This window comes from Streptomyces sp. NPDC104814 (assembly GCF_055583185.1).
The window spans coordinates 57,075-113,353 of record NZ_JBVJOL010000016.1; the positions used below are offsets into that span (position 1 = coordinate 57,075).

Annotated in this window: 50 protein-coding genes, 2 pseudogenes and 1 riboswitch (1 of these 53 only partly in view); of the genes and pseudogenes, 11 read left to right on the forward strand and 41 right to left on the reverse strand. The window is 70.9% G+C overall.

Going from position 1 to position 56,279, the window contains the following annotated elements; all coding sequences use genetic code 11:
- Positions 1–320 precede the first annotated feature (320 nt).
- The 4 genes from ACZ64A_RS34970 to ACZ64A_RS34985 all read right to left on the reverse strand — a co-directional run bounded on the left by ACZ64A_RS34970 (position 321) and on the right by ACZ64A_RS34985 (position 4,207).
- Entirely contained in the window at positions 321–1,493 is a 1,173-nt protein-coding gene (locus ACZ64A_RS34970; RefSeq protein ID WP_469815968.1) for an acyl-CoA dehydrogenase family protein, read from the reverse strand.
- Positions 1,494–1,785: 292 nt separating this feature from the next.
- Positions 1,786–2,448: a TetR/AcrR family transcriptional regulator gene (locus tag ACZ64A_RS34975; protein WP_469815969.1), complete on the reverse strand. Its 663-nt coding sequence runs from the start codon at positions 2,446–2,448 to the stop codon at positions 1,786–1,788.
- A gap of 109 nt (positions 2,449–2,557) precedes the next feature.
- On the reverse strand, positions 2,558–2,698 hold the full coding sequence (locus tag ACZ64A_RS34980) for an SCO1431 family membrane protein (RefSeq protein WP_469815970.1): 141 nt from the start codon (positions 2,696–2,698) through the stop codon (positions 2,558–2,560).
- A 150-nt stretch (positions 2,699–2,848) separates the two neighbouring features.
- The gene (locus ACZ64A_RS34985; protein WP_469815971.1) at positions 2,849–4,207 is read right to left on the reverse strand and encodes a peptidase C39 family protein; all 1,359 of its coding nucleotides are present in this window, start codon (positions 4,205–4,207) and stop codon (positions 2,849–2,851) included.
- Between the two features lie 205 nt (positions 4,208–4,412).
- Here ACZ64A_RS34985 and ACZ64A_RS34990 point away from each other — a divergent pair, with 205 nt between their 5' ends.
- Positions 4,413–5,045, forward strand: coding sequence for a uridine kinase family protein (locus ACZ64A_RS34990; protein WP_469815972.1), 633 nt, complete (start codon positions 4,413–4,415; stop codon positions 5,043–5,045).
- 403 nt (positions 5,046–5,448) lie between these two features.
- Entirely contained in the window at positions 5,449–7,311 is a 1,863-nt protein-coding gene (locus ACZ64A_RS34995) for an AAA family ATPase (RefSeq protein ID WP_469815973.1), read from the forward strand.
- A 428-nt stretch (positions 7,312–7,739) separates the two neighbouring features.
- On the opposite strand, the gene ACZ64A_RS35000 is transcribed toward ACZ64A_RS34995, so the two are convergent.
- The 9 genes from ACZ64A_RS35000 to ACZ64A_RS35040 form a co-directional block, all read right to left on the reverse strand.
- Complete coding sequence (locus ACZ64A_RS35000) at positions 7,740–8,792, reverse strand: hemolysin family protein (RefSeq protein ID WP_469815974.1); 1,053 nt, start codon at positions 8,790–8,792, stop codon at positions 7,740–7,742.
- Entirely contained in the window at positions 8,789–10,123 is a 1,335-nt protein-coding gene (locus ACZ64A_RS35005; RefSeq protein ID WP_469815975.1) for a hemolysin family protein, read from the reverse strand. The genes ACZ64A_RS35000 and ACZ64A_RS35005 overlap by 4 nt, the downstream gene beginning before the upstream one ends.
- 263 nt (positions 10,124–10,386) lie before the next feature.
- The gene (locus tag ACZ64A_RS35010; protein ID WP_469815976.1) at positions 10,387–10,857 is read right to left on the reverse strand and encodes a PH domain-containing protein; all 471 of its coding nucleotides are present in this window, start codon (positions 10,855–10,857) and stop codon (positions 10,387–10,389) included.
- Positions 10,858–10,895: 38 nt separating this feature from the next.
- Positions 10,896–11,744 carry an ATP phosphoribosyltransferase gene (gene hisG / locus ACZ64A_RS35015; protein WP_469815977.1) on the reverse strand — a complete coding sequence of 283 codons (849 nt, stop codon included), beginning with the start codon at positions 11,742–11,744 and terminating at the stop codon, positions 10,896–10,898.
- Between the two features lie 55 nt (positions 11,745–11,799).
- Positions 11,800–12,072: a phosphoribosyl-ATP diphosphatase gene (locus ACZ64A_RS35020; protein WP_361634963.1), complete on the reverse strand. Its 273-nt coding sequence runs from the start codon at positions 12,070–12,072 to the stop codon at positions 11,800–11,802.
- A gap of 34 nt (positions 12,073–12,106) precedes the next feature.
- Positions 12,107–12,592, reverse strand: a complete 486-nt coding sequence (ribH, locus tag ACZ64A_RS35025; RefSeq protein ID WP_469815978.1) for a 6,7-dimethyl-8-ribityllumazine synthase — start codon at positions 12,590–12,592, stop codon at positions 12,107–12,109.
- A gap of 85 nt (positions 12,593–12,677) precedes the next feature.
- Positions 12,678–13,967 (reverse strand): bifunctional 3,4-dihydroxy-2-butanone-4-phosphate synthase/GTP cyclohydrolase II, encoded by a 1,290-nt coding sequence (locus ACZ64A_RS35030; RefSeq protein ID WP_469815979.1) that lies wholly within the window; start codon positions 13,965–13,967, stop codon positions 12,678–12,680.
- Positions 13,964–14,605 carry a nicotinamide mononucleotide transporter family protein gene (locus ACZ64A_RS35035; RefSeq protein ID WP_469815980.1) on the reverse strand — a complete coding sequence of 214 codons (642 nt, stop codon included), beginning with the start codon at positions 14,603–14,605 and terminating at the stop codon, positions 13,964–13,966. The genes ACZ64A_RS35030 and ACZ64A_RS35035 overlap by 4 nt, the downstream gene beginning before the upstream one ends.
- Complete coding sequence (locus ACZ64A_RS35040; RefSeq protein WP_469815981.1) at positions 14,602–15,210, reverse strand: riboflavin synthase; 609 nt, start codon at positions 15,208–15,210, stop codon at positions 14,602–14,604. Before ACZ64A_RS35040 ends, ACZ64A_RS35035 begins: the two co-directional genes overlap by 4 nt.
- A gap of 145 nt (positions 15,211–15,355) precedes the next feature.
- Positions 15,356–15,486, reverse strand: a riboswitch (FMN riboswitch).
- A 308-nt stretch (positions 15,487–15,794) separates the two neighbouring features.
- On the opposite strand from ACZ64A_RS35040, the gene sigJ reads away from it, so the two are divergent.
- On the forward strand, positions 15,795–16,646 hold the full coding sequence (gene sigJ / locus ACZ64A_RS35045; RefSeq protein ID WP_469815982.1) for an RNA polymerase sigma factor SigJ: 852 nt from the start codon (positions 15,795–15,797) through the stop codon (positions 16,644–16,646).
- Positions 16,647–16,737: 91 nt separating this feature from the next.
- Positions 16,738–17,490, forward strand: a complete 753-nt coding sequence (locus tag ACZ64A_RS35050; protein WP_469815983.1) for an SDR family oxidoreductase — start codon at positions 16,738–16,740, stop codon at positions 17,488–17,490.
- 178 nt (positions 17,491–17,668) lie between these two features.
- Here the strand turns inward: ACZ64A_RS35050 and ACZ64A_RS35055 are convergent, their stop codons facing one another.
- Positions 17,669–18,871 (reverse strand): ROK family transcriptional regulator, encoded by a 1,203-nt coding sequence (locus tag ACZ64A_RS35055; protein ID WP_469815984.1) that lies wholly within the window; start codon positions 18,869–18,871, stop codon positions 17,669–17,671.
- A 112-nt stretch (positions 18,872–18,983) separates the two neighbouring features.
- On the opposite strand from ACZ64A_RS35055, the gene ACZ64A_RS35060 reads away from it, so the two are divergent.
- Positions 18,984–20,198: an MFS transporter gene (locus ACZ64A_RS35060; protein WP_469815985.1), complete on the forward strand. Its 1,215-nt coding sequence runs from the start codon at positions 18,984–18,986 to the stop codon at positions 20,196–20,198.
- Here ACZ64A_RS35060 and ACZ64A_RS35065 read toward each other — a convergent pair.
- Positions 20,155–20,616: an acyl-CoA thioesterase gene (locus tag ACZ64A_RS35065; protein ID WP_469815986.1), complete on the reverse strand. Its 462-nt coding sequence runs from the start codon at positions 20,614–20,616 to the stop codon at positions 20,155–20,157. The genes ACZ64A_RS35060 and ACZ64A_RS35065 overlap by 44 nt on opposite strands.
- A gap of 153 nt (positions 20,617–20,769) precedes the next feature.
- Between ACZ64A_RS35065 and ACZ64A_RS35070 the strand changes: the two genes are divergently transcribed.
- Entirely contained in the window at positions 20,770–22,173 is a 1,404-nt protein-coding gene (locus tag ACZ64A_RS35070; protein WP_469815987.1) for a uracil-xanthine permease family protein, read from the forward strand.
- Here ACZ64A_RS35070 and ACZ64A_RS35075 read toward each other — a convergent pair.
- Positions 22,155–23,264: a glycoside hydrolase family 6 protein gene (locus tag ACZ64A_RS35075; RefSeq protein WP_469816028.1), complete on the reverse strand. Its 1,110-nt coding sequence runs from the start codon at positions 23,262–23,264 to the stop codon at positions 22,155–22,157. The genes ACZ64A_RS35070 and ACZ64A_RS35075 overlap by 19 nt on opposite strands.
- Before the next feature lie 205 nt (positions 23,265–23,469).
- Here ACZ64A_RS35075 and ACZ64A_RS35080 point away from each other — a divergent pair.
- Positions 23,470–23,793, forward strand: a pseudogene (locus ACZ64A_RS35080) (DUF5995 family protein); the annotation flags it as partial.
- A 152-nt stretch (positions 23,794–23,945) separates the two neighbouring features.
- On the opposite strand, the gene ACZ64A_RS35085 reads toward ACZ64A_RS35080, so the two are convergent.
- The 11 genes from ACZ64A_RS35085 to ACZ64A_RS35135 form a co-directional block, all read right to left on the reverse strand.
- Complete coding sequence (locus ACZ64A_RS35085; protein WP_469815988.1) at positions 23,946–24,182, reverse strand: DUF7848 domain-containing protein; 237 nt, start codon at positions 24,180–24,182, stop codon at positions 23,946–23,948.
- A gap of 276 nt (positions 24,183–24,458) precedes the next feature.
- Complete coding sequence (locus ACZ64A_RS35090; RefSeq protein ID WP_469815989.1) at positions 24,459–25,307, reverse strand: helix-turn-helix domain-containing protein; 849 nt, start codon at positions 25,305–25,307, stop codon at positions 24,459–24,461.
- Positions 25,308–25,310: 3 nt separating this feature from the next.
- Positions 25,311–25,835 carry a DUF6879 family protein gene (locus tag ACZ64A_RS35095; RefSeq protein ID WP_469815990.1) on the reverse strand — a complete coding sequence of 175 codons (525 nt, stop codon included), beginning with the start codon at positions 25,833–25,835 and terminating at the stop codon, positions 25,311–25,313.
- Complete coding sequence (locus ACZ64A_RS35100) at positions 25,807–26,049, reverse strand: hypothetical protein (protein WP_469815991.1); 243 nt, start codon at positions 26,047–26,049, stop codon at positions 25,807–25,809. The genes ACZ64A_RS35095 and ACZ64A_RS35100 overlap by 29 nt, the downstream gene beginning before the upstream one ends.
- Before the next feature lie 75 nt (positions 26,050–26,124).
- Positions 26,125–26,283 carry a hypothetical protein gene (locus ACZ64A_RS35105; RefSeq protein ID WP_469815992.1) on the reverse strand — a complete coding sequence of 53 codons (159 nt, stop codon included), beginning with the start codon at positions 26,281–26,283 and terminating at the stop codon, positions 26,125–26,127.
- Between the two features lie 113 nt (positions 26,284–26,396).
- The gene (locus ACZ64A_RS35110; protein WP_469815993.1) at positions 26,397–30,791 is read right to left on the reverse strand and encodes a transglycosylase SLT domain-containing protein; all 4,395 of its coding nucleotides are present in this window, start codon (positions 30,789–30,791) and stop codon (positions 26,397–26,399) included.
- 1,288 nt (positions 30,792–32,079) lie between these two features.
- The gene (locus ACZ64A_RS35115) at positions 32,080–32,424 is read right to left on the reverse strand and encodes a hypothetical protein (RefSeq protein WP_469815994.1); all 345 of its coding nucleotides are present in this window, start codon (positions 32,422–32,424) and stop codon (positions 32,080–32,082) included.
- Positions 32,425–32,435: 11 nt separating this feature from the next.
- A complete protein-coding gene (locus tag ACZ64A_RS35120; protein ID WP_469815995.1) occupies positions 32,436–33,359 on the reverse strand; it encodes a hypothetical protein in 924 nt (307 codons plus the stop codon).
- A 629-nt stretch (positions 33,360–33,988) separates the two neighbouring features.
- The gene (locus tag ACZ64A_RS35125) at positions 33,989–34,591 is read right to left on the reverse strand and encodes a hypothetical protein (protein ID WP_469815996.1); all 603 of its coding nucleotides are present in this window, start codon (positions 34,589–34,591) and stop codon (positions 33,989–33,991) included.
- A gap of 741 nt (positions 34,592–35,332) precedes the next feature.
- Entirely contained in the window at positions 35,333–35,839 is a 507-nt protein-coding gene (locus tag ACZ64A_RS35130; protein ID WP_469815997.1) for a hypothetical protein, read from the reverse strand.
- A 408-nt stretch (positions 35,840–36,247) separates the two neighbouring features.
- Positions 36,248–37,828 (reverse strand): recombinase family protein, encoded by a 1,581-nt coding sequence (locus ACZ64A_RS35135; RefSeq protein WP_469815998.1) that lies wholly within the window; start codon positions 37,826–37,828, stop codon positions 36,248–36,250.
- Between the two features lie 21 nt (positions 37,829–37,849).
- Here ACZ64A_RS35135 and ACZ64A_RS35140 point away from each other — a divergent pair.
- Positions 37,850–38,227: pseudogene (locus ACZ64A_RS35140) on the forward strand (DUF5995 family protein); the annotation flags it as partial.
- 151 nt (positions 38,228–38,378) lie between these two features.
- Positions 38,379–39,308: an LLM class F420-dependent oxidoreductase gene (locus tag ACZ64A_RS35145; RefSeq protein WP_469815999.1), complete on the forward strand. Its 930-nt coding sequence runs from the start codon at positions 38,379–38,381 to the stop codon at positions 39,306–39,308.
- Between the two features lie 19 nt (positions 39,309–39,327).
- Here the strand turns inward: ACZ64A_RS35145 and ACZ64A_RS35150 are convergent, their stop codons facing one another.
- From ACZ64A_RS35150 to ACZ64A_RS35160, 3 genes are all read right to left on the reverse strand, one after another.
- Entirely contained in the window at positions 39,328–41,025 is a 1,698-nt protein-coding gene (locus ACZ64A_RS35150; RefSeq protein WP_469816000.1) for a flavin monoamine oxidase family protein, read from the reverse strand.
- Positions 41,026–41,107: 82 nt separating this feature from the next.
- Positions 41,108–41,896 carry a carbon-nitrogen hydrolase family protein gene (locus ACZ64A_RS35155; RefSeq protein WP_469816001.1) on the reverse strand — a complete coding sequence of 263 codons (789 nt, stop codon included), beginning with the start codon at positions 41,894–41,896 and terminating at the stop codon, positions 41,108–41,110.
- 659 nt (positions 41,897–42,555) lie between these two features.
- Positions 42,556–43,740 (reverse strand): MFS transporter, encoded by a 1,185-nt coding sequence (locus ACZ64A_RS35160; protein ID WP_469816002.1) that lies wholly within the window; start codon positions 43,738–43,740, stop codon positions 42,556–42,558.
- Between the two features lie 267 nt (positions 43,741–44,007).
- Between ACZ64A_RS35160 and ACZ64A_RS35165 the strand changes: the two genes are divergently transcribed.
- A complete protein-coding gene (locus tag ACZ64A_RS35165) occupies positions 44,008–44,496 on the forward strand; it encodes a hypothetical protein (RefSeq protein ID WP_469816003.1) in 489 nt (162 codons plus the stop codon).
- Positions 44,497–44,540: 44 nt separating this feature from the next.
- On the opposite strand, the gene ACZ64A_RS35170 is transcribed toward ACZ64A_RS35165, so the two are convergent.
- The 10 genes from ACZ64A_RS35170 to fmt all read right to left on the reverse strand — a co-directional run bounded on the left by ACZ64A_RS35170 (position 44,541) and on the right by fmt (position 53,954).
- The gene (locus ACZ64A_RS35170; protein WP_361635011.1) at positions 44,541–44,993 is read right to left on the reverse strand and encodes an Lrp/AsnC family transcriptional regulator; all 453 of its coding nucleotides are present in this window, start codon (positions 44,991–44,993) and stop codon (positions 44,541–44,543) included.
- Between the two features lie 15 nt (positions 44,994–45,008).
- Positions 45,009–46,475 carry an amino acid permease gene (locus ACZ64A_RS35175; RefSeq protein WP_469816004.1) on the reverse strand — a complete coding sequence of 489 codons (1,467 nt, stop codon included), beginning with the start codon at positions 46,473–46,475 and terminating at the stop codon, positions 45,009–45,011.
- 231 nt (positions 46,476–46,706) lie between these two features.
- Positions 46,707–47,210: a GNAT family N-acetyltransferase gene (locus ACZ64A_RS35180; protein WP_469816005.1), complete on the reverse strand. Its 504-nt coding sequence runs from the start codon at positions 47,208–47,210 to the stop codon at positions 46,707–46,709.
- A 76-nt stretch (positions 47,211–47,286) separates the two neighbouring features.
- Positions 47,287–48,729: a GuaB1 family IMP dehydrogenase-related protein gene (locus ACZ64A_RS35185; RefSeq protein ID WP_469816029.1), complete on the reverse strand. Its 1,443-nt coding sequence runs from the start codon at positions 48,727–48,729 to the stop codon at positions 47,287–47,289.
- A gap of 141 nt (positions 48,730–48,870) precedes the next feature.
- Positions 48,871–49,155 (reverse strand): barstar family protein, encoded by a 285-nt coding sequence (locus tag ACZ64A_RS35190; RefSeq protein ID WP_469816006.1) that lies wholly within the window; start codon positions 49,153–49,155, stop codon positions 48,871–48,873.
- The gene (locus ACZ64A_RS35195) at positions 49,152–49,532 is read right to left on the reverse strand and encodes a guanyl-specific ribonuclease (RefSeq protein ID WP_469816007.1); all 381 of its coding nucleotides are present in this window, start codon (positions 49,530–49,532) and stop codon (positions 49,152–49,154) included. The genes ACZ64A_RS35190 and ACZ64A_RS35195 overlap by 4 nt, the downstream gene beginning before the upstream one ends.
- 49 nt (positions 49,533–49,581) lie before the next feature.
- The gene (locus ACZ64A_RS35200) at positions 49,582–50,625 is read right to left on the reverse strand and encodes a sugar-binding transcriptional regulator (protein ID WP_469816008.1); all 1,044 of its coding nucleotides are present in this window, start codon (positions 50,623–50,625) and stop codon (positions 49,582–49,584) included.
- A 78-nt stretch (positions 50,626–50,703) separates the two neighbouring features.
- On the reverse strand, positions 50,704–51,390 hold the full coding sequence (gene rpe / locus ACZ64A_RS35205; protein ID WP_469816009.1) for a ribulose-phosphate 3-epimerase: 687 nt from the start codon (positions 51,388–51,390) through the stop codon (positions 50,704–50,706).
- A 130-nt stretch (positions 51,391–51,520) separates the two neighbouring features.
- Positions 51,521–52,957 (reverse strand): RsmB/NOP family class I SAM-dependent RNA methyltransferase, encoded by a 1,437-nt coding sequence (locus ACZ64A_RS35210; protein WP_469816010.1) that lies wholly within the window; start codon positions 52,955–52,957, stop codon positions 51,521–51,523.
- A 64-nt stretch (positions 52,958–53,021) separates the two neighbouring features.
- Positions 53,022–53,954: a methionyl-tRNA formyltransferase gene (fmt, locus tag ACZ64A_RS35215; protein WP_469816011.1), complete on the reverse strand. Its 933-nt coding sequence runs from the start codon at positions 53,952–53,954 to the stop codon at positions 53,022–53,024.
- 607 nt (positions 53,955–54,561) lie between these two features.
- Here fmt and ACZ64A_RS35220 point away from each other — a divergent pair.
- Positions 54,562–55,104, forward strand: coding sequence for a hypothetical protein (locus ACZ64A_RS35220; RefSeq protein ID WP_469816012.1), 543 nt, complete (start codon positions 54,562–54,564; stop codon positions 55,102–55,104).
- A 129-nt stretch (positions 55,105–55,233) separates the two neighbouring features.
- Here the strand turns inward: ACZ64A_RS35220 and ACZ64A_RS35225 are convergent, their stop codons facing one another.
- Positions 55,234–56,279, reverse strand: the 3' end of a protein-coding gene (locus tag ACZ64A_RS35225; RefSeq protein ID WP_469816013.1) for a primosomal protein N'. Its footprint extends 1,114 nt past the window's final position; only the last 1,046 of its 2,160 coding nucleotides appear in the window; its start codon lies off the right edge, out of view; it ends in the stop codon at positions 55,234–55,236.

Genomic DNA, 56,279 nt, shown 5'->3' on the forward strand with positions numbered 1-56,279 from the left:
GGGCGCTGGGCCTCGCCCCCAGGGTGCGCGGGCCACGCGGGTCCTCACCGAGCCGGCGGGCGACGGGGCTCAGCGGCCCGAGCCCGCCCCCGGCAGGCCACGCCCGCACGCAACTGGAACCCGCCCCGGTCCCGCAGACCCGCGCCTGCGCCCAGTCGGGCCCCGGACCCGCAGGCCCCACGGCCCGCACCCAGCCCGGAACCTGGCCCCGACAGGCCAAGCGCCCGGCGGAGCACCGCTCCCACTGGACCGGCACGCCATGTGGCCGTCGGAGCACCGCTCCCCCAGGACCGGCGGGCCAGGTGCCCCCGCTGCGTCGGTCAGCGGGTTTCCGGGCCCGCGAGGTGGCGGGCGATGACCATGCGCTGGATCTGGTTCGTGCCCTCGACGATCTGCAGCACCTTGGCCTCGCGCATGAACCGCTCGGCCGGGAAGTCGGCGGTGTAGCCGTAGCCGCCGAGGATCTGGACGGCGTCGGTGGTGACCTTCATCGCCGCGTCGGTGCAGTGCAGCTTGGCCATGGCCGCCTGCTTGGCGAACGGCCGGCCCGCGTCCTTCAGCCGGGCCGCGGTCAGGTACAGGGCCCGGCCCGCCTCGATCTGGGTCGCCATGTCGGCGAGCATGAAGCGCAGCCCCTGGAAGTCGGCGATCGGCTTGCCGAACTGCCGCCGCTCGGTCGCGTACGTCACCGCCTCGTCGAGCGCCGCCTGGGCCACGCCGATGGCGCAGGCCGCGATGCCGAGCCGGCCGGAGTCCAGTGCCGACAGGGCGATGGTGAAGCCCTGGCCCTCCTCACCGATGCGCCGGTCGTCGCCGACGCGGACGCCGTCGAAGTGGACCTGCGCGGTGGGCGAGCCCTTCATGCCCATCTTCTTCTCGGGCGCCGCGGCGCTCAGCCCCTCGGCGTCCCCCGGCACCAGGAAGGCCGTGATCCCGCGCGGGCCCTCCTCGCCGGTGCGGGCCATCACGGTGTAGAAGTCGGCGACCCCACCGTGTGTGATCCAGGCCTTGGTGCCGGTGATCACCCAGTCGTCGCCGTCCCGGACGGCCTTGGTGCGCAGGGAGGCCGCGTCGGAGCCGGAGGCCGGCTCGGACAGGCAGTAGGCGCCCAGCAGGCCTCCGCCGAGCATCGCGGGCAGGTGCTCGACCTGTTGCTGCTTGCTGCCGAAGGTCGCGAGGGCGTGGCAGGCGAGGGTGTGCACGCTGACGCCGAGACCGACGGTGAGACGGGCAGCGGCCAGCTCCTCCAGCACCTGGAGGTAGACCTCGTACGGCTGGTCGCCGCCGCCGTACTCGGAGTCGTAGGGCAGACCGAGCAGTCCGGACTCGGAGAGGAGGGAGAAGACCTCGCGGGGGAAGCGTCCGGCGTCCTCCTCCTCGGCAGCCTTCGGGGCGATCTCGCGCTGCGCTATGTCACGGACGAGCGAGATCAGATCCCGGGCCTCCTCCGTGGGCAGCAGACGGTCCACCGGCTGCGGGGCGCGGTCGGGCATGGCGACGCTCTCCTCCCTGTCGGGCACGTCGGCGGACGTGCGCCCGGGGTGGGGGCGGCTCCGCCGGGTCTTTCCGGGTGCCGGTCGGGGCGGGCGTTTCCGGGTCTCGGAACACTGCTGACCAGCGGCTGCGCTGTGAGTATGCCCGATCCAGGGGGGCGCGTCACCAGTTAACGACCGCTTACTTCAAATAAAAATCCGGGGTCCTGTCACGGGGCCGGAACGGGACTCTCCGAGCGCGCCGGAACGGAAAGCTCCGGCAGAGCCGGATCGGGGCGCGGCTCCGCCGGTGTCAGCCGTCGCGGCGGGCGGGATCGGGGGCCGGGCAGGCCGGCTCGATCTCCTCGATGGCGCGCAGGACACCACCCAGGGTCCTCACCAGCAGCTCGCGCATCGCGTCCCGGGACAGCTCGGGGCGGTCGACCCAGTCGAGGGTGGCGCCCTCGACCCCGCACACCCAGGACAGCAGGCCCATGCGGGCCGGCGGGGTCAGGTCGCCGTGGCCGTAGGCGCCCTCGGCGATGGTGAGGATGATCGCCTCGCGCACCGAGTCGCGTATGGCGTGCACCTCGGTGTCGAAGCCGACGCCGCCGCTGACGATGGTGCGGTAGGCGGCCTGGTTCTGCTCGGCGTAGCGCAGATAGCCGTCGATGGTGCGGTGCACACGGTCCACCGCGGGCAGGTCCGCGCCGCTCGCGGCGAAGGCGACCAGGTCGGCGACGGCGTCCTGGACGATGGCCAGGTAGTAGCCGCGCTTGGACCGGAAGTAGTAGTAGATCAGTCCCTTGGCGACATGGGCCTGGCGGGCGATGTCGTCCATCGACAGGGCGTCGTAGGAGGTGTCGGCGAACAGCCGGCGCCCGATGGCGATCAGTTCGGTGCGGCGCGCCAGCGAGCGCTCCGTGCCGCGGGGTCCCGGAACGGCGACGGCAGCGGGCTGATGGCTGAGGTTCAAGGTCGACCCCGGGTTCCTGCGGGCGGCGGACATGCCGCAGTATGGCAGGTCGGGTATGCCTCAGATCACAGCTGTCCGAGCGGCGAGAACCGCCCGGACCAAGGGCGGTTCAGAGCAGTCCGAGCCGGCTGACGAGCATCGCGACCACGATGACGAGCACCCAGCCCATCGCATGCTCGAGGATCTTCGGGCCGTCGTCGCGGGGGCCGCCGGTGCGTGCGCGGAGGGCGGTGGCCGTGTGTGCGGTCATGGCGTCGTCTCACTGTGGTCGCGGGTGCGGGGCAGTTCCCCGCCGATCGTCCACCATGCCACCCACGGCCCCGTTTTTGGCGGAGAGGTTGGTCACAGCCCCCTCGGGAGACGGCCACCGGGTCGGCCCCCGGAGGCCGTCCAGGGCAGCTCAGCGCACGCCCACCGCCGCCAGCGCGGCGCGCTGCCGCGGGGTCGGGCGGGCCGGGAAGTACAGGTAACAGACGCCTCCGGTGCCGGAGACGACCTTGCCGGAGGCGTTGTAGCGCTTGGTCCTGAGCCAGATGTTCTCGAACTCCCGGCGCAGGTAGACCCGTCGTACGGCCGCGTCGTTCGGTGAGGCCGGGTCGTTGGCGACGACGTCGCCGTCGGCCGTGAAGCCGATCACCGTCATCAGGTGCCCCGAGGTGCCGTAACCGGCCCCGGTCAGTTCGGTCTTCAGGAAGGACTGGGACGTCATGGCCGGGATGCCGGCCGCGATCAGGGTCTCCAGGTCGGTCAGCGAGGTGAGCCGGGTGACCACACCCTGCAGGTCCGGGAAGGTGGCGGCATAGGCGGCGTTGAAGGGCCAGTTGCCGCAGCCGCCGTACTGATGGTCGTAGGTGTACCGGGCCGCGTGGCAGACCTGCGGGTCGGCGTACGTCGGATCCACCCAGGCCAGTTGCTGCGGGGTGAGCCGACCGCCCCAGTACTCGATGATCATCTGCGAGGAGGTGGGGCTGCACCAGGCCTCGCCGCCGTTGTCGTACTCCGGGTACTGGCCCTTGTGGATCTCCTGCGAGTAGCGGGGGACGGCCAGTTCGCGGGCGAGGCCCGGGGTGGAGGCGGGGACCGTGAAGCGGTCGGGGATGTCGGAGGCCATGGCTCCGAGCCGCCACACCGTCGGCGTGGCCTTCAGCCCCGGGCGCCGGTACAGGGTCAGCCGGAGCCGGTAGGAGGCCAGCCGCAGGCCGGAGGCGGCGTCGTCGATGGAGAAGGTGTCGGTCCAGATGCTGCTCCTGCCGTCCGTCTGGCCGTCGACGGAGGTGCGCCGGATGTCCCCGTCACCGGCCGCCCAGCGGCCCATCACGTACCAGGGGGTCGTGGTGCCGTCGGTGTAGGTGCCCTGCAGCTCGATCTGGATCCAGGTGCCCGCGGGGGTGCGGGCGTTCCAGGAGGCGACCGCCTCGGTGGCCGGGACGGCCGGCCGGTGGACCGGGGAGGTCCAGGTGGCGTACTCCCACCGGGCGGTGGTGCCGGTGTGCGGGTCGGTGTAGTCGGTGGTGCCGGCCGCCTCACCGATGACGAGACCGGGACGGACGCCCGCGACGGCCCGGGCACCGAGCGCGGTACCGCCCCGCCAGTCGGTGTACGTGATCCAGGAGCGGTAGTCGACGGGACGGGCCGGGGTGGCGCGACCGGCGGCGGACGCACCGCCCGCGGCCAGGACGGGGCCGGCGCCACCGGCCACCGCGGCGGTGACCGCGGCGGCCAGCAGGGTTCTGCGGGAGGGCTGTTCGGCTCTGCTCATGGGCAAAAGACCCCCAGGGATGCGAGTCGGGGCAGGCAGGTCCGTGCGGCAGTGGGCCCCACTATGACCGCAGGGGACGGCACTGGCCAGCACCCGACGGGCATGCCGCGCCACCAATATTGGTCCATACCCCTGGCATGACCTGGGCGGCGGCGGCCGTACACTCTCCCCGCCACCGCTCCAGCCCCCGAACCACCACCGGACGATGCCCGACACCCTGCACCTGCTCGCCGCCCGTCTGCGCCGGCTCCCCGCGTCCTGCGGCCCGGTGCGCCTGGTCGGCGTCGACGGACACGCCGGCTCCGGGAAGTCGACCTTCGCCGGGCGGCTGGCCGAAGCCCTGGGCGACGCCCCGGTCCTGCACCTGGACGACATCGCCAGCCACGAGGAGCTGTTCGCCTGGACGGACCGGCTGCGCCGCCAGGTGATCGAACCGTTCGGACGCGGCGAGACGGCCCGCTACAGGCCCTACGACTGGCGCGCCCGCCGCTTCGGAGCGCCGGTGCCGCTCCCGGCCGCGCCGGTCGTGCTGATCGAGGGAGTCGGCGCGGGCCGTCGCGCCCTGCGTCCCCACCTCGCGCGCCTGCTGTGGCTGGACCTGCCGCGCGAGCAGGCGTGGGAGCGCGGCAGACAGCGGGACGGAGCGGAACAGCGGGAGTTCTGGACCGGATGGACCGAGGCGGAGGAAAGACACTTCGCCGCGGACCCCTCGCGCCCCCACGCGCACCTTCTGGTACGGCAGTTGACCACGGGATACGAGGTGCTGCCGGGGCCTGGTGCGACTGCCGCCGAGGACCACGACATCACTCACGGTGACGGACCGTCCGCGATGTGGTGAACCTGTGAAGACCCTTGCGCGGGAACTTGGCCAAGTGTCCCAACTCCGCTTGACCCTGGGCCCGTACAGGACTTACGTTCTCAATGTGCGGCAAATGAAGCCGCCCCCGCGACGCGAAGCCCCTGGTTGTTCCCCCGTGACCGGGGGCTTCGTTCTGCCCTCACCGCCCCGCACGGCCGCTGTGAGGCGCCGCGCGCTCACCCTCGGTGACCACCCCGTGTGCGCCCCGTCTGCTCCCACCTCACCAAACGGCCGGTGCCACACCCTTCGGCCCACCACCGACCCATGGGTACGATGCCCTCGGTGCGACCTACGGACGCTGCTTCGCGCACCTGCAACTCCGGTCCGCGGCACAGCGGTTCGAACCAAGGCATCGGCGGGGGCACGGTTTGTGGGGGACGTGATGGACTTCGGCACGCGGGGCCCCGAGGCCCCGGCCGACCTCGCCTGGCTACGAGGCGTGGACGCCTACACCATGGGCGGCTACCCGCAGGCGGAGGAGGAGTTCCGCACAGCGGTGCGGATCGATCCCGGCATGGCCGACGGCTGGCTGGGACTGCACGCGCTGCGCGTGGACACCACCACCGCCCTGCTGCGCATGTACCGCCACCGGGACCGCTTCGGCGAGCAGCGCGCCCGGCACCGCCGTACGCTCAACTCCTGGTACTGGCTGGGCTGGTGGGTGCAGCCCGTCCTGGAGACCCCGCGCGACCTCCTCCTCGCGCACGCCTCGCACTGGCTGGACGGCCGCCACGTCCCGGAACTGGACCGCGCCCTCGCCGGGCTGCCCCCCGTGGACACCGACCCGCAGGTCCGTTTCCTGCACGCCTGCCGCTCCTATCTGGTCAAGGACTGGGAGGAGCTGGTCCGCCACACCGACCCCCTCCTGGACGACCCCCTCCTCGGCATCGAGGCGGGCCTGTTCGGCGGCATGGCGAGGGTCCGCCTGGAGATGTACGGCCAGGCCGAACCCCTCCTCGCCACCGCCCTGATGCGCTGCCGCAGCGAACAGCCCCAGCGCAAGGAGCTGCGCTACTGGCTGGCCCGCGCCCACGAGGGCACCGGCCGCTCCGCCGCGGCCCTCCCGCTGTACCGAGCGGTCCACCGCGTCGACCCCGCCTTCATGGACACCTCGGCCCGGCTCGCGGCGATCGCCGAGGGCGACGGCTACGACGTCACCACCGACCCGGCCGACCTCGCGGCGGTGACCCTCACCGGCACCGGCCAGGACGGCGCGGACGGCCCCGACGGTCTGGACCCGCTCTTCGGCACCGAGGGCCGCGACCTGAGGCTGACCGACCTGGACCTGCCGCCCGTACCGTCCGTGCCGGCCCCGGTGGTGCGCGAGAAGACGACCGCGCCCTCGCACCTGCCGGCCGGCCCGACCGACCCGGCGTTACTCGAGGAGGCGCTCGCCGAGCTGGAGCGCATGGTGGGTCTGGAGCCCGTGAAACGCCAAGTCAAGGCGTTGTCGGCACAGTTGAACATGGCCCGGCTGCGCGCCGGCCAGGGCCTGCCGGTCCAGCCGCCCAAGCGGCACTTCGTCTTCTCCGGCCCCTCGGGCACCGGCAAGACCACCGTCGCCCGTATCCTCGGCCGCGTGTTCTACGCCCTGGGCCTGCTCGGCGGCGACCACCTGGTCGAGGCGCAGCGGGCGGACCTGGTCGGTGAATACCTCGGCCAGACCGCGGTGAAGGCCAACGAACTCATCGACTCGGCCCTGGGCGGCGTCCTCTTCGTCGACGAGGCCTACTCCCTGTCCAACTCCGGCTACGGCAAGGGCGACGCGTACGGCGACGAGGCGCTCCAGGTCCTGCTGAAGCGGGCGGAGGACAACCGCGACCACCTCGTCGTCATCCTCGCGGGTTACCCGGAGGGCATGGACCGCCTGCTCACGGCGAACCCCGGCCTGTCCTCCCGCTTCACCACGCGCGTGGACTTCCCCTCCTACCGCCCGCTCGAGCTCACCGAGATCGGCAAGGTCCTCGCCGCGGAGAACGGCGACCTGTGGGACGAGGAGGCCCTCGACGAGCTGCGCTCGATCGCCGGGCACGTGGTCGACCAGGGCTGGATCGACGAACTCGGCAACGGCCGCTTTCTGCGGACGCTGTACGAGAAGAGCTGCGCGTACCGGGATCTGCGGCTGTCGGCCTGCGCGGGCCCCCTCTCCCGCGACGACCTCGCCACGCTACGCCTGGCAGACCTCATGCAGGCCTACGGCGAGGTCCTCTCAGGCCGAGCCCCCCAGGACCCATCGGCCCACTAGCCGACGACACCAGGACCCTGCTCGAAGAGCTTGGGGGGACGGCTGCCCGCAGCTGGGTCGGCATGCGGCCGCCGCGCGCCACCGCGTAGGTGCAGCCGCCCGCGGCGGGGAGGGGACGGGGTGGGGGGTGTCCGCCCGCAGCGTCCGGCACCGGCCAACGGCGCCCCTCGTCGGAAACGGGCGGCCGGACCGAGGACGGACACCCCCCGCCCCGGCCCCGACTCAGAAACCGGCCGTAGGCGACGCACGCCACGACGCGACCGCAACGGGCCGCCGCAGGCACAAAAGGGGCGCGGGGAACTGCGCGACCAGCCACAACGAAACCCGCAGCCGACAACGCACCCAGCGCCGCAGGCACACGCACCCGCAGCCGACAACGCACCCCGCGCCGCAGGCACACGCACCCGCACCGGACGAGACGACACACCCTACGAAGCCAACACCTGCTCCGCCGCCGCAGCGCGATGCGCGGGGTCCCGTACCTCCCCCACCAGCAGCTCCAGCACATCCTCCAGCGCCACCACCCCCAGCACACGCCCCGCCCCGTCGGCGACCTGCGCCAGATGCGTGGCCGCCCGCCGCATCACCGTCAGCGCGTCGTCCAGCGGCAGCTCCGCCCGCAGCGTCGTCATCGGCCGCCACACCTGCTGCGGCACCGCCCGGTCGGAGTCCTCGAGGTCGAGTACGTCCTTGACGTGCACGTACCCCATGAACGCCGACCCCCGCTCCGCCGCCACCGGGAACCGCGAGTACCCGGTCCGAGCGGTCAGCTCGACGATCTGCCCCGGCGTCACCGACGGCGGCACCGTCACCAGCGACTCCCGCTTCAGCAGTACATCGGTCACCGGCCGGGACCCCAGCTCCAGCGCGTCCTCCAGCCGCTCCTGCTCCTCCGGGTCGAGCAGTCCGGCCTGCCCGGAGTCCTCGACCAGCCGGTTGAGCTGCTCGCTGGTGAACACCGCCTCGACCTCGTCCTTGGGCTCCACCCGGAACAACCGCAGGATGCCCTTCGCACAGGCCCCCAGCGCCACGGTGATCGGCTTGCACAGCCGTGCGAACGCCACCAGCCCCGGGCTCAGCCACAGCGCGGCCTTCTCCGGCGCGGCCATCGCGAGGTTCTTCGGGACCATCTCGCCGATCACCAGGTGGAAGAAGACCACCGCGGCCAGCGCGATCACATACCCGAGGGGATGGATCACCCCCTCCGGCATCCGCACCCACGCGAACACCGGCTCCAGCAGATGCGCGACCGTCGGCTCGGCCACCGCACCCAGTGTCAGGGAGCACACCGTGATCCCGAACTGCGCCGCGGCCATCATCTGCGGCAGGTGTTCGAGGCCGTACAGCACCTGCCGGGCCCGCGCGGTCCCGAGCGGTTCGATCTGGCTGCGCCGCACGGAGACCAGCGCGAACTCGGCGCCGACGAAGAACCCGTTGGTCAGCACGAGCAGCGCGGCGAAAACGAGTTGGAGAACGCTCATCGCACGGCCTCCATCACGTTCACGGCCGGTGCCGTCCGGACCAGGCGCACCCGCTCGGCGCGGTAGTGCCCCACCTGCCGGACGGACAGCCGCCACCCGGGCAGCTCTGCCTTGTCGCCCGGCGCGGGAATCCGCCCGAGCAGGTCGGCGACCAGCCCGGCGACGGTCTCGTACGGCCCCTCGGGCGCCTCGAAGCCGACGCGCTGGAGCAGGTCGACCCGGCAGCTGCCGTCGACGTCCCAGGCGGGCCGCCCGTCCTCCGGCGGCGCGGGCGCCAGCTCGGGCAGATCGTGCACATCGTGCTCGTCGCGCACCTCGCCGACGAGCTCCTCGACGATGTCCTCCAGGGTGACCACCCCGGCCGTACCGCCGTACTCGTCGACGACGACGGCGATCGGCTGCTCGCTGCGCAGCCGGGTCAGCAGCGGCTGCACCGGCAGGGTCTCCGGCACCAGCAGCGCGGGCCGGGCGATCCGGCCGACCGGCGTGCGCAGCCGGTCGTGCGCGGGCACGGCCAGCGCGTCCTTCAGATGGGCCATGCCGACGATTTCGTCGATCTTCTCCCGGTAGACGGGGAACCGTGACAGCCCGGTCGCCCGGGTCAGGTTCACCACGTCCTCCGCGGTCGCCGACGCCTGCAGCGCGCTCACCCTCACCCGCGGCGTCATCACGTGCTGCGCGGTCAGCTCGCCGAGGGAGAGGGTCCGTACGAACAGGTCGGCCGTGTCCTGCTCGAGCGCTCCGGCCTGTGCGGAGTGCCGGGCCAGGGAGACCAGCTCACCCGGGGTGCGGGCGGAGGCCAGCTCCTCGGCGGGCTCGACGCCCAGGGCCCGTACGAGCCGGTTGGCGACGGTGTTGAGGGCGGCGATCACCGGCCGGAACAGGCGCGAGAACACGTGCTGCGGGCCGGCGACGAACCGGGCGACCTGCAGCGGGCGCGAGACGGCCCAGTTCTTCGGCACCAGTTCGCCGATCACCATCTGCACGGCGGAGGCGAGCAGCATGCCGACGACCACCGCGATCCCGGAGACGGCGCCCTCGGGAATGCCGATCGCGGTGAAGGGGCCGCGCAGCAGCCGGGCCAGCGCCGGTTCGGCGAGCATGCCGACGACGAGGGAGGTGATGGTGATGCCGAGCTGGGTGCCGGACAGCTGGAAGGACAGTTCCTTCAGGGAGTCGACGACCGTTCGGGCGCGCTTGTCGCCGTCGGCGGCGGCCTTCTCGGCCTCCGGACGCTCCACCGTGACCAGGCCGAACTCGGCGGCCACGAAGAATCCGTTGGCGAGGATCAGCAGGAACGCGGCTGCCAGGAGCAGCAGGGGGATGGTCATGATGCCGCCGCCTGCGGGTGTCCGTGGCGCGGGGCCGCGGTATGTCGGCAGGGGGCGGCGCAGGTACTACAGGACGATCCGTCCATCGCCGGAGAGGGTCACTCCTCGCAATAGCAGGGGCCCCGGACGCCGGGCGGCGTGCAGGGGCGGGGCGCAGCGAAAACGCCTCCGCCCCCAGATTAATCAAGAGGTGGGGCACTACGGCAGGGTGGACGACCCCGAGTTGGCCCCTGATCTTCGCCCGAACGGTTCCGCGCGCGGGCTCAGGGCCGCCCGTCGGAGTCGCCGGGGGTGTCGGGGTCGGTGATGGACCGGGCCTCGACCAGCGCCCGCAGGGTGTTCGCGTCGGCGAGGGCGCGCTGCTTGTTGATGCCGGGCTGGATGCCGAGGGCGGGCAGGCTGGTGCCGTCGCTGAGATTGAGGAACACCCACGGGTCGCCGGCGCGCAGGTTCACCTTGAGGATCTCCGCCCACTCCAGCCGGCGGCTGCTGGCGAAGTTGACCACGGTGACGCCGGACTCGTCGGCGACGACCTTGGGCCGCGACAGCCACAGCAGGACGCCGAAGAGCAGCGCCCCGGTGAAGACGAAGCTGAGCTTCTCCCCCGGGCTGAGCTGCTCCAGCAGCAGGGCGACCGTGGAGATCACGACGAAGATCACGACACCGGCGGTGAGCAGGACGACCCGGGTGCGGGCCGGCCGGAACGTGACGGGAAGAGAGGGCAGATCGGACATGTCAGGAAGATCCCACAGAGGCGACGGACGGCCGCCGCTCAGAGCCGGCAGGCGTGGATGGCCGTGGTCAGGATGGCCCGCGCTCCAATGGCGTACAGGTCGTCCATGATCCGCTGGGCCTCCTTGGTCGGCACCATCGCGCGGACGGCGACCCAGCCCTCGTTGTGCAGCGGGGAGACGGTCGGGCCCTCGAGACCGGGCGTGACGGCGACGGCCTCCTCGAGGTGCTCGGCGCGGATGTCGTAGTCCATCATCACGTAGGTCCGGGCCACGAGGACGCCCTGAAGGCGCCGCAGGAACTGCTGGACCTTGGGTTCCTCGGTGCCGGCGCCGGTACGGCGGATGACGACCGCCTCGGACTTCATGATCGGCTCGCCGAACACCTCGAGGCCGGCGTTGCGCAGCGAGGTGCCGGTCTCGACGACGTCGGCGATGGCCTCGGCGACACCCAGCTCGATCGCGGTCTCGACGGCGCCGTCGAGGTGCACCACGGCGGCGTCGACGCCCTGGTCGGCCAGGTGCTGGGAGACGATGCCCTCGTAGGAGGTGGCGACGGTCTTGCCCTTGAGGTCCGCCAGGCTCGCGACCGCGCCGGGCTTGGCGGCGAAGCGGAACGTGGAGCGGGCGAAGCCGAGCGGCAGGATCTCCTCGGCGTCCGCGCTGGAGTCGATCAGCAGGTCACGGCCGGTGATGCCGATGTCGAGCATGCCGGAGGAGACGTAGATGGCGATGTCGCGGGGCCGGAGGTAGAAGAACTCGACGTCGTTCTCCGGGTCGACGATGCGCAGCTCTTTCGACTCGCGGCGCTGCTGGTAGCCGGCCTCATGCAGCATCTCCGCCGCAGGGCCGGACAGTGAACCCTTGTTGGGGACGGCGATGCGCAGCATGAGGTCGGCTTCCTTTGTGTGAAGGGGTGGGGCAGGGCGGGTGAGGGCGTGCGGCTTACAGGTGCGCGTAGACGTCGTCGAGGGAGATCCCGCGAGCGACCATCATCACCTGGAGGTGGTACAGCAGCTGGGAGATCTCCTCGGCCGCCGCCTCCTTGCCCTCGTACTCGGCGGCCATCCAGACCTCTGCGGCCTCTTCGACGACCTTCTTGCCGATGGCATGGACGCCCTTGCTCACCAGCTCGGCGGTGCGGGAGGTGGCGGGATCGCCCTGGGCGGCCTTGTGCTGGAGCTCGGTGAAGAGCTCCTCGAACGTCTTCTTGGACATGGTGCCGCCCACTCTACGCGGTGTGCCGCACGGCCTAGTGCCACGGTTCAGATACTGAGCGCAGCGTGGCCGCGGTGGCTACCGCCGCCGTCACCGCCTCATGGCCCTTGTCCTCGCTGGAGCCCTCCAGGCCGGCCCGGTCGAGGGCCTGCTCGTCGTTGTCGCAGGTGAGCACGCCGAAGCCGACGGGCACGCCGGTGGTGACCGACACCTGGGTCAGGCCCTGGGTGACGCCCTGGCAGACGTAGTCGAAGTGCGGGGTGCCGCCGCGGATGACGACACCGAGGGCGACGACCGCGTCGTAGCCGCGCTCGGCCATGACCTTGGCCGCCACCGGCAGCTCCCAGCTGCCGGGGACCCGGAGCAGGGTCGGCTCGTCGATGCCCATCTCGTGCAGGGCGCGCAGGGCGCCGTCCACCAGACCGTCCATCACCTTCTCGTGCCACTGTGCCGCGATGACGGCGACCCGCAGGTCACCCACATTGCGTACGGACAGCTCCGGTGCGCCCTTGCCGCTCACGTCTCTCCTCAGTGCCGTTTCTTACTGGTCCTGCTGGTTCTGCTTGGTCCTGCTGGTCCTGCTGGTCTGCTGGTCCCGCGGAGTCCTACTGGTTGCCGCAGGTGGTCGCGGGGGCCGGGTCCAGCCAGGGCAGGTCGTGCCCCATCCGGTCCCGCTTGGTGCGCAGATAGCGCAGATTGTGCTCGCCGGCCGTCACGGCCATCGGCTCCCGGCCCGTGACCTCGATGCCGTGCCGCTGGAGCGCGTCGGTCTTGTCGGGGTTGTTGGTCATCAGGCGGACGCTGCGCACGCCGAGGTCGGTCAGGATCTGCGCGCCGGCCGCGTAGTCCCGGGCGTCGGCGGGCAGCCCCAGTTCCAGGTTGGCGTCCAGGGTGTCGCGTCCGCGTTCCTGGAGTTCGTAGGCGCGCAGCTTGGACATCAGGCCGATGCCGCGCCCCTCGTGCCCGCGCAGGTAGACGACGACACCGCGCCCCTCGGTGTGGATGCGCTCCAGGGAGGCGTCGAGCTGGGGACCGCAGTCGCAGCGCTGGGAGCCGAAGACGTCGCCGGTGAGGCATTCGGAGTGGACCCGGACCAGGACGTCGGTGCCGTCGCCGATCTCGCCGTGGACGAGGGCGACGTGCTCGACGCCGTCGACGGTGGAGCGATAGCCGTAGGCGGTGAAGGTGCCGTGCGCGGTCGGCAGGTGGACCTCGGCCTCGCGGCGGACGGTGGGCTCGCTGCTGCGGCGGTAGGCGATCAGATCCTCGATGGAGATGATCGTCAGGCCGTGCTTGCGGGCGAAGGGGATCAGCTCGGGCAGCCGCAGCATGCGTCCGTCCTCACCGGCGATCTCTACGATGGCGCCGGCCGGGCGCAGGCCCGCGAGGCGGGCGAGGTCGACGGCGGCCTCGGTGTGGCCGTTGCGGACCAGCACACCGCCGGAGCGGGCGCGCAGCGGGAAGACATGACCGGGGCGCACCAGGTCGGTGGGTTCGGCGGTGCCGCCCGCCAGCAGTCGCAGCGTGGTGGCGCGGTCGGAGGCCGAGATGCCGGTGGTCACACCGTGGGCGCCGGAGGCGTCGACGGAGACCGTGAAGGCGGTCTTCATGGACTCGGTGTTGTCCTGGACCATCTGCGGCAGTTCGAGCCGGTCCAGTTCGTCGCCCTCCATCGGGGCGCAGATCAGGCCGCGGCACTCGCTCATCATGAAGGCGACGATCTCCTCGGTCGCCTTCTCGGCGGCGATGACGAGGTCGCCCTCGTTCTCGCGGTCCTCGTCGTCGACGACCACGACCGGCCGGCCGGCGGCGATGTCGGCGATGGCCTGCTCGATGGGGTCGAGGGAGAAGTCCTCGATGCCGTCGGTGGAGTACAGGATCGGTGCGGTGCTCATGCCGGCGCTCCTTCCAGGGCGGGCTGCGCGTTCCGGCGGGAGCGCAGCCACCAGTCGCGCATGCCCCACAGGACGAGCGCGCCGTAGATGACGTAGACGAATCCGGAGAAGGCGTAGCCGTTGGCGAAGTTCAGGGGGACGCCGACGAGGTCGACGAGCAGCCAGGCGAACCAGAACTCGACCATGCCCTTGGCCTGGGCGTACATGGCGACGATGGTGCCGACGAAGATGTAGGCGTCGGGCCAGGGGTCCCAGGAGAGCTTCGGGTAGGCGGTGAAGAGCAGGGCGACGGCGACGGTCCCCGCGGCGGCCGCGGCGAGCATCGCGCCGCGCTCGGTCCAGGTCGCGAACCGGACGGTGATCCGGCCGTCCTCGGCCTTGCCCCGGCCTCGCTGCCACTGCCACCAGCCGTACAGCGCGACGGCCATGACGACGACCTGCTTGCCGGCGCTGCCGGTGAGGTGGCCGTAGAAGGCGCCGAAAAGGACCAGCCCGGACAGGAACTGCACCGGCCAGGTCCACACATGGCGGCGCCAGCCGAGGGCGAGGGTGATCAGGCCGAGGATGTTGCCGACCATGTCCGACCAGATGATGTGCTGGCCGAAGAGGCTGAACGCCTCGGAGTTCATCCAGCTCATCGGCCGGCCCCCGGGAGGCGGTCGCCGAGCATCCGCTCGACGTACTTGGCGATGACGTCCACTTCGAGGTTGACCGGGTCGCCGGGCTGCTTGTGGCCGAGCGTGGTCAGGGCGAGGGTGGTCGGGATGAGGCTGACCGTGAAGAAGTCGGGGCCGGCGTCGACGACCGTGAGGCTGATGCCGTCCACGGTGATGGAGCCCTTCTCGACCACGTAGCGGGAGAGATCGGCGGGGAGGGAGATCTTCACGATCTCCCAGTGCTCGGAGGGCTTGCGCTCGAGGATCTCGCCGGTGCCGTCCACGTGCCCCTGCACGATGTGCCCGCCGAGGCGGTCGCCGACGGCCATGGGGCGTTCGAGGTTGACCCGGGAGCCGACGGTGAGGGCGCCGAGGCTGGAGCGGTTCAGGGTCTCCGCCATGACGTCGGCGGTGAACTCGTCGCCCTCGTGTTCGACGACGGTGAGGCAGACGCCGTTGACGGCGATGGAGTCTCCGTGCTTCGCGCCCTCGGTGACGACGGGCCCGCGCAGCCGGAAGCGACAGGCGTCGTCGAGGGTCTCGACGGCGGTGATCTCGCCCAGCTCTTCGACGATTCCGGTGAACACTTCCCGGGTCCTCCTGCCTCATGGGGGCACGGACTCCGGGGCTGTCGATACGACAGAGACCACGGGCAGGAACACCGGGGGCGACGCCGGACAGACCCGTCCACACGGACGAGCGAATACGGCGGCGCGCATGGATGCCCGCCCGCCGCGCACTGCCTCCCATCCGGACTTTAACCGTCGGTCCAGGAATTTCACCTGGTCAACCGGTCACTGGAGGTGACCGGGTCGCGGACTTTAACCGCCGGTTCGGACTTTCACCGACCCCGGAGTGCGCTGCTTTAGGTACAGGGCCAGTGTGCCACGGCCGCCGTCCGTCCATACGGGTGATGTCTGTGGAGTGGCTCACAGGGCGAGCTGCACCTCGCATTGGTCCATACCTGTTGACACATTGGTCTAGTCCTCCCTATGGTCGGCGCAACTTCCCAGCGGGTGGACCGTGTTGCCGCCGGCGGGAGCGGACCGTCCCAGGACCGGGGGCCTGCCGGGCCGCCCGCGCAGACGGGCCCGGCGGCGGTGACGACGGCCCTTGCCCGCCGCCGGGTCCTCCCATGTCCGGGCGGCGGCCCGCCTGGCAGGGTGAGTTCATGACGACCGCGCTCGCCGAGGAGTTCGAGGCCCACCGCCCCCGTCTGTTCGGTCTGGCCTACCGCATGCTGGGTTCCGCTCACGAGGCCGAGGACACCGTCGCCGGGATCACCCATCCCGGGGCCTGGCTCGCCAAGGTGGTCACCAACCTGTGCCTCAACCGCCTGACGTCCGCCCGGGCCCGGCGCGAGAGCTATGTCGGCACCTGGCTGCCGGAGCCCGTCGTCACCCTGGACGGCACGCTCGGCCCCCAGGAGTCCGCCGAGCAGCGCGAGGCGGTGTCCGTGGCCCTGCTGGTCCTGCTGGAGCGGCTCACTCCGACCGAGCGGGCGGTGTATGTGCTGCGCGAGGCGTTCGGCTACGGCCACCGTGAGATCGCGGATGTGCTGGACCTGAGCGAGGCCAACTGCCGCCAGCTGCACCGGCGGGCGCTGAAGCGGCTTGAGGCGGCCGAGAACCGGTTCCGGCCGGCGCCCGACCGGCAGCGCGAGCTGGTCGCCACGTTCCTCTCCGCCGCCCGGGACGGCGACCTCGCCGGGCTGGAGAAGCTGCTCGCCGACGACGTGACCTGGTGGAGCGACGGAGGCGGCAAGGTCAGTGCGGCCCTGCGGCCCGTCCGCGGCCGGGAGAAGGTCCTGCGCTTCCTGCTGGGCATCGCCCGCAAGTACGGCGCGGACATGGACTTCGCGGTCGCGGAGGTGAACGGCGCGGACGCCCTGCTCCTGCGGGCCGGTGACACGCTGACCGGGGTGGTCGCCTTCGAGTACCGCGACGGTCTGATCACCGAAGCGTGGACGGTGATGAATCCGGACAAGCTGGAGTTCGTACGCCGTCAGCTCGACCGGTCGTAGGTACCTGTCACATTCTCGCGGGCTGTCCGGTCCCAGCTGGTGAGGGGCGCTCCGTCCGGGAGCGCCCGGCGCCGTGAAGGAGCTGAACAGCATGACCACGATCCTGGTGACCGGCGGCACCGGCACCCTCGGCCGGCTCGTCACCGAGCGGCTGCGCGCGGGCGGCCACGAGGTGCGCGTGCTCAGCCGGCACACCCAGCCGTACGCCGCCGATCTGCGCGAGGGCGGTCCCGGTCTGGAGGCGGCCGTGGCGGGTGTGGACACGGTCGTCCACTGCGCGAGCGGCCCGCGCGGCGACGAGCGCGCGGCCGGGAATCTGATCGCGGCGGCGCGGCGGGCCGGGGTGGGCCATCTGGTGTACATCTCGATCGTCGGCGTGGACCGGGTGCCCTTCGGCTACTACCGCTCCAAGCTCGCGGTGGAAAAGCTGGTGGAGGGGTCCGGTCTGGGCTGGACGATCCTGCGGACGACACAGTTCCACGATCTGGTGGTGCAGGTGCTCGCCACACTGGCGAAGTCGCCGGTGATGCCGGTTCCGGCCGGGCTGAGCGACCAGCCGATCGAGGTGGCGGAGGTCGCCGGTCGGCTGGCCGAGCTGGCCCTCGGCGCGCCCGCGGGCCGGGTGGCGGACATGGGCGGCCCCGAGGTGCGCACGCTGGACTCCCTGGCCCGGGCGTGGCTGCGGGCGACGGGCCGGCGCCGGCCTCTGATGCCGGTGCGGCTGTGGGGCGCGGCGTATCGCGCGTTCCGGGCCGGCGGCCACCTCGCGCCGCACCAGGCCGTGGGCGTGGGCACGTTCGAGGAGTACCTGGCGAAGCGCTTCGGCGACCCGGCGGCCCACTGAGGCGACACGGCGGCCCGCTGAGCGGCCCTCCCCGCCGAGCGGTCCCCGCGGCGAGCAGTCCTTCCCGCCGAGCGGCCTCCCCGCCGAGCAGACCTCCGGGCTGCCGAGCCGTCCTCCCCGCCGAGCAGACCTCCGCGCTGCCGAGCCGTCCTCCCCGCCGAATGGGACGGCCGCCCCGCTACCCCTCCGGCCCGGCGAACAGCTCGTCCTGCGCGCGTTCCCGGGCCGTCAGGAGCGCGCCGCGCAGGACTGCGCCGCCGCCGAGTGTGCTCGCCCGGACCTGGGTGGGCAGCGGAGACATCGCGTCGAGGCGTTCCTGAACCCGGCGTGCGAGTGCCTCTCCCCCGGCCTGCCCCAGCTCGCCGCCGAGGACCAGGCAGCCCGGGTCGAGGACGGCCACGACGGAGGCGGCGCCGACGGCGATCCGACCGGCGAGCGCGTCGAGGAAGCGGTCGCCGGCCCCGGGGACCGCGGCCTGCCGGGAGGCCGCCACCGCGACGCGGACGACCGCCGCGCCCACCGGCTCGCCCTCCCGGGCCGTGCCGCGCAGCCCGTGCTCCGCCGCCAGCCCGGCGACCGCCGCCGCACCCGCCAGCGAGTGGAAGCCCCCCTCGCAGCCCGTCGCCGACGGCAGTCCCGCCGTGCCGGGCACCGGCAGGAACCCGATCTCCCCGGTGCCGCCGGAGGCGCCCCGCCGCAGCGCCCCGTCGAGCACAACCGCGGCGCCGGTGCCGTGGCCGAGCCACAGCAGGACGAAGGTGTCGCGGTCGCGGGCGGCGCCTTCGCGCTGCTCGGCCAGGGCGGCGAGGTTCGTCTCGTTCTCGACGCTGACGCGGGCGTCGGGCAGGCGCTCCTGGAGGGCGGCGACCAGGCGGCGGTGCCAGGCGGGCAGGCCGCCCGAATCACGGAGTTCACCGGTGGCGGGGTCGATGAGGCCGGGCGCGCCGATGCCGACGGTGTGCAGCCGGTCGGCGCCGGCCTCTTTCACCGCGCGCTCGACCAGCGCGACCGCCTGCTCCACGGCCGGACCCGTCCCGCTCTCGCCGGCGATCGGCGCGGACGCCTCGGCCAGGACGCGTCCGACCAGGTCGGAGACGAGGACGGCGACACCCTCGGTGCGCACGTCGAGCGCGGCGAGGTGGGCGCGGGCGGCGACGATGCCGTAGAGCTTGGCGTTGGGGCCGCGGCGCTGTTCTCCGGCCTCGCCGACGACGGTGATCAGGCCGGCGGCCATGAGGCGCTCGACGAGGTCGGCGACCGTTGGCCGGGACAGGCCGGTCAGCTCTTTGAGCCGGGCGGCCGTCAGCGGGCCCTCCTGCTGGAGCAGCCGCAGGGCGAGCCGGTCGTTGAGGGCCCGGGCGGTGCGCGGTGATGCGGGCATGGGCGGATGATATCCGGTATCTATCAGGCAGGGTTCCTGATAGTTTGCTGCGACGCGGCGGCGACTTCACGGGCCGCACAGCGGGCGAGCATGTCCGGGAGGGGCGGGGAGAATGAAGGCAGTGTCCTACGACCAGCGCGCCGTGCGGCGGGCGCGGTACGCCGTGGCCGCCGTGTTCGCCGTGCACGGCGCGGTGACCGGCTCTTTCGCCACACGGGTGCCGTGGATCCAGGAGCACGCCGCGGTGAGCGCGGGACAGCTGGGCCTGGCCCTCGCCTTCCCGGCGCTCGGCGCGTCCCTGGCGATGCCGCTCGCCGGCCGCATCAGCCACACCTTCGGCGCCCGCAACGCCCTGCGCGGACTGATGGCCCTGTGGACACTGTCGCTCATCCTGCCGTCCCTCGCGCCGAGCCTGCTCACCCTGTGTCCGGCGCTGTTCGTCTACGGCGCGACCGCGGGCATGGCCGACGTGGCGATGAACGCGCTCGGCGTCGAGGTGGAGAACCGGCTCGGGCGCTCGATCATGTCGGGACTGCACGGCATGTGGAGCGCGGGCGCGCTGGTCGGCTCGGCCGCGGGAACGCTCGCCGCGCACCTGGGCGCCGACGCCCGGCTGCACCACACGCTGGCGGCCGCCGTGCTGACCGTGCTGGGCATCGGGGCCTGCACCTGGGTGCTGGACCTGCAGCCCGCCGAGGACGAGGAGCCGCCGCCGCGGTTCGCGCTGCCGCCGAAGTCCGCGCTGCTCATCGGCGCGATCGGGTTCTGCGCGGTGTTCGCGGAGGGCGCGAGCCTGGACTGGTCGGCGGTCTATCTCCGGGACCGGCTGGAGACCTCGGCGGGGCTCGCGGCGGCCTGCACGACAGGGTTCACGCTGACCATGGCGGTGGCCCGGATCGCCGGGGACCGGGTCGTCGACCGCTACGGCTCGGTGCGCACGGTGCGGGCGGGCGGGGTCCTGGCCGTGCTCGGCGGACTGCTCATCGTCGTCTCCCGCCAGCCGGCCCCGGCGATGGCCGGGTTCGCGCTGATGGGTCTCGGCATCGCTGTCGTCGTACCGCTGTGCTTCGCCGCGGCGGGCCGCAGCGGTCCGAACCCGAGCCAGGCCATCGCGGGTGTCGCGACCATCACCTACACCTCGGGGCTGGTCGCGCCTGGCGCCATCGGCGGACTCGCCCAGGCGACCAGTCTGGTGGTGTCGTTCGGTCTGGTCACCCTGCTGGCCTGCGGTCTCGCCGTGTTCGCCGGCGTGCTGCGGGCGGGTGACCGGGGCCGGCCGAAGGTCAGCCGTCCGTCGGACGCAGCAGTTCCCGACCCGCGGCCCTGAACGTCTCGCTCCACGGCGCCGGGCGCAGCGTGTCGGCGTCGAGCCGGACGAGCACCCGGCTGCCGCGCGCGTACGTCGTCACCCCGTCGGCCGAGCAGAAGCGGAAGCCGTAGGTCAGGCCGGTGGTGCCGAGCCGCTCCAGCCACAGGTGGACGGCGTACACGCCGGGGCGGGTGACCGGGGCGTCGTAGGTGATCCGCAGTTCCTTCACCGCGTTGCAGGCGTCGCCGGCCGCCGCCCAGTCGCCCTCGAAGACCAGGCCGTGCTCCTGCCACAACTGCGCCCAGGCCCGCTCGACCATCAGCGGGTAACGGGCGTTGTGCAGCAGGCCGAGCGCGTCCAGGTCGTCGAAGTGGACGGTGACGGGGATCAGCCGGCCGTACGACAGGGCGGGGGCGATCGGGGCTTCGGCGGTCACGGATGGGTCTCCTGTGGTGGACGGTTCAACCACTCCATCCTAAGCGGACGCTCAGCCCGCTCCTCGGGCGGGCCCGGCGCCCGGCGGCCCGGCACCCGCCTGAGCGGGGACAATGGTCGGCGGCCCACCCGCACGACGAGAGCGAAACCCACCATGGATCTCGGCGTCCGCTGGAAACTGCACGGCGACGGACGCACCCCGGCCCCCGGAGCGGTGGTCCGGCCCGACGAACGGCTCTCCTGGCCGCGCACGATCGGCCTCGGCGCCCAGCACGTGGTGGCGATGTTCGGCGCGTCCTTCGTGGCGCCCGTGCTGATGGGGCTCGACCCGAACCTGGCGATCATGATGTCGGGCATCGCGACCGTGGTGTTCCTGCTCGCCACCCGCGGCCGGGTGCCCAGCTACCTGGGCTGCTCGCTGTCGTTCGTGGGCGTCGCCGCCGTCATCCGCGCCCAGGGCGGCACCAGCGCCACGGTCACCGGCGCGGTGTTCGTCGTCGGCGTCGTGCTGTTCCTGGTCGGGCTCGCGGTGCAGAAGTTCGGCGCGCGGATCATCCACGCGGCGATGCCGCCGATCGTGACCGGCGCGGTCGTCATGCTGATCGGCTTCAACCTCGCCCCGGTCACCGCCTCGACGTACTGGCCGCAGGACCAGTGGACCGCGCTGCTGGTGATGCTGTTCACCGGTCTGGCCGTGGTCTGTCTGCGCGGCTTCTGGTCCCGTATCGCGATCTTCCTCGGCCTGGTCTTCGGTTACGGCATCTCCTGGCTCTTCGACCGGGTCTTCGGCAAGATCCACTCGGTGGACGCGAGCGGCAAGCTCACCGACCACTGGCGCCTGGACCTCTCCGGCGTGCACAAGGCCGACTGGGTCGGACTGCCGACCTTCCACGGCCCCACCTTCCAGTGGTCGGCGATCCTGGTCGCCCTCCCCGTCGTGATCGCCCTGGTCGCGGAGAACGCCGGACACGTCAAGGCGGTCGGCGAGATGACCGGCGACCCGCTCGACGACAAGCTCGGCACCGCCATCTCCGCCGACGGCATCGGCTCGATGCTGTCCACCGCGGTCGGCGGCCCGCCCAACACCACCTACTCCGAGAACATCGGCGTGATGGCCGCCACCCGCGTCTACTCCACCGCCGCCTACTGGGCCGCCGCGGGCTTCGCCCTGCTGTTCGGCCTGTGCCCGAAGTTCGGTGCGATCGTCGCCGCCATCCCGGGCGGGGTGCTCGGCGGCATCACCGTCATCCTCTACGGCATGATCGGCCTGCTCGGCGCGCAGATCTGGCTCAACGCGGGGGTCGACCTGCGCAACCCGCTCAACCTCGTGCCGGCCGCCGCGGGCATCATCATCGGCGTCGGCAACGTGACCATGAAGTTCACCGACACCTTCTCGCTCAGCGGCATCGCCCTCGGCACGCTCGTCGTCATCACCGGCTACCACGCCCTGCGCGCCTTCGCCCCCGCCCACCTCAAGACGCAGGAACCGCTGCTGGACGAGGGCACCAGTTCCTACGGCACCGACGGCGACGACGGCCCTCAGCGCGCCAAGTCGTAGGCGTACGACGGCGTGAAGGTGCCCGGCGCGCCCGAGCAGCCGTCCGACTCGCCCGGCAGCTTCACCCACAGGTAGGCGTCGATCCGTGCCTCACCCGTGCGCAGCGTGGGCGTGCGGCCCAGCTTGCGGCCGGCCGGGTCGCACCAGGCGCCGTCCGCCGGGGCGCCGTTGCCGTTGCGGCTGGTGTCGATGACGGCGCTCAGGCTCGCCGGACCGCCGAGGTCGTCCAACACCTGCCGGTCGTAGACGATCTCGTCGGCCGTGCGGCGGAAGTTGGAGACATTGCTGAACACGCCGTCGGAGGAGGCGGCCGAGGCGGCGCCCGCCTGCCGCAGCAGCGCCGCCTGCTCGGCCGGGGCGCGCCAGCCGGAGTGCCCGGCGTCGTGGTAGACCCGGGCCCGCGGGTCGGCGGCCTTGAGTACGCGGCCGGCGCGGGCCAGCGAGGCGAAACGGGCGGCCCGGTCGGCGGCGGACAGACAGTCGGACTGGGCGATCGCGTCCGGCTCCAGGACGACGATCACCTCGCCGGAGCCCAGCCCCGCGGCGAAGCCGTCGATCCAGCCGTCGTACGAGGCCAGGTCGGGTGCCCCGCCCTCGGAGGCGCCGCCGCAGTCCCGGCCGGGGATCGCGTACGCGACGACGACCGGGACCCGGCGCTGCGCGGCGGCACCCGCGGTGACCGCGCGCACCCGGGCGGCGATCGTGCCCGTGTCGTGGTCGGCGAACCACACCGCGGCCGGCTGGTCGGCGATACGGGAGGCGATGACCTCGGTGCGCGGATCGCCGGGGTGGGCGCGCACCCAGTCCAGGACCTGTGAGTCGGGGTGCCGGTACAGGCCCGTGAGGGGCGCGGGCGCGGCCCGCCGCGGCTTCCTCCCGGTCGGAGCGGGGGACGGCTTCGCGGACGGCCGGGCGGACACCGACGGCGAGGGCGGCGCCGAGGACGGGGACGGCGGGGGCGGCCGGACGTCCAGCCGGGTCGAACGGGTCGCCTGCGGCCGGGCCGCGTCGACGCCGCGCCCGTCCTCCAGCGCCGACATCGTCCCGGTGACGGCGCCGACGGCGACCACGACGGACGCCGCCGCCAGCATCGCCTGGCGCCGCGCGGCACGCCGGCGCTGGGCCCGTCGCGCGGCGAGCCGCCGCGCACGTAAGCCGGACACGGTCCTGATCCCCCCTCACTGCGGCCGCTCCCCCACGGCAGGCGCGCCGTGCGCGGCGCCCCCGTTCCCCCGTTCTGGGGAAGCGGCGGGCCCGCCGGCACTCCGGCCAGCCTAGGACTGGGACCCTTCCTGCATGGCGCAGTTGGAACAGTTCACCACTCCCGTCGACGCGGTCGTCTCCCGCATGCGCGCGCTGGACGCGGCCCTGCCCGTGTGGGACGGCGTGGGGGTGTTCAACCGTGTCTACCTCGCCGTCACCGAGGAGGTCGGCCGGCGTGTCGACAGCGGTGCCTTCCCGGACCGCAGGGCCGCCGTCACGCTGGACGTGCTGTTCGCCGAGCGGTATCTGACGGCGGTCGAGGCGGACGGACCGGACCGCCGGGCACCGGCGTGCTGGCGCCCCCTCCTTCAGTTCCGCCGCCATCCCGGGGTACGGCCGCTGCAGTTCGCCCTCGCGAGATGAGCGAACGTGCACTCCACGTCTAACCGTGGCTGACCTGCGGACACACGGAAGCCCCCTCCGTCAGGTGGATGACGGAGGGGGCTAAAGGAACGCGACGGGAGCGGGGTATGCCGACCTCGTCCCGCCGCGCCCTCCACGAACCGACGCTAGGCGTCAGTCCGCGGGCTCTGGGGTTGCTTCCGCGGGACGAGTCGCCAATACGACTGATTGACGGTGCGGAAGCTGTCGTGCCCGGGGTGGAGCGACTCGTGTCGCGTCGCCCACTCCGTCACGTCGCTCTCGTCTCTGCTGAGTTCCAGGCATCGGGCGCATTCGATCCACTGCCTGACGGGAATCCCCTGGGACTCCAGCTTCTTCGCCGGCCGTGCGTCGAGAGTCGTCACGCCCGCCTCCGCTTCTTCTGATGCCGGCGCATCTCGACGCGAATGTCTGTCGCCTTCGACGGGTCGTAGCTCGCACTCGTCGGGTCGTCTACCTCCGCGAGTTGCCGACTCAGAGCGCCGCAGACGTCGCAACCGGGCTCAGGCTCCGGTCGTTCGTAGGCAAGCGGGTCGAGCAAATGCACAGCCATCCCAAGACCTCCGCCGTTGTCTTCTCTCTACGACGAACGTAGGCGGACGGAGAGGCGGGATTCCACGCAGTTCTATACAGTTCTACGCCTATTGGGATGACGTCGGTATGGCGCTTGCGATGATCCGGTATGCATCCGGACCGTAGACGGCTGCACGCGCCATTTCGGCATGCGCCGCGACGTATTGAGCGACCTCTGAAGGTGCCGTGATCGTCAGTCCAGCCGTCAGCAACTCGACGTAGACCTTCTCATCGTCGTACACGCTGAAAGTCTCCAACGGCCACATCGCCTGTGACGCCGCCGGGATGATGCCGAGTGACACCGCCGGGTACCGCGCGACGTCGAGGAGGTGGAGGAGCTGCTCCGTCATCACGTCGGATCCGCCCATGCGGCGCCTTAGGGCCGCCTCCTCGACGACGAAGGCGAACGTGCGACCAGTCTCCTTGATGATCTTTGAGCGTTCGACGCGTGCGTCTGCGGCTGCCTCGGAGTCATCGGGGATGCGCTTAGCCCGTGCGATGTCAGACAGCAGGGCAGCGGCGTAGGCGCGTGTTTGGAGGAGTCCCGGAACGAGCGTGGAGCTGTAGACACGCATGTGCCGTGTCTGCTGATGGACGGCTGCCCGCGCTACCTGCATGTGCCGTAGGCCATTGCGGTTCTTGCGGCGCCACTCCATATACGCGGAATCGGCTGTCCGGGCCGCCTCGACGATGTCGGCCGCCTGGTCCTCCGCCCCGCAGACGCGGCACCACGCTTGGATGTCCGCTGTCGACGGAGGCGTCACGCCGTTCTGAAGCCGGGAGACCTTCGACTTCTGCCATCCCGTGCGCTCTGCGATGTCCTGCCCCGTCAGCCCTGCGTCTTGGCGAAGGTCCCGAAGACGCCTCGCGACGCGTTGACGTGCTTCCTCGATGCGGGCGGACGGGGCTTCGGACATATGTCAGATCTCGTACTCAGCGTGCGGGGTGCCACGGTCCCAGACCGTGACGAACGCGGACGTGCAGCGCTCAATCAGGTCAGGGTCGTAGGACATCTGCGCCCCGACGTGCCTGCCGTCCCCGTCGAAGACGCCGAACTTCAACGCGAAGTCGTCGAAGATCCACACGTCATTGCCCGGGAGCATGATGTCCGATGCCTGGCTTCTGGGCAGCCACCGGACCTCTTCACCCGCGGCAAGGTTCTTCGCAGTCCCGCAGTGCTCGAACCGGATGTAGTCCGACACGGGCTCAGAGACGACTCGCGCCCGACGGACCTTGACACCCCTGGCGACGGCGTCAGCGACGGTCTGATGAAAGCCGCTCCACCATGACGCCCGATCGCTGAAGTCGCGTTGCTCGCCGGCCTTCCATGCCGCGAACGCCGCATCCTCCGACTCGACGCCGTAGACGTCGCGCATCTCCAGGTGGAGCGCGTGCCGCGACGTCTTGGCGAGGAGTTCAGCGAACGTCGGGGTGCTCGTTGGCACGGATCGCCTCCTTCAACAGCGTCGTCATACGTGCAGGCAAGCGGATCACAGACTCGTTCGGAGCAACGGGGCCGAACGCCTCACACGAGGCCACGGTTTCCGCGTCCCCCGTCCAGCCCTGGAGGACATAGTCCCCTGTCTCCTCGTCTACGAGGACGCTGGGGCAGTTCTCTTCCTCCGAATTCGGGTCCTTACCGACGAAACGTAGCTTCATGGCTGCTCCAGAGTCGCGGAAGTTGCGCAGAGTTCTATGACGATGTCGCGCCATCCGCCGACGGTCAAGAGGGCCTCAGACAGGGAAGCCCAGCGCCCGCATGCGACTCCTGTACGCCTTGCCGTGGTCGGGGTTGCAGAAGCGGCGCAGGCGGCCCACTCCCGGCTTCTGCTCCAGCATGGTCCCGCAGTGCCCGCAGGTGACGGTTTCGCTCTTCGCCGGCTGACCGAACATGGTTACTCCTCTTCAAAGTCATGGGGGCGCCCCGTCGACCATGTCGGCCGACGGGGCGCGAGGGTGAGTGTGTGAGCGGCCCCGCCATGTCGGAGGGGCCGCCAGGGTGTGCGTCAGGTCCAGCGACCGACGTTCAGAGCCGTCGCGCTCGCCTCCTCCCGCATCTCAATGCGGGTGTCGACGATGTCCGTGATCTCGCGGTCACCGACGAAAACGCGCACGTCGGCGTGGAGTTGCGTCGGGGCTGCGCCGGACTTCGTTGCCCGGATATCGCTCCACTGCTCAGCGGTGAATACCGGCTCCGGAGAGCCAGTGCCGTTTGCGACAAAGGAGAGGCCAGGCGGAATGAGCCCGCCGGAGTCGAACCACGTCGGGGTGACGGGGCCGCCCTCGGCGTATCCCTTCGGAGGCAAATTCGCGTTCGCCTGCTGGACGTTCGTGATATTGCCGTACACCGATTTGATGTAGCGCGCGGATGCCGCCACGTTGGCGACGGGGTCGAGGATTCCTCGCGCCCGCAGAGAGGCCGGCACGTAGGCTGACCACGTCGACGGGATTGTCTGAGTCAAGCCCTGCGACGGGTGGCCGGCTTTGGCATTGGAGTCCCAGAGGTTGATCGCGTTCGGATTCCAGCCGGACTCACGCGTGATCAGCGTGTTCATTCCGCGGAGCCACTGGTCGAGCGAGCCCGGGGGCGGAATGTGCGCGGCTGCAAGAGCCTGAGCGATGATCTGTGCGCGCTTTCCCGTCGGAATGACGCCGCCGAGATTGGCGCTGCCTCCGCCTCCCCCACCACCTCCGCTGACGAAGTCGACGATTTTGTCCTTCAGATCACCGACGATCTTCACGGGGTACTTGAGGAGTACCTTCCCCATTTGTGCGACGCCCAGCTTCTTCGCCGCCTTGTCAAGGAAAGGCTTCATGAGCGAATTCCAGACCTTGCCGGGATGCGCGATGAGGTCGCCGGCCGTCTTAGCCCAGTCGATCCCCGTCGAGATCGCTCCGCCTACCTTGTCCTTCGTCCAGTCCCATGCGGAGCCGAGAGCCCCGACAATGCCACCGCCGGCGAACTTCTGAACGTGCGGGATTTCGCCCGTCGCGTTCATGTAAGCGAGCTTGTCGAATCCGATCTTCCTCGCGCTGTCGCGCTTGATGATGAATTCGTCCGCCATGGCCAGGATCGGGATGCTGTCGACGCCAGGCGTTCCGCCTTGCGTCCGTCCTCCGTGCGCGAATTTCGGTCGCTCATCGAGGAGCTTCGGAGCGTCAGGCAAAGGGTCCAGGCCGACGAAGTCAGCCACAGAATCCCAGACCTTTTTGATGCCCTTCGTGTAAACCCAGTCGATGATGAAGTTGACGGGCTTCGCGGCGATGCTGGCAACCTGCGACCACGCCTTGCCGATGGCGTCCTTCGTGGAGCTGAAGGCATCGCCGACCAGCTTCGCGGCGGACTTGATGCCGTCAAACGCAGGCTTGATGCCCTTTTCGTACAGCCAATGCGTCTTGGACGAGATGAAATCCGCGACGGGCCTTACTGAGTGATCATAGAGCCAGGTGAACTTATCGCCGAGCCATTTCAGCAAATCCCAGATAGCGGAGAATGTCGGCTTGAGTGCCGCTCGCCACAGCCACGTAGCCTTAGAGGCGATGAAATCGCCCGTCGGCCTGACGGCGTTATTGTAGAGCCAGACGAACTTGTCACCGACCCATTTCAGCAGCCACCAAATACCGGTGAACGTCGGGGCGAGGACGTTCTTCCAAACCCACGTCGCGAGCCAGGCTATGCCGTCGAACGATGGTTTGAAGCAATCCGTCCAGAGCCACATGACGAGCGCGCCAATACCCTTGAACGCAAGGTAGAGCGGCGCAATCAAAACCGTCAGAATGATCGTGATCGCGTACTTCATCACGAGGACAATTCCGGACCAAGCTGGGGCGAGTACGTTCTGCCAAAGCCAGACGGCGATGTCGCCGACGCCCTTAATCGCCCACCAGATGCCTGAGAACGCGGGCTTCAGACCCTTTTCCCACGCCGCTTGCGCGGCTCCGGAGATGGCGTCCCACGTGCTCGTCACGACGTCGCGGAACCACGCGAAGTGATCCCACGCGAATTTCACGGCGACCGCGAGCCCGATGAGCGCCAGGACCACGAGGCCGATAGGGCTGCTCGCCATAGCCAGATTGAGCAGCCGTGTCGCAATCCAGAGCCCGTAGAGGAGCTGAATTGACCACGGAGCATGCTCGGCAACCCACCCGATGATGTCCGCGGCGTTTCCGAGCAGTTCGAGGATGACGTCAGTGAACGGCTCCAAGGCCTTCGCGACGTCGAGGAACCCTCCGCCTATCTTCCCCAGGGTTTGGGCAACCACCGGTCCGTGTTGGTTCACGTACTCGATGAATCCCTCAAAGGCCGGCGATCCCTTGAGGTTTGCACCCCACGTAGCGAATCGGCCCGTGATGCGCTGCATTCGGTCGGAGATACCCTCCATATGCGGGAGGAAGGCGTCGACAATGCCGGCCATGCCCTTGAGTACATTGCCGAACGCAATGCCTAGCCCCACGATCGCAGGCTTCGCGTTATCGGCTATGTCCTGCTTGAAACGCTGCCAGAACGGGCGCTTCAGGTCGGCCGACGCGCGGTCCATAAGCTCGCCGACGGCGTCCGCAGCCGTTTTTACGAGCGGCGTGAACGCCGGAAGGGACGCCTTCGCCCCGTCGACGCCCCGCACAAAGAGCGGGAGGACGTCAGGCTGAAGGGACTTGCTCCAGTCCTTGAACGCCGCCGTCAGCCCCTTTGGACCCGCAATGGAGTCGTACAGGCGCCGTTGCTCTGGCGTCAGGTTCGCGAGTGCTTTTCGATATGCGTCGGCCTTCGTCGCAGCCTGCGCCGTGGTGTCCATGGCTGACAGGCGTGCCGACTCGACACCGCGCTCCGCCGATGCGATGGACTCCGCGGCTTGAATCTGCGTGCGGGAGGCGTTCTTGACGGCATCGGAGAGGCTGCGCTGAGCATCGGCAACCTCTTGCGCCGCCTTGACCTGAGCCTCCGCAGCCTTGCGCTGAGCGTCAGCTACGGCTTCGGTCTGGTCTCTGACGTTCTGCTGAGCCTTCGCGAGTTCGTCGCTGGCACGCTTGACGTCCGCGTTACCGTCGACACCCGCCTTTTTCGCGGCTTCAGCGTCTTTCTGGAGCTGTCCGTAATCCTTCTTCTGTTGCTTGGCGGACTCGACGGCCTGATCGTAGGCAAGCTGTGCTCGCTGGAGCTGGAGTTGAGTGGCCTTGCCGGCGGCAGCATCCTCGCGTGTCTTGTTGAGTTCGGCCTGTGCTTCCTGGACGCGGAGCGTTGCCTCGCGTTCGTCCAACTTGCCCTGAGTGAGCTTGTCGTTGAGGTCCGCGAGTTGCTGAGTAGCGTCCCGCCGGGCCTTCGTCAGCGACTCCTCCGCGTCGCGCGCCTGGCGCTTCGCGTCGACGAGGGATCGCTCTGCACGCTCCACGTTCTGAGCAGCCTGACGACGCTCGTCCATCGCGCGAACAGCGGCCTGACCGAGTGCCCGCTCAGCATCCTCGACGGCCCGGTTGGCCTGTGCGATGGAATCCGCGGCACTGCGATGCGCAGCCGTCAGCGCCTGTTGCGCAGACTGCATCTGAAGGGCGGACTGCGCGGCTCGCTTGTTCGCGGCTGCGCTCTTGTCCGTCGCAGTCGCCGCTTCCTTTTCCGCGGCTGTCTTCGCTTGGATTACGGAGGTGACGCCCTTGACGGCGGGGATGGCTGCCAGGGCGAAGGCGCCCACGGCTGCGCCGGCGGCAGTAGCAGCCGCCGCAATGGCTCCCAGTCCCGCAGCCGCAATGGGAACGAGCGGGAGAGCAGCGACGGCGCCCAGGGAGATGGCGAGTTGGAAGAGCGCTGCCTGAGCCTGAGAAGTGTCGGCGTGGACCTTGATGCGCGGATCCCTGCGCCCGACCCGGTCTGCCTCTTCGCGGATCGCCGCCAGGGCCGCACGGGCGGAAGCGATGTCTGCGGTGACTTGTATATTCGGGCTGCGAGAGCCAAGCTGCGACAGGTCGGCGTCAAGCGCTGCGATCTCTTCGAGGGCTCGCGCTGCGTCGACGTCGACCCCGATGCGCTTTCCTGCGAGCGTCTCCATGCGGGCTCGGACGCGGGCCAGGTCGGCATCAAAGCCTGTCGTCGAAAGCCGGACTTCTGGCTTCGGGAGCGACTTGAACGCCACTTCCAAACGCGATTTAAACGCTCTGCCAAACGCTCCAGCGTTGTCGTTTCCCGCCCGCGTTGCCGCGTTGCGAGCCGCGTTTCCGCCCTGCGTTACGGCCGACGGGATGGACACCTGAATATGGCGCCCAATGGCGTCGCCTATTCGCCGTCCAGCCTCCTCGCCAACGCGATCAGCGGCAGGGAGAACGGCGGCTTTCAGCTTCTCATGGAAGTTAGGCGCGATCGGTACGACGTCGACCGCTGCGGTTCCGACGATGTCCAGGTTGTCACCGGCCATCGAACACCCCACACATGCTCTGTCCCTCGTCGTACTCAGCCGCGTGCGATCTCAGGTCGAGTAGCTGATTGATGAGGACAAGTTGATGTGAACGCCGTTCCCTGTCAGGGGACGGCTCCCAACGGGAGATCACTAGGGCCGCTTCCATGAACTCTTTGCAACTCATGGAGCAATACGCGAATACCTCTAGGGCTCCGTCTTCCGTAAACGCCGGCAACGGCGTGAAACGGCAACCGGAGCGCAGGCAACGCGGGTCGTTGTTAGTCATTGGACGTCCAATACAAAAGGCCCCTAGCGCGTCCGCTAAGGGCCTGGAAATGATCTGTTGAGTTGTGCTGATCTCCGCCTACGCGGTCGCCGTTTCGTCCGTGAAAACGCCTCCTACGCGCTCGTTGGGGTCCCGCCGCGCGTCGAGGAGCATGGCGAGGCGCAGAAGCTCCGCGGCCTCGTTGGCGTCCCCATTGCGATCCGCCCGTCGCGCGCGAATGCTCCAGACGTAGCACTCCGCTGAACACGTGCGCTGACGTCGGTAGCTGCCGTCTCGGCACTGGAGGTAGCTGCGCTGGAATGTGCATCCGGGCCGCTTGCAGAGTCGCGGCTCGTGGTCTGACGTCATGGCTCCTCCGTGAAAATGCGAAGAGCCCCGAGAGCATCGCTCCGGGGCTCAATAGAAGGTGTAACGCTTACGAATTGAATCTTTCGCGTGCGGCTTCATCACCTCGCGGACGCGATCCCTCGCGCACATAACGAGGCAGGGGCTCCAGGGGGCCGTCAGGCGCCGGGGAGACGGCTCTCAGAAGCGTTACAGTCCGGATCCCCAGACCCGTACAGACCGCGACGCCCAGCACCTAGACGGTCTTCTGACCTGCATGAAGGGGATCACCCCCCTGGTCTGAGGCCGGCCGTGGTACAACTGACTCGATGGTTACGCAGGCCCCTGGCCTGCGACGCTACCCAGAGCGCGCCCACTGGGACGCCTCCGCCACAGGAGGCCGGTCGGACCGTTGGTGTCCGTCGAGTGGGCCGAAGCTCTGTAGCGAGGACTCCACTTCGACGGCGATGCGCTTCGTGGAGTCACACATGTCATCCGCGCTCGTCCTGTTCCTCGCGCTTGCTTACTGCCTCACGGTGGTGTGCTGCACTGCCATCGCTCTGGTAGTCGTCACACTGCGGGGCACATCTCCTGCCCAGCGCTCAGCCATCCTGCGCAGCCTGGCCCACGTTGTGCGTGCTTGGGCGGACGCCCTGAGGTTCTGGCGTGGGAGGTGACGCTAGCCGGGGTCGCTCGTCACCGCTCCATGCGGTAGCTAGCGACCTGGAAGGGGTTGCCACCCTTGCTCGCCTCGGGCCTGCGCCCGTCCTCGTCGATGCCGTGTTCCCGGCGGTATCGCGCTGCGCCAGCGTCGAGCGTGCCGGAGCCGCTCCCGACGTCGCTGCCGGAGCCCGTGCGGTGCGGCGGGTTGGCCGTTCCGAACTCTGCTGCCAGCGTCCGCGCGTCGGCCGCGAGTTCCTCCGGCGTGGTGCCGACGAGGCGGGCCGACTGTTCGACGGTGAGTCCGGCCCTAAGGCCGGCTTGCAGGCGGGCGAGTTCGAGGAGTGCGGCGTCGCGCTGCTGTTCAGGGGTCTGTTCCATGGTTCTTCCTCTCAGTAGGAGCGCCGGAGCGGCGTCGGGTCTCCCGGCGTCGCGTTGGGCTTGGGTGCTGGCGGCATGGGCTTCGACGCGTCCAGGTGCGGCGCCGTCGAGTGTGGGTAGACCTCAGCCGGCCGACTCTGAAGCGGCGGGAGGACGGTAGGCGACCAGTCGACGGCTTCAGCGTCGAGCGCATCCGGGGCGCTCAGAACGGTCACGTCGTCAGCGAGTTGCGACTCTGAGGCGGGAACGTACGCGTCGTCACGGTCACAGAGCCACGTCAGGTACTCCAGCGTCACGCGCCGGGAGCGGATGGCTTCACGCACCGCTTCAGGCGCCTCGTCGGGGCGGAGTCCGCGGGCATGTCCGTATCCCTGGTTCATCCATTGGCGAGCCGTCCAATCCCCGCCGGCGGGAGCCCCCGGGGTCCGCGGGCCGCGGATGAGGTCCCATTGCGCTGACCTCACGTTCTCGACCTCGCGCATGATGCCCTTCAGCCGACTCCAGGCCGCTACAGCGTCCGGACCAACGTCGATGACCTCCTCCGCCGTGCGGGCTCCGCCGACGGTCTCCAGCGCCGTCCTGGCGTCGGTGAGGAGTTCCTCCAGCCTCTTCCCCAGATACGCGAGAGCGGCGTCAGCATGGTCGCTGAGAGCCGTGTACACCTCCCATTCCGCTCGGGTGACAACGCGCTGCCGGGCCTGGCGCTCGACGAGGGCGGCGTCAGCGTCCTCGTATGCCTTCACGCCTCGTCGGCCGACGTCCTTCGGCCAGGCACCGCCCGACAGGAAGTCGTCCGCGGCGCGCTCGATGATGGCCTCCCGTGCGGCGTCGGGTGACTCGCTGACGGGTGCGTCCGTCAGTAGCGCCTTCGCGCCCTGGAGCAGCATCTCCGCGGCAGCGATCTCAGGTACGGCCGCGCGTGCGGCGTCGAGCATGGGATTAGTGGACACAGGGGGACCTCTCTGGGGACATGACTGAAGCGACCGACCCGGTTTGGTCAGTCGCTTCGTGGCACTCTGTGGGCGCCCATTGCGGGGCTTGTCTCATCAACTCCGTGCGCGCTGCCCGCCGGAGCCTCTCGCGCTCCCTGACGGGCTCCGGGTTACGTCGGTAGCGCGCGCGTCGCTGCGTGTTGACGCATTCCCGGCACGTACCGCGCAGGAAGTCAGCGCAGCTTGGGTCGACGTGGAAGTTTGCCGGCGTCCGCGCGAGCACGCGCCCGCACTCCGGGCAGGGGCGCGACCCCGGACCCGAGGTCGGTACGTCAAGTTGGGACATGAGGGTTTCTCCGCGTTCGTGTCGGTGGTCGCCTTCTCCCGGGCGTGGGCAACAAAAAAGGCGCGGCCCGGGGGCCACGCCAAAGATCAGTTGAAGGTCCGGCGACGGAGCGCAGAGCCGTGGAGCGAGGAAGGAGGAGAGAACCCACTCGACACGGCCGGCTCAACGTCGCCGGACCTAGCGCCGCTACGAGAGGAGGGGAGCGGCGCGGCTTTGGTAGAAGCGGGAGAGGGGCCGCCTAGTCATTGGGTTAAACCCCTCTCCACTTAGAACAGTAACCCGCACATTAGGCGGCGTCGCGGCCCCTCAACCGTCGCATGCGATCCCGCGTCCGGGCGCGTGCCCACTCGGCAGAGCATTCGTCATCGCACAGGGTTCGCCACCGTCGGCGCTGCGACGCCGGCCGTCGCTGCTCGAAATGCTTGGAGCACTGTGCACACGTGCCGCGCCACACCTTCACGGAGCCTTCGACCGTCACGACGCCGCCCGCGGACTCGTAGGCCAGTGTCGTCGTCGCATGAGCCTGACGCGCCGCGTACGCCGCAGCGATGCCCGGATCCACTCTGACGGTTACCGGCGCCGCGACCGGCGGCACGATGTCGTCGAGCCGTCCTCCCGCTCGTCGTCGCTGCGGACGCTCCTCGTCGACCTCCGACGCGTCATGCCAGGCACGCCACGCCTCCTCGCTGAACTCCTCGTCGGTAACGAGGTCGAGCGGGTCAGTCGCCTCCAGGCCCCGCCAGTGTGTGCGCGTCGGTGAGACGTACGCCCCGCCCTCCTCCAGCTCCACCCCGAGGTAGCGCAACTCCTCCAACTCCTCCGCGTACCGCGCGCGCCGACGTCCCGCAGTGCCGTATGTGTCCTCGTACATGGCCTTCCCCTCCGTCATCGGCCCGCGCCCTCCGCGCGGCCTCTACCTACGTGGTGTCGTAATGAGCGCCGGATGTGACGCGCCCTCACACATGCGTTATGGGGCGCAGACCGTCAGATGTTTGGTGCGCTCCTAAAGGAGTTATGGGGGAATCGCGGCCGGATGTTAGGCGTGACATCGAGGCGGGGTCGTCCTCCGTCACTGACGTGCACTCAGGTCAGCTACGCTGCGTGACGATTGAGGGTTCAGAGGCTGAGTGCCTGCGGCGATACACGGAAATCCTCTCAGTGGCCACAGGAGGGGTCAGGAAAGGAGTCGACGATCCTTTTATCGTCCACCCCCCTGAGAGGCACGCAGAGAGGCGCCAGGGGCGTTCCAAGGCGCCCTCCGCCTCACGCCGTCCGCCCGCCTCCGTCGCCCCCGTCGAGAGGACCTCCGACACCTGCCGACCAAACCGGGTGCCAAAGTGTCGAACTAACCCCCATTCTCAATTTCTCTCTATGCGCGTTAGAAGAAAATGAAAGTACACCCTTGTTTTGGCTAGTTGCACTAAAGCCGCAGGTCAGAAGCCATGCAGAACGGCCCGGTTTGGAGGCGGGTTTGGCGACGGGAAGCGACAGAGTAAGGGGCATAGGCGGCTGGTCGCCTTACATACCGCGGAATCACCCGCTCCACTCTCTTCCGGCTACCGCCGGCGAGCATGACGAGAGCCGCCTCCCGACGTTCATGGAAAGCGGCTCTTAGTCACAGAAAGTAGCGTCAGACGGTGGCAGGGAGGACGCTGGCCGACGTCGAGCGGCTCAGCCCCGCGCGGCAACCGGGGTGGAGCGGCACCCATGCGTTACCGCTCTCGACGATCTCCAGGTCTTCCATGTCGTTCCACTCCCCGCACCACGCGCAGGCGGAGTCTTCCTGGCACTCTGCGCACCACACCGTGCCGCGCTGGTCGACGTCGGGGCGAGTGAAGTGGTGGACGAGTCCGCAGTCACACGTCAGAGCCTCGTCCATCTTCAGCGGCTCGTGAACGTCCACGCCGGCCGCCAGCGCCTCCCCGAGGAGGACGAGCGTCGACGCGTCGAGCATCGATTCCGTGTCGCCCGTGAGGTAGACAGCGGCGAAGTCGGTGACGCTGTAGTCGGTGTGCATGGCGAAGACGGCAGGGGTGCCCAGTTCGTAGGCGACGTTCCAGGCGACGTGACGGAGGCGCTCGACGTCGGAGGGAAGAGCGGTCGGACCGATGACGAGAACCTGAGCCTGTGCCACCATGGGGACCTCCATTTATGGAGACAAGGGGCGGCCCTGCGCTTCCGCCAAGAATCTGCGGGCCGCCCTTTGCCTTGCTTGCGTCGGGGTGTGGCTACACCTTAGGCACAGGTGTGGCCACACCGCAACCCTCTCGGTGTGGCCACACCTCTGCTACCGTTCACCCATGCCTAATCAGCCGAAGACACCTGTGAGCCGCTTCCGTATCGACGCGGAGATGTGGCAGGCGTTCGGGGATGCAGTCCCCGACGACACCGACCGCTCTGACGTCCTGCGCCGCTTCGTAGGTTGGTACCTGCGCCGGCCGGGCGCGAAGCTACCCGAGAGGCCACCCGCGGGGCCGTGGAGCCTGCCGCAGCCATAGAAGAGCCCCCGTCGAGTGACGGGGGCTCTCGCGCGCCATGGAACGCATCAGAGGCTTTCCTGGTAGACCACGTCTTCCAGCTCATCAGCCACAGGGTCCGGGCGGTCGATCTCCAACGTCAGACGCTCTTCGATAGGTCGACGCCAACCCGTAGGAGGCCCCACCGTGACCCGAATGCTCATGGACAGCATGATCTGTCGACGCTCCTCGTCGTTCGCCTCCCGGAAGGCGTCGCCCCACGTCGTGTCTAGCTCCACCTCTTGGATCTTAGGAGGCTCCACGGGGACGCTTCGGAGTTCCGTCAGCCTGGCGTCGATGCCGTTCATCTGACGGACGACGACGTCAGCAGCGGCGCCGCGGAGCTGAGCGAGCCGGTTGCCCAGCTCTTCGAGGTTGGACTCCAGCTCTGCGATCTCTGGCCGATGATCGACACCGGGCGTACGGACGATCTGCGTCTGTCGCATGAACCCGAAACGGCGCACGAACTCAGAGTGGACCCATTCCACCGTGGTTGCCCGCGTCACCGTGGGCTTCGGTATGCCCTTGCCGTGACGCGCGCTGTTGCACCGGAAGATTCCGGCTCGCGTGCCGTCGTGTTCCGTACGGTAGGCGGTATGGAGGTTGCTCCCGCATTCGTGGCACACGAGGATGCCCAGTAGCTCGTGAGCGTCACGTCGTCGCGGGGCCTGGAGCGCCTCCACCGCCCGGTTCTTCAACGCCTCTTGCAGCTCTCGCCACGTGTCGTCGCTGATGAGCGCGACGCCCTGGAGTACGGGGCTCCCGTCAGCGTTGCGCACCGTCGCGCCCTCCCGGGTGACGAGGTGCCCGCGATTGAGCGCAGACATGAGCATTGACCTGACGGTCGTTGCCATCCATACGTTGCTCGGATCCTCGTCGCGTCCGGCGAGCCGCGCTCTGTGATTCGTCGGCGTCACTGCGCCTGACGAGTTGAGCCAATCCGTGATCTCGTTGAACGACTGTCCGGCGATAGCCCGTGCGATAGCGGAGCGGCGAATGTCGGCCGTCTCCTTATGCTCTCCCAGCCACCATCCCTCGTTGCCGTCGGGGAAGGTCTTCCGCTCAGGCTGAAATCCGTACGGCACCGGGCCGCCGGCCCAACGTCCCAGGGACTGAAGGCGAGCCGCAGCACCCTGATTGCGCTCGACGATGGTTTGCCCTTCGAGCTGTGCCGCGAAGGCCAGAATGAGCATGATCAGTTCTGACATTGCAGAGCCGAAGTCCAGCTCTAGCATGTCGCCCCCGGGTCCGGAGGCAAATACCAATCTCTTCCCGTGTTGCTTGGCGAACCGTCCTAGATTCGCCATGTCAGCCATGGACCGGACCGCCCGGTCCATGCGCTGCCAGACCATAACGTCCCACTCGTCTGGTCGTTCTAGCCAGTATAGGAGTTCCTCGCGCTCCCATGGCGACGTCTTCAGGGCAGATACGTCAATATCCTTCGCCCATCCGACGAGGACGCCGCCAATGCGGTGAGCGGCAAGAGTGATCATCTCCTCTTGCACCTCGGGCGAAGTGGTGGAGTCGTGGTACCGGCTCAGCCGGATAGCCCCCACGACCCGCGGCGCCTGGCGTGGCAACAGCCCCGCGCGCCGAGCGAGTTGCGTCATGGCATGTGATGTTACTCCAAACGATTCGCGCTCGCGGGCATCAACGCGCACATCGGCCACGACCTGGCGCTCGCCGTGGTGGACGCCTGCCGTAGCCTCGGCTGCGCTCCGGCCGAGCTGGAGGACGAGTACGACCGGGTGGGTGATGTCCTCGTGTCGCTGGAGGAGCGCATCCGCGAAGAGCTGATGCCGGGCCCCGACCTGCTGCAGATCGCCGACCCGCTCACCCATCTGCTCGGGTCCTGGAGCCTGGAGCGGGCCCGGGACGCCGCGTGGTCGGCGGCGCGTGCGCTGTGGGCGCTGCGTCTGCTGCCCGAACTGGCCGGGGAGTTCGCCGACCGGCTCGACGCGGCCGTGGGCTTCGCGGGCCGCATGCTGCTCACCCCGCTGCCCGCCTGAGCCCGTCCCGGCGGCCGCGCCGGCCGCCCGGCCGGACACCGCCGCGGCCGCGGTCGGCCGCCCCGCCGGGCGCGTCGTCCGACGGGTGTGCTCCCGCGGGCCGCTGTACGTTGGCCGATGGGGCACTCCGATCGCGAAGGAGCAATCAGCCATGGCCATCCGTCTCGGACTCGGTCTTCCCCAGCACCGGCAGTACGACCTCGCCCAGGACGTCACCGACGTGGCCCGTGCCGCCGAGCGGATCGGATACGACAGCCTGTGGGTGTACGAGCGGGCCCTGGTCCCGGAGAACCCCACCCAGGGCCTGTACGGCATCCCAGGCCTGCCCTGGCCCGACTTCTACCGCGGCATGGCGCACCCGCTGATCACGCTGACGCTGGCCGCGGCGGTCACCGAACGGGTCGGGCTGGGCTCGGGCATCCTCGTCGCGCCGCTGCACGGGCCGTTCCAGCTCGCCAAGGCGCTCGCGTCGCTGGACGCGGCGAGCGGCGGCCGGGTGATCGCCGGCCTGGGCTCCGGCTGGTCGACCGACGAGTTCGCCGCCGCGGGCGTACGGCCCTACGAGGAGCGCGGCCGGGTGCTGGACGAGGTGATCGACGTGTGCCGGGCGGTGTGGGGCCCGGACCCGGTGAGCTACGACGGCCGCGTCACGAAGCTCGACGCGGCCGTGGTCGGGCCCAAGCCCGCCCGGCCGATCCCGATCCTGGTGGGCGCGGCCAACAAGAAGGCGCTGACGCGGGTCGTGGACCGCGCCGACGGCTGGATCCCGGTCGCCATGGGCGTGGACGCCTACGCCACCGGGTGGAACCAGCTCCAGGACATCGCCTCCGAGCGGGGCCGCAGCCAGCCGATCCTGCGGGTGCCGCGGGTCAACGCGATGTACAGCGCCAAGCCCTACGACGGCGACGACCGCCGGCCCTTCCAGGGCAGCGCCGACCAGATCGTGACGGACCTCGCGGCGTTCGCCGAGGTCGGCATGGACGAGGTCCTGATCGACCTGCAGACGACTCCGCGCGACGCCCAGGAGCTGAAGGACGCCGCGGCGGAGGTCTACGAGAAGGCGCGGGCGGCCGGGCTGTGAGTCCGGCCGCGAACCACGGTCAGTCCTCCGGCAGTTCCACGGGAGCGATCTCGTCGTAGACGTCACCCGGGCCGGGGTTCGTCGCGTCGGTCTCACCGCCGAAGTGGTGCATGACGCCCCAGACAGCGTTCAGCGCGGTCTGGATCGCGCCCTCGGCCCAGCCGGCCGTCCAGGAGATGTCGTCGCCGGCGAGGAAGATGCCGCGCTTGTCCTCGGGCAGCCGGTCCTGCATGAAGTGCGTGAACAGGCGGCGCTGGTAGCGGTAGTGGCCCGGCAGGTTGGCCTTGAACGCGCCCATGAAGTAGGGCTCGTTCTCCCAGGAGACCGTCACCGGGTTGCCGATGATGTGCTTCCTGATGTCGACCTTCGGGTAGATCTCGCCGAGCGACTTCAGCATGACCTCCATCCGCTCGTTCGCGGACAGCGGCAGCCACTTCAGGCTGTCGTCGCACCAGGTGTACGACAGGCAGATCACAGCGGGCTGGTCCGGGCCGTTGTCCAGCAGATAGGTGCCGCGCGTCATGCGGTCGGTGAGCGTCATCGACATGACGTCCCGGCCGGTCTCCTCGTCCTTGTCCAGCCAGAACGGCCGGTCCACGGGCACGAAGAGCTTGCTGGACTCCATGTAGTGGGTGCGCTCGATCGCCGTCCAGTGGTCGATCGGGAAGAGCGAGTCGTCGCACGCGATCTTGGACAGCAGCATCCAGGACTGGGCGGTGAAGATGGCCGCCTTGTAGGTGCGGATGTCGCCGTTCGCGTCGGTCACGGTGATCTGGTTGCCCGCGGTGCGGTGCAGCCGGGTCACGGCGGGCTTCGGCTCGCCGTCCACGTGCAGGGACTTCAGCGAGGTGCCGTACGGCCAGTGGACGATCTTCTCGGGCTCGCGCTCCCACAGGCGCAGCGGCAGCTGCTGGGAGCCGCCGACGATGCCGCGGTGGTGGTCGTCGGCCTCGGTGTAGACGACGCGGAGGATCTCCAGGATGGAGTTCGGGAAGTCGGTGTCCCAGCCGCCGGTGCCGAAGCCGACCTGGCCGAAGATCTCGCGGTGCCGGAAGGACTTGAAGGCCTCCGAGTCGCAGAGGAAGCCGTAGAAGGTCTGGTTGTCGAGCTTCTCGACGAGCTGGGCCCAGATCTCGCGGATGCGCGGGACGTCCCGCTCGCGCATCGCGCGGTTCATGTCGGAGAAGTCGGCGCCCTCTTCGAGGCACTTGTTCCACGCCTCGGCGACGTCCCGGTACACCTGGGGCAGGTCGTCGACGGTCTCCGCGTAGTGCGACTCGCCCTTCAGGTCGACCACGGTGGACGGGGTGGCCTCGGCCAGCGGGTTCGGGAACGGCTTCGTCTCCAGGCCCACCAGGTCGATGTAGTGCTGCAGGGCCGTGGAGGACGGCGGGAAGCGCATCGCGCCCAGCTCGCAGTTCAGCGACTCGTCGCAGCCGTCGAAGCCGACGGTGCGCAGCCGGCCGCCGAGCTGGTCGGCCTCGTAGACGACGGGCTTGAGGCCCATCTTCATCAGCTCGTACGCCGCGACGATGCCGGACAGACCGCCGCCGATGATCGCGACCTCGGTGCCGTGCTCGGTCGCCGGGACCTGACCGAGGCCCGCCGGGTGGGCCAGGAAGTCGTCGTAGGCGTAGGGGAAGTCCGGGCCGAACATGGTGATCGGCGGCTGCTGCTCGTCGGTGTGCTCGACGGCGTTGGGCACCGTGGACGTCATGGGGTACGGACTCCTTGCGGGGGTTCTGCTGGTGAGGCGGGGTCGGGGGTGCCCCGGGTTGCCCGGGAGGTTCGGACGGGGTTCAGACGAGGGACCCGTACAGGTCCGGGCGGCGGTCCTTCAGGTACGGGTTGTTCTCGCGGGAGGCGGCCAGGAACGCCGGGTCGGCGTCGGCGAACACCAACTGCTCGGTACGGCCGGCGCGGGCGCGGGCGACTCCGTCGGGGCCGGCGAGGGTGGAGAGGCCGACGAACTCGAACTCGTCCTCCTGGCCGACCCGGTTGACGTACGCGACGTACATCTGGTTCTCGAAGGCCCGCACCGGGATCATCGACTCGGCGACGAACTGGAAGGGGTGCATCTGCGCCGTCGGCACGAGGAGGAGGTCGGTGCCGGCGAGGGCGTGGGCGCGGACGTTCTCCGGGAACTCGACGTCGTAGCAGATGAGCAGGCCGACGGTGAGGCCGTTCAGCTCGACCTGGACGACCTGCTGGTCGCCGGGCGTGAAGTGGTCCCGCTCGAAGCAGCCGAAGAGGTGCGTCTTTCGGTAGTTCGCGCGGCGGGTGCCGGTGGCGTCGATCAGCTGGGCGGAGTTGTGGACGGTCTCGCCGTCCCGCTCCGGGTAGCCGTAGACGACGGCCAGGCCGTGGCGGGTGGCGATCTCCGCGATCGCGTCGGCCGAGTCGCCGTCGGCGGGCTCGGCGAGGCGGGCGATGTCGTCGCCGATCGCGTAGCCGGTCAGGAACATCTCCGGCGCGGTCAGCAGTCCGGCTCCGGCGGCGGCGGCGCGGCCCGCGGCGTCGTCGAGCACCTTGAGGTTCTCGGCGACGGATCCGGGGCGGCCGGAGCTCTGGAGCAGGGCTGTGCGCATGGGTGTTCCTCACCGGTACGGAGGGGGTTGGGGGCCTTCTAGACGGTACGGTCGGCTGCGCGGGCGGGACAAGGCGTCGCTGTTGCGCGGCGGTGAGCGGATTGTTGCGTGGGGTGGGGGGTGGGCGGCGAATCGTTGCGCGGTGCCTGCGGCGGGGGGCGCGTGGTCATCTGCGGGTGCGTTGTGGCTGGTCGCGCAGTTCCCCGCGCCCCTGTTTGCCTGCGGCGGCCCGTTGCGGTGTGTGGCCGGTTGCGGTCCTCGCCTCCGGCCGGTTTCTGAGTCGGGGCCGGGGCGGGGGGTGTCCGTCCTCGGTCCGGCCACCCGTTTCCGACGAGTGCGCTGTTGCCCGGTGCCGGACGCTGCGGGCGGACACCCCCCACCCCGTCCCCTCACCGCCGTACGCGACTGCACCGACGCCGTGGCGCGCCGCGCCTGCACGCCGTGGCGCGCGCAGCTGCGGCGGGTGCAGCGACGGGCGGCCGTCATGCCGACCAAGCTGCGGGCAGTCGTGCCTCCCCCAAGCTCTTCGAGCAGGGGGGACCCCCAGGGCGGCACGGGTGGGCTGGGGGTACCCCCCTGCACGTAGTACTTGGGGGAGGCACCCCGCCGGCGCCGGCGAGCGTCCCCACCCCCGGCCGGCCCAGACGCCGGGGCACCGGTCAACGCCGGGTGCAGGTCACGGGCAGACCTCGGCGGCGGCACAGCAGCGCTGCTGTGAGCAGGTATGGCGTCGCCAGCGCCGTGAACGCCATCGCGTGGCTTGCCTGAGTCGTCAGGGCCGCGTACGTGCCGTAGACCGCGATCGTCGTCACGTCCGTGCCCAGGCCGGCCAGAGACGTGACCGTCGCTCGTGTGGCGTCGTCGAGGCGTCGTTGGAGGCGGGCGTCCGCCAGGACCGTCGCCAGTTGGAAGCCCCCGAAGGCCACGGCCACCAGAGCCAGCCCGGCCGGGGTGCGGGCGAGCGCGCCCGTGACCAGGGCCAGCGCGGCCAAGGTCAGGAGGGCCGCCAGGCCGCGTGAGCGCAGGCGGGCGGCCGGGCCTGCGAGGAGGCCGCCCGCCGTGGCGCCGGCCCAGATCAGCAGGAGGTAGAAGGGCACCCCCGACTCCGGGACCCCGACCCCGCGGACCAGCAGCGGCGTGTACTCGTCGAGCGCGCCCCAGATCGCCGTCACCGCCGGCACCAGCAGCATCGCCGCCCGGACCCGGCGGCTCGCGCGGACCGTCGCCAGGCCGGAGCGCAGGGTCTCGGACCAGCCTTCCGAAGGCTCCGCGGCCGTGTGCCGGTGTTCCGGGAAGCCCGTGGCGACTGCCGTCGTCAGCAGACAGGCCAGGACGCTGGCCGCGCCGACCGCCGGGTAGCCGCCGGCCCGCAGCACCGGTCCGGCCAGGGCGGTCGCGGTCATCACGCCGAGCAGTCCGGCCGCCCGGGCCCGGCCCATCAGCCTGGGGTAGCGGTCGGCCGCGCCGAGCCGGTCCAGTTCGTCGTGGACCAGCGCTTCCAGGGCACCGGAGGCGAGGGCGCCTCGGGCGCCCCACAGGACGAATCCGAGCGCGAACGACCAGTACGCCGGCTGCCAGACCCACAGCGTGAAGCCGGCCGCCGCCAGCAGCGGCCCGCACCACAGCAGCAGGCGGCGGGAGACCGCGTCGGCCCATGCGCCGGAGGGGACCTCCAGCAGGACGCCGGTCGCCGCCCAGAGCGCGAACAGGGAGGAGATCTCGCCCACCGAGAGGCCGGTGTCGGTGAAGAGCAGGGCGTACACGGGGTAGAGCAGGACGCAGTCGTCCAGGAACGCGTACGCGTACAGGGTGAACGCGAGCCGTTGCGCGCGTGAGTGTGTCATGAGGCCTTCCCGCAGGGACGGATCGGACGCCGGACGTGCGGCGTCCGAGGCGGCCCTCGGGAGGCGCGGCGGGAGGATCAATGTCGCCAGGTCATGCAGCGATGGTAGGCCCGGTGGGCGTGGTCGTACAGGTGGTTTCCGGGGGAGTGCCCCCGCCTTCGTCTCCGCCGTACGGGGGGGGTGCCGTCGGTCCTGAGGAGGAGGCGCCGTGCGGCGGACGGGCGGGAGACTGGCCGCGAGCCGACCGTCTTGAGAAGGGGCCCTGGGATGGAACACACCGAGATCGCCGCTCTGCCGTTCGTCGACGAGCACGCGGCGCTGGTGGCGGCGGAACCGGACGCCGTGTGGCGGGCGCTGGGCACTTCGCTGGACGGTTCCGGGAGGCCGTGGACGCTGCTCACCCGGCTGCTCGGGTGCGCCGACCGCACCGCTTCCGGCCCCCGGCCTCCGGCCGAGGGGTCGACCCTGCGCGGGTTCCGGGTGGCCGTCGCGGATCCGGGGCGGGAGCTGGCACTCGTCGGGCGGCACCGGTTCGCGTCGTATGCGCTGATCTTCCGGCTGGAGGCGGTCGGTCCGCGGCAGACCCGGGTGCGGGCCGTGACGCGCGCCCGGTTCCCCGGTCCGGCCGGCGCCGTCTACCGGCGGCTGGTCATCGGCACGGGCGCGCACAGGGTGGCGGTGCGGCACATGCTGTCGGCGGTACGCGAACGCGCCCCGAAGGGGGCGCGGGGAACTGCGCGAACGGCCACGACGTAGCCGCGGTCGGCCGAGGACATGAACCCGGCGTCACCAGCGGAGCGTCAGGTCGGGGAACCCGACGAGAAGCGGCGCAGCAAGGGGGAGAGGACGAGGACCGACTTGGTGCGTTCCACGAACGGCTCCCCCGCGATGCGCTCCAGGACGCGCTCGAAGTGGCGCATGTCGGAGGCGAAGACCTGGGCGACCGCGTCCGCGTCGCCGGTGACGGTCGACGCGGCCACGACCTCCTGGTACCGCTCCAGGCCGCGCTTGATGGTGTCCGGCGAGGTGTTGCGGCGGCAGTAGATCTCGACGAACCCCTCGGTCTCCCAGCCGAGGGCCGCCGGGTCGACGCGGACGGTGAAGCCGGTGATGGCTCCGGTGGCCCGCAGCCGGTCCACGCGCCGTTTGACGGCGGGCGCGGACAGGCCGACGAGCTGCCCGATGTCCGCGTAGGAGCGGCGGGCGTCCTCGGCGAGGGCGTGCACGATGCGTTCGTCGAGATCGTTCAGCACGGGCGGTCGTTCACTTCACTTCTGGTCAGGCACGGCGAGGCGGGAGCGGCGGTAGCCGTAACTGAAGTAGAACACGAGCCCGACGGCCATCCAGACACCGAAGACCACCCAGGTGACGGACGAGAGGCTGCCCATCATCCAGACGCAGAAGAGGAAGCCCAGGGCCGGGAGGACCGGGGACAGCGGCACGCGGAAGGTGCGGTTCATCTCCGGGCGGGTGCGGCGCAGGACCACGACGGCGATGTTGACCAGCGCGAAGGCGAACAGGGTGCCGATGCTGGTGGCGTCGGCGAGCTGGCCGAGCGGGATCGCGGCGGCGAGGACGCCGCAGAACAGGGAGACGATCACCGTGTTGGCACGCGGAGCGCCGGTCTTCGGGTGGACCTTGGCGAAGATCTTGGGGACCAGGCCGTCGCGGGACATGGCGAACAGGATGCGGGTCTGGCCGTAGAGCACGGTCAGGACGACGCTGGCGATGGCGATCACCGCGCAGAACGCCAGCAGGGTGCCCCAGAAGCTCTGGCCGGTGACGTCCGTCATGATCTGGGCGAGCGCGGCCTCGGAGTCGTTGAACTTCCGCCACGGCTTCGCGCCGACGGCGACGGCGGCGACCAGCACGTACAGCGCGGTCACGATGACCAGCGACAGGATGATCGCGCGGGGCAGGTCACGCTGGGCGTTCTTGGCTTCCTCACCGGCGGTGGAGGCGGCGTCGAAGCCGATGTAGGAGAAGAACAGCGTGGCGCCGGCCGCGCTGACGCCGGCCATGCCGAGCGGCATGAAGTGGGAGTAGTTGCCGGACTTGAAGCCCATGAAGCCGATGGCGCAGAACAGGATCAGCGCGGCGATCTTCACACACACCATGATCGTGTTGGCCCGTGCGGACTCCTTGGCGCCGCCGAGCAGGAACACCATGGCGAGGACGACGACGATGAGGGCCGGCAGGTTGAAGATGCCGCCGTCGACGCCGGGCGGGTTGGCGAAGGCGGCCGGGATGGTCACGCCTATGGTGCCGTCCAGCAGCTCGTTCAGGTACTCGCCCCAGCCGACGGCCACGGCGGCGACCGAGACGCCGTACTCCAGCAGCAGGCACCAGCCGCAGACCCAGGCGACCAGCTCGCCCATGGTGGCGTAGGCGTACGAGTAGGAGGAGCCGGCGACCGGGATGGTGCCCGCCAGCTCTGCGTACGACAGGGCCGAGAAGAGGGCCGTGAGGCCGGCGATGACGAACGACAGGGTGACGGCCGGGCCCGCCTTGGGGACGGCCTCGCCGAGGACGACGAAGATGCCGGTGCCGAGGGTGGCACCGATGCTGATCATGGTCAGCTGCCACAGCCCCAGGGAGCGGCGGAGGCTGCCTCCCTCGCCCTGGCCGCCCTCGGCGACCAGGCGCTCCACGGGCTTGCGGCGCATGAGGCCGCCCAGTGGGGACACGGGGGCGGTCTTGGTGCTGTTCTGCGGGGGTGCGCCTTGGTCGAGCACGCGCGGCTCCTTATCGCTGCCGTTCAGGGGGCGGGGACCGGCGGCACCCCATCCCACGGGAACCACCGAGCGGGGTCCCCGCCACACCACGTTCAGCGCGACACTCTATGAGGCCGGACGTTGCCGCTGTAATGCAGCAACCTTGCGTGCATCCGCATGATCGTTGCGTTGCTCCGGGTCAGACGAATTTTCGTTGCGCCAGGGGTTTCGACCATTGCATCTGCACCCGTTTCAGCAGGTCGCGAGCCCCTTGACGAGGAAGGTGCAGGGATCGACCTGCTCGTGGGTCGTGCCGTCGTGGTCCTCGTACGTCCAGCGGTCGAGGTAGTCGGTCAGCCGGCGGTAACCGAGCCGCGCGTACAGGGCCGCCGCGCGCCGGTTGTCCCGGGCGACGCCCATACCGGCGCGGGGCAGGCCGCGCTCCCGGGCGAGGTCCTCGGCCGCCCGGATCAGGGCACTGCCGATGCCCCGGGATCGAAGGGGTTCGGGCCACACGGCCAGCCCGTTGATCTCCGGGCAGCCCGGCGCCGCCCGGCGCACCTCGGGGGCCTCACAGCCGGTCCAGCGCACCTCCGCGTGCCCGACGGGCCGCTCATCGAGCCAGGCGACGAGATACGTGCTCTGCCCGGCCTGCTGGCGCGCGTAGCGCCGGGCGTGGAACGAGGTCGCGGCCGGGGAGCCGATGTGCTCGTCGAGAAGGGCCACGTCGACGGCCCGGCAGACGGTGATGTCCATACGCCGACGGTAGGGCCCCGGCGACGCGAACGGCCCCCGGTTTTCGCCGGGGGCCGTGGGCGCGGGAGCCGCGGGGTCAGCTCCAGCTGGCGTGCAGCGGCTTGCCCTCGGCGTAACCGGCGGCGCTCTGGATGCCGACGATGGCGCGGTCGGCGAACTCCGCCAGGTTGTTGGCACCGGCGTAGGTGCAGGACGAGCGGACGCCCGCGATGATCGAGTCGATCAGGTCCTCGACGCCCGGGCGGGCCGGGTCGAGGAACATCCGCGAGGTGGAGATGCCCTCCTCGAACAGCGCCTTGCGGGCGCGGTCGTAGGCCGACTCCTCGGAGGTGCGGTTGCGCACGGCACGGGCGGACGCCATGCCGAAGGACTCCTTGTAGGCACGGCCCTGGGCGTCGTGCTGGAGGTCGCCCGGGGACTCGTAGGTGCCGGCGAACCAGGAGCCGATCATGACGTTGGACGCGCCGGCCGCGAGGGCCATGGCCACGTCGCGCGGGTGGCGGACACCGCCGTCGGCCCACACGTGCTTGCCGTACTTCTTCGCCTCGGCGGCGCACTCCAGCACGGCGGAGAACTGCGGCCGGCCGACGCCGGTCATCATGCGGGTGGTGCACATGGCGCCGGGGCCGACACCGACCTTGATGATGTCCGCGCCGGCGTCGATGAGGTCCTTGACGCCCTCGGCGGCGACGATGTTGCCGGCGACGATCGGCACCTGCGGGTCGAGCGCGCGCACCAGCTTCACGGCGCTGATCATCGACTCCTGGTGGCCGTGCGCCGTGTCGATGACGAGGGTGTCGACGCCCGCGTCCAGCAGCTGCTTGGCCTTGCCCGCCACGTCGCCGTTGATACCGACGGCGGCGGCGATGCGCAGCTTGCCCTTCGCGTCGACGGCGGGGCTGTACAGGGTGGCGCGCAGGGCGCCCTTGCGGGTGAGGATGCCGGCGAGGCGGCCGTCCCGGTCCACGGCCGGGGCGTAGCGCCGGTTGTGGTGGTCCAGGGTGTTGAAGGCCTCGCGCGGGTCGATGTCCGCGTCGAGCAGCAGCAGGTCCTTGGACATGACGACCTCGAGCTGCGTGAAGCGGTCCACGCCGGACAGGTCGGCGTCGGTGACGACACCGATGGGCCGCTGCTCCTCGTCGACGACCACGCCGGCGTTGTGCGACCGCTTGGGCAGCAGGGCGAGGGCGTCGGCGACGGTCTGGTGCGGGGCCAGCACGATCGGGGTGTCCAGCACGAGGTGGCGGCTCTTGACCCAGGAGACGACCTCGGTGACGACCTCGATCGGGATGTCCTGCGGGATCACCACGAGGCCGCCGCGGCGGGCCACCGTCTCGGCCATGCGGCGGCCGGCGATGGCGGTCATGTTGGCGACGACGAGCGGGATGGTGGTGCCCGTGCCGTCCGGGGAGCTGAGGTCCACGCCCTGACGCGAGCCGACCGCGGAGCGGCTCGGCACCATGAAGACGTCGTCGTACGTCAGGTCGTACGGGGGCTGGATGTCGTTGAGGAAACGCACGTGCTGCACATCCCAGTCGTTCAGAGGTGACCCCCGGACAGGTGTGCCAGGGGGAAAGAGCACGTACTTCATTCTCCCATGCCGACCGGACCGGGGGGCACAGTCGGTTCGTCCAGGCCGGTCAGGGACGCCCTTGGAGGATCATCCGAGAACCAGGGCCACGGTGACGGAAGTGGCCTGCGAGAACACCTCCCGCGCCGTCTCCCACTCGTCGGGGCGCGCTTGCGCGTACGGCTCCCAGTTCCGCACGAGGACCAGCGGCTCGCCTTCCCCGGGCCACAGGAGGGGGTCGGAGAGGACGTCGGCGAGGGCGTCCCAGTTGCGGCCGAACCAGTCCGGCAGCCGCAGGTCACGGGCGCAGCGGTCCATCAGTGCCACCTTGTCCGTGACCCCGCCGAGGTCCAGGGTGACCACGGCTTGCGTCATCTCAGTACCGCCCTGAACGAGTCGTAGTGGTCGTCGGTGTAGTACGTCTCGCGGCCCTGTCCGGTGACCAGGCGCCGGGCCCCGCGGTCGCGCGAGCCCGGCGTCGGGACGGTGTACTCGTGGTAGTAGCCGCGCGGGTGCCGCGGCAGCCGCCCCTCGACGTTGCCGAAGACGACCCCGTCCCTGGTGTACGGGAAGGGGCCGCCCCGGTCGATGAGGTCGAGGGTGTGCCGGGCCTCGGCCGGCAGGTCGGCCTCCTTGACGGTGGCCATGCCGTGCGCCCAGGGCGGGCCGGTCGAGGGGCCCTGGGTCGGGGAGCACCCGACCAGCAGGGCGAGGACGCACAGCAGCACCCGGGGGACGCACCGCAGAAGCATGCGTCCGATGCTGCCACGGCCGTCCCGTCCCACGCGTCGTCCGGCCGCGTCAGACTCCGTCGGGGTCCGCACGGTTGAGCGCCGGCTTCGGCGTCGGGCCCGCGGTCATCAGGTAGTCGGCGGCCGAGGTGTCGGTCACCAGGCTGGTGACGAGCCCGGAGCGCAGCACCGCGTCGATGGCGGACGCCTTGCGCTGGCCGCCCGCGATCGCCACGACCTCCGGGATACGGCGCAGCTGGTCGGCCTTGACCGTGATGCACCGCTCCCCCAGGTCACGTCCGACCCGGCGGCCCTCGGCGTCGAAGAGGTGCGCGGACATCTCCGCGGCCACGCCGAGCGAGGCGTAGTGGGCGCGCTCCTCCTCCGAGAGCATGTCGTGCACGGTGGAGATGCCCGGCTCCCAGGAACCGATGGAGACGCAGGCGACCGTGACCTTGTCGAAGTACTCGAAGGCCCGGGCGATCCCGGTCTGGTTGCGCAGCGCCACCGCGGTGGCCGCGTCCGGCAGCAGCATCGGCGCGTAGATGGGGTGGGCGTCGCCGCCGGAGACCTGCGCGGCGCGACGCACGGCCTCCACGGAGCCGCGCTCGGCGGTCCCGGCGTCGTACACGCCCGTCAGCTGCACGACCGTGCAGGGCGGCAGCCGGTCGAGGGCCGCGGCCATGTGGATGGTGGACCGGCCCCAGGCCAGGCCCAGTACGTCCCCCTCGTTCACCAGCTCGCCGAGCAGGTCGGCGGCGACCTCGCCCAGGTTCTCCGGGTCGGGGGTCTCCTCCGACTCGGGCGGGGACTCGACCACGACGGCGTGCCGCAGTCCGTAGCGGGCGCGGAGCGCGTCGGAGCGCTCGGCGTCCAGTTCGGCCGGCACCCGGATCTCGATGCGTACGAGGTCGCGTTCGAGGGCCGTCTCCAGGACCCGGGCCACCTTGAAGCGGCTGACGCCGAACTCCTCCGCGATCTGGATCTTGGACTTGCCCTCGAGGTAGAAGCGGCGGGCCATGGCCGCCGCCTGCACCAGCTCAGCGGGTCCCATCCGCATGGCTGACCGGCCCGCCGACATACCCGACACGGCGTTCTCCTCACTGCTGTTCACACTCTGGATTCGCCGTTCATCCTTGCAGATCCGGCGCGGTCGATCAGCCCTGATGGCGGTCGTTCACGTATCTGTCGGTCAGTGGTCGCATGCCCAGCTCGCCCGGGCGGTGGCCGACTCCGCCTGCCGGCGCAGGGCGCGGACCGCGTCCGCGGGGTCCTTGGCCCCGTAGACCGCGGACCCGGCGACGAACACGTCGGCGCCGGCGTCGGCGCACTGCTCGATCGTGGACGCGGAGACACCGCCGTCGACCTGGAGCCAGAGCTGGAGGCCGTGCTTGCCGATCAGCTCCCGGGTGCGGCGGATCTTCGGCAGCATGATGTCCAGGAAGGCCTGCCCGCCGAAGCCCGGCTCGACCGTCATGATCAGCAGCATGTCCAGCTCGGGCAGCAGATCCTCGTACGGCTCGATCGGCGTCGCCGGCTTCAGCGCCATGGAGGCACGGGCCCCCTTGGCGCGGATCTCCCGGGCGAGCCGCACGGGCGCGGCGGCCGCCTCGACGTGGAAGGTCACCGACCCGGCCCCGGCCTCGACGTACTGCGGCGCCCAGCGGTCGGGGTCCTCGATCATCAGATGGCAGTCCAGCGGGGTGTCCGTCGCACGGGCCAGGGACTCCACGATCGGCACGCCGAGCGTGAGGTTGGGGACGAAATGGTTGTCCATGACGTCGACGTGGAGCCAGTCGGCTCCCTCCACCGCCTTCGCCTCGTCCGCGAGGCGGGCGAAGTCGGCGGACAGGATGCTGGGGTTGATCTGCACGGCCATGGCCTAAGCCTGCCATGCCGCTGCGCTTGGCTGGAACGGCGGTCTCTTCCGGTTGTGTTTCGGCCGCGGGCCGGTGGGGGCCGGTCGCGCAGTTCCCCGCGCCCCCTTCGGGGCGCCGAGCTCGCGTGCGTCAGCCTGTTCGGCGGATCAAGGCCAGATACATCGCGTCCGTGCCGTGGATGTGAGGCCAGAGCTGGATGTCCGGGCCGTCGCCGAGGTCGGGGACCCCGGGGAGGAGGGGGCGGGCGTCGAGCAGCTCCGTGTCCGGGAACTGCTTGAGCACGTCGGCCACGACGGCCCTCGTCTCGGCCAGGTGCGGGGAGCACGTGGCATAGCCCACGACCCCGCCGACGCGTACCGATTCCAGGGCCGTGCGCAGCAGACCGCGCTGCAGGGGCGCGAAGGCGTCGAGGTCCTCGGGGCGGCGGCGCCAGCGGGCCTCGGGGCGGCGGCGCAGGGCGCCGAGGCCGGTGCAGGGGACGTCGACGAGGACCCGGTCGAAGCTGCCGGGGCGCCAGGCCGGCCGGGTGCCGTCGGCGGCGATGACCTGGTACGGGCCGGGGTTGCCGGCGAGCGCCTTGGCGACCAGCCCGGCACGGTGGGGCTGCTTCTCGGAGGCCAGCAGCGCGGCACCCCGTTCGGCGGCGAGGGCACCGAGGAGGGCGGCCTTGCCGCCGGGGCCCGCGCAGCCGTCCAGCCACAGCCGGTCGCGTCCCTCGACGGGCGCGTTCGCCAGCGCGAGTGCCACGAGCTGGCTGCCCTCGTCCTGCACGCCCGCGCGTCCCTCGCGCACCGCCTCCACGGCCCCCGGCTCGCCGCCCTCGGTGAGGCGTACGGCGTACGGCGACCAGCGCCCGGCCACCGCGGCCTCCTCGCGCAGCAGTTCCTCGGCGGTGGCCCGGCCGGGCCGGGCGACCAGGGTGACCTCGGGCCGTTCGTTGTCGGCCGCGAGCAGCCGCTCGATGCCCTCGCGGCCGCCGCCCAGGGAGTCCCACAGCGCGGAGACGACCCAGCGCGGGTGGGCGTGCACGACGGCGAGATGGTCCTCGGGGTCGTCGTCGTAGGGCGGGGCGACCTCGGCGAGCCAGGCGTCGAGGTCGCGCTGGGCGACCTTGCGCAGGACGGCGTTGACGAACTTGGCCCGGCCGTCGCCGAGCACCACCCGGGCGAGCTCCACCGTGGAGGACACAGCGGCGTGCGTGGGGATACGGGTGCCGAGCAGCTGGTGCGCGCCGAGGCTCAGCACGTCCAGCACCGGCGGGTCCACCTCGCGCAGCGGCCGGTCGACGCAGGCGGCGATGACGGCGTCGTACGTCCCCTGGCGGCGCAGCGTGCCGTAGACCAGCTCGGTGGCCAGAGCCGCGTCCCGCGCGTCGAACTTCTCCGGCCCCTCCTTCTCGCGGGCCTTGCGCAGCAGCGGGGGCAGCACGAGGTTGGCGTAGGCGTCGCGCTCGTCCACCGCGCGCAGCGCCTCGAAGGCGAGGATGCGCACGGGGTCCTTCTGGGGACGGCGGTAGGGCTTGGCGGGCTTGCGCGGCCTGCGGGAGGTGCCGGGGGTGTCGCTCACGAAAAAGGTGCTCCGGGTGTCAGAACGGGCTGTCCGTCCAGCCTACGTCCCGCAGGTGCCCGCGTTACGCGCCGAGGGTCTCCCCCGCGGCGATCCGCACCCCGCGCGCCCAGTCCGCCGCGCGCATCGGCTTCTTGCCCTGGGCCTGCACCCACAGCAGCTCCACGGCGTGCGAACCGGTGCCGACATGGACGTGGTTCTTGCCGATGTCGAGGGCGCCGGGAGCGAGGTCGGTGCGGTCGGTCAGCAGCGCCACCTGAATGAGCTTCAGGCGCTCGCCGCGGAAGGTGGTCCAGGCGCCGGGGGCCGGGGTGCAGCCGCGCACGACCCGGTCGACGCGCAGCGCGGGCGCGGCCCAGTCGACGCGGGCGTCCTCGACGGTGATCTTCGGTGCGAGGGTGACGCCGTCGGCGGGCTGCGGTACGGCCTTCAGCGTGCCGTCCTCGATGCCGTCCATGGTCGCGGCGAGCAGCCCGGCGCCGGCGAAGGCGAGCCGGGTGAGCAGGTCGCCGCTGGTGTCGGTGGGCCGGATCTCCTCGGTGACGGTGCCGTAGACGGGACCGGAGTCGAGTCCCTCCTCGATGAGGAAGGTGGAGGCGCCCGTGATCTGGTCGCCGGCCATGAGGGAGTGCTGCACGGGCGCGGCGCCGCGCCAGGCGGGCAGCAGCGAGAAGTGCAGGTTGACCCAGCCCTGCGCGGGGATGTCCAGCGCCACCCGGGGCAGCAGGGCGCCGTAGGCGACGACGGGGCAGCAGTCGGGGGCGATCTGCCGCAGCCGCTCGAGGAACTCCGGGTCGCGCGGCTTGGCGGGCTTGAGCACCTCGATCCCGGCCTCCTCCGCCCGCTCCGCCACGGGGGACGCCACCAGCCTGCGCCCCCGCCCGGCCGGCGCGTCGGGCCGGGTGACGACGGCGGCCACCTCGTGTCGCCCGGAGGCGAGCAGAGCGTCCAGGGCGGGAACGGCGACCTCGGGGGTACCGGCGAAGACGAGCTTCATGGGCGGGTTCGGACCTCTCGGACGACAGACGTGCGACGGGCAGCGCACCAGTCTATGACCCCGCCGGGACAGCCGCCGTGGGCGACCGGACGTGGGCCGTGACGGCTCGGTGGGCCATGACGGATCGGTGGGCCATGACGGGTCAGTGGGCCATGACGGGTCGGTGGGCCGTGACGGGTCGGTGGGCCCTGACGGGTCAGTGGGCCATGACGGGTCAGTGGGCCATGACGGGTCGGTGGGCCCGGTCGCCGCCGATCGGGCCCGGGTCGTGGCCGATCGGGCCGGGGCCGTCGACGGTCCGGCCGTCGACTGAGCCGTGCCGTCGGGCGAGGGCCGACGGCGATCGGCCCTGGGCCGTGGGCGATCAGGTCTGAGCCGTGGCCGATCGGGACCGGGGCCTTGGCCGATCGGGACCGGGGCCGTCGCCGATCGGCCCTGGGCCCTGGCCGATCGGGCCGTGACGGATCGGCAGGAGAAGGGCGGGCCGTCCTCCAGGGGCGCAGTCATATGCCCGCACGCCCCCACTGCGTGACCCGCGGAGCGATCCCGCGTTGGTCAAGGAAGAGTTGACCCCCTTCTCTTCATCGCCGGTTCGAGAGGCTTGTTCATGGCCGACCACGCAACCCACGACGCCCAGGCCCGGGCCAGCCTGCACTTGCTGGTGCGGGACATCGAGCGGGTCCGCCGGCAGGTGGACGCCCTGCGCACGCTCACCGCTCAGCTGGGCAACGTCTACCGCCCGCGCCGCTCCGGCCCCTCCACGGGGTTCGTCGTCTACGGACGCGCTCCCGCCCCGACGGTCCGCCTCGCCCAGGAGCTGCGGGACAGCGTCGAGACCCTTGTGACGGCCGCGGTCGACTTCGACCGCTCGCTCGGCTTCTCGTGGGACGCGGTGGGCTCCGCGCTCGGCGTCACCAAGCAGGCGGTCCACCGCCGTTACGGCTCGCGCCGCGCCCCCGCGCAGACCGCAGCCGAGGCCGAGCGCCCCGCGGAGTCGCCGGGCAGCCGCGCGGTGAGCGTGGGCACGGGGATCCCCGTCGTGCCCACGGTCCCGGCCGCCCGCTCCATGCCGACCCAGCCGACGGCGGGCAGCACCTCCCTGCGGGACGACGCCAGGCCGACGGCGTTCCCGGCCCCGCGCAACGGCTGACGCCCGCCCAGCGCCCGCGCGAGGTGACACACCGTCAACTGCCCTTCCGGAGGCGGCCTCCGGAAGGGCAGACCCCTGTCCGGGGCGGCGACGCACCACTGACGTCCGGTGCCCCCGCGCCCCGGACGCTCACCCGATGTCCGGTGGGTCGATCCGTACCCAGACCGGATCGCCTCCGCCCCGAGCCATCCGTGCCGCCTGCGCGGCCTTCAGCGCGGCGGCCAGCGCCGCCCCGCTGCCGGGCGGCACGCGGATCAGCACCCGCTCCCAGTGCTCCCCCGGTGGCGGCGCACCGGGCCTGCGCTGCCGCCCCGCTGCGGTGACCGGCACCGGGACAGGCCCCAGCACCTCCGCCTCCCTGGGCAGGTCGACCGCGCCGAGGAAGTCCGTCAGCGCCGCCACCGGTCCCGACACCGCCGCCATCCGCGACACGGGCGGGAAGCCCAGTTCGGCCCGCTCGGCGAGTTCGCGCACCGCGTGCCCGACGGGGTCCCAGCGCACCAGCGCCTGCACCGGCCGGGCGGTGGCCTCCGCGACGACGGCCACGGTCCCGCCGGCGCTCTGCGGCCGCACCAGCGCGGCGGCCGCGATCCAGCGCCGTAGGGCGTCCTCGCCCGCGCGCAGATCGGGCCGGCCGAGCATGGCCCAGCCGTCCAGCAGCAGCGCCGCCGCGTAGCCGCCCTCGGCGACGGGTTCCGCGCCGGGCGTGCTCACCACCAGCGCGGGCGCGGCCGGCACGGTGTCCAGCACGTGCTCCCGTCCCGAGGTGCGCACCGGGACGGCCGGGAACGCCCGGCCCAGCTCCTCGGCCGTGCGCCGCGCTCCGACGACCTGGGCGCGCAGCCGGAAGGAGCCGCACTCGGGGCAGTGCCAGCGCGTCTCCTCGCGCCCGCACCAGCCGCACCACAGCGACCCGCCGCCGCCCGATGCGTCCCGCGCCTCCAGCGGGCCCGAACAGTGCCGGCAGCGGGCGGGCTCACGGCACTGTGCGCAGGCCATCCGGGGTACGTATCCGCGGCGGGGCACCTGCACCAGCACCGGCCCCTGCCGCAGCCCCTCACGGGCCACCTGCCACGCGAGCGTCGGCAGCCGGGCGGCGCGTGCGGCCTCGTCCCGGGCGAGGTCGCTGTCACCGACGGTCCGCACGAGCGGCGCGGCGGCCCGCATCTGCTCGC

Bases quoted from the DNA above. Each gene is read 5' to 3' on its own strand.
- ACZ64A_RS35120 (WP_469815995.1), bottom strand. From the start codon at position 33,359: ATGCTCGACGCCGCACGCGCGGCCGTACCTGAGATCGCTGCCGCGGAG.
- ACZ64A_RS35075 (WP_469816028.1), bottom strand. From the start codon at position 23,264: ATGCTGGCGGCGGCGTCCGTCGTGGTCGCCGTCGGCGCCGTCACCGGG.
- ACZ64A_RS35135 (WP_469815998.1), bottom strand. From the start codon at position 37,828: ATGACGCAACTCGCTCGGCGCGCGGGGCTGTTGCCACGCCAGGCGCCG.
- ACZ64A_RS35000 (WP_469815974.1), bottom strand. From the start codon at position 8,792: ATGAGCGTTCTCCAACTCGTTTTCGCCGCGCTGCTCGTGCTGACCAAC.
- ACZ64A_RS34995 (WP_469815973.1), top strand. From the start codon at position 5,449: ATGGACTTCGGCACGCGGGGCCCCGAGGCCCCGGCCGACCTCGCCTGG.
- hisG (WP_469815977.1), bottom strand. From the start codon at position 11,744: ATGCTGCGCATCGCCGTCCCCAACAAGGGTTCACTGTCCGGCCCTGCG.
- ACZ64A_RS35035 (WP_469815980.1), bottom strand. From the start codon at position 14,605: ATGAGCTGGATGAACTCCGAGGCGTTCAGCCTCTTCGGCCAGCACATC.
- ACZ64A_RS35010 (WP_469815976.1), bottom strand. From the start codon at position 10,857: ATGTCCGATCTGCCCTCTCTTCCCGTCACGTTCCGGCCGGCCCGCACC.
- ACZ64A_RS35100 (WP_469815991.1), bottom strand. From the start codon at position 26,049: ATGAAGCTACGTTTCGTCGGTAAGGACCCGAATTCGGAGGAAGAGAAC.
- ACZ64A_RS35125 (WP_469815996.1), bottom strand. From the start codon at position 34,591: ATGACGGAGGGGAAGGCCATGTACGAGGACACATACGGCACTGCGGGA.
- rpe (WP_469816009.1), bottom strand. From the start codon at position 51,390: ATGGCCGTGCAGATCAACCCCAGCATCCTGTCCGCCGACTTCGCCCGC.
- ACZ64A_RS35110 (WP_469815993.1), bottom strand. From the start codon at position 30,791: ATGGCCGGTGACAACCTGGACATCGTCGGAACCGCAGCGGTCGACGTC.
- ACZ64A_RS35220 (WP_469816012.1), top strand. From the start codon at position 54,562: ATGGCCGACCACGCAACCCACGACGCCCAGGCCCGGGCCAGCCTGCAC.
- ACZ64A_RS35195 (WP_469816007.1), bottom strand. From the start codon at position 49,532: ATGCTTCTGCGGTGCGTCCCCCGGGTGCTGCTGTGCGTCCTCGCCCTG.
- ACZ64A_RS35105 (WP_469815992.1), bottom strand. From the start codon at position 26,283: ATGTTCGGTCAGCCGGCGAAGAGCGAAACCGTCACCTGCGGGCACTGC.
- ACZ64A_RS34980 (WP_469815970.1), bottom strand. From the start codon at position 2,698: ATGACCGCACACACGGCCACCGCCCTCCGCGCACGCACCGGCGGCCCC.
- ACZ64A_RS35050 (WP_469815983.1), top strand. From the start codon at position 16,738: ATGACCACGATCCTGGTGACCGGCGGCACCGGCACCCTCGGCCGGCTC.
- ACZ64A_RS35190 (WP_469816006.1), bottom strand. From the start codon at position 49,155: ATGACGCAAGCCGTGGTCACCCTGGACCTCGGCGGGGTCACGGACAAG.
- ACZ64A_RS34970 (WP_469815968.1), bottom strand. From the start codon at position 1,493: ATGCCCGACCGCGCCCCGCAGCCGGTGGACCGTCTGCTGCCCACGGAG.
- ACZ64A_RS35145 (WP_469815999.1), top strand. From the start codon at position 38,379: ATGGCCATCCGTCTCGGACTCGGTCTTCCCCAGCACCGGCAGTACGAC.
- ACZ64A_RS35150 (WP_469816000.1), bottom strand. From the start codon at position 41,025: ATGACGTCCACGGTGCCCAACGCCGTCGAGCACACCGACGAGCAGCAG.
- ACZ64A_RS35160 (WP_469816002.1), bottom strand. From the start codon at position 43,740: ATGACACACTCACGCGCGCAACGGCTCGCGTTCACCCTGTACGCGTAC.
- ACZ64A_RS35180 (WP_469816005.1), bottom strand. From the start codon at position 47,210: ATGGACATCACCGTCTGCCGGGCCGTCGACGTGGCCCTTCTCGACGAG.
- ACZ64A_RS35090 (WP_469815989.1), bottom strand. From the start codon at position 25,307: ATGTCCGAAGCCCCGTCCGCCCGCATCGAGGAAGCACGTCAACGCGTC.
- ACZ64A_RS35030 (WP_469815979.1), bottom strand. From the start codon at position 13,967: ATGAGCACCGCACCGATCCTGTACTCCACCGACGGCATCGAGGACTTC.
- ACZ64A_RS35115 (WP_469815994.1), bottom strand. From the start codon at position 32,424: ATGGAACAGACCCCTGAACAGCAGCGCGACGCCGCACTCCTCGAACTC.
- fmt (WP_469816011.1), bottom strand. From the start codon at position 53,954: ATGAAGCTCGTCTTCGCCGGTACCCCCGAGGTCGCCGTTCCCGCCCTG.
- ACZ64A_RS35005 (WP_469815975.1), bottom strand. From the start codon at position 10,123: ATGACCATCCCCCTGCTGCTCCTGGCAGCCGCGTTCCTGCTGATCCTC.
- ACZ64A_RS35055 (WP_469815984.1), bottom strand. From the start codon at position 18,871: ATGCCCGCATCACCGCGCACCGCCCGGGCCCTCAACGACCGGCTCGCC.
- ACZ64A_RS34990 (WP_469815972.1), top strand. From the start codon at position 4,413: ATGCCCGACACCCTGCACCTGCTCGCCGCCCGTCTGCGCCGGCTCCCC.
- ACZ64A_RS35070 (WP_469815987.1), top strand. From the start codon at position 20,770: ATGGATCTCGGCGTCCGCTGGAAACTGCACGGCGACGGACGCACCCCG.
- ACZ64A_RS35130 (WP_469815997.1), bottom strand. From the start codon at position 35,839: ATGGTGGCACAGGCTCAGGTTCTCGTCATCGGTCCGACCGCTCTTCCC.
- ACZ64A_RS35060 (WP_469815985.1), top strand. From the start codon at position 18,984: ATGAAGGCAGTGTCCTACGACCAGCGCGCCGTGCGGCGGGCGCGGTAC.
- ACZ64A_RS35020 (WP_361634963.1), bottom strand. From the start codon at position 12,072: ATGTCCAAGAAGACGTTCGAGGAGCTCTTCACCGAGCTCCAGCACAAG.
- ACZ64A_RS34985 (WP_469815971.1), bottom strand. From the start codon at position 4,207: ATGAGCAGAGCCGAACAGCCCTCCCGCAGAACCCTGCTGGCCGCCGCG.
- sigJ (WP_469815982.1), top strand. From the start codon at position 15,795: ATGACGACCGCGCTCGCCGAGGAGTTCGAGGCCCACCGCCCCCGTCTG.
- ACZ64A_RS35165 (WP_469816003.1), top strand. From the start codon at position 44,008: ATGGAACACACCGAGATCGCCGCTCTGCCGTTCGTCGACGAGCACGCG.
- ACZ64A_RS35155 (WP_469816001.1), bottom strand. From the start codon at position 41,896: ATGCGCACAGCCCTGCTCCAGAGCTCCGGCCGCCCCGGATCCGTCGCC.